The organism is Agrobacterium sp. NPDC090273 (genome assembly GCF_044772305.1).
Lineage (GTDB): Bacteria > Pseudomonadota > Alphaproteobacteria > Rhizobiales > Rhizobiaceae > Agrobacterium.
Genome location: NZ_JBIVYN010000013.1, coordinates 57,672 through 115,342, shown reverse-complemented (window position 1 = coordinate 115,342; position 57,671 = coordinate 57,672). Strand labels below are relative to the sequence as shown.

Below are 57,671 nucleotides of genomic sequence, written 5' to 3'. Positions count from 1 at the left end.
CAGCATTCGCCCAACAAGGCGGGAAGCATCCTGTCGGAGATCGCAATCGGATGCGATCTTCCGACCAGAATGGCCTTTCAGCCTTGAGCGGGTATTTGCAACTCCTCAGAAGATGGCGATCTGGAAAATTGCGATCGAAGTGCCTCCGACGCAGTCAGGCTTTTCCTGTCTGACGCGAACTCATCACCCTGATAATTCACGAGCAGACTGAAGAGCCCATCACGAAGCGTGAGTTCTGGTTGAAGCAATCTCTGAGCTTTTTCGCTGACAAACCCGCGGGTGGCTGCGAGCGCCGATTTCGTTGTGCCTTCAACCATGACGATGACGTTCAAGGTGTCAGGGTCCGTGACATCTGCCTGCTCGAACACCTCGTACGGTTGGTTCGGTTCGGCGATAACAATACGAAAACCGAGGATACGCCCCGATCGCGTCAGTTCCTCCAGAACTTTCGCCAGCGTTTGCGAAGCCGCTGGCGCCTGCAGCCGCCCAACGGAATAAGCCTGTGCGATCAAGCCACCACCGACACCGTTACCCCCATAGGTAAAGCTGATGCCAGGGATGCGAAGTACATTGAGAAAATGCCGCCGCATCGAAAGTGACCAGTCCGTTGGCTGCCGGACGAGCTCGAGATAGGCCGGCTGTTCCAGCACCTGAAGATTTTCGAGCGCATAAAGCGTGAAATAACGATTATCCGGTTTTGAGAAATCGGCATAACGACGCGCCCATAACATGCCTGGCGTTGTCAGGCGTTCGGGCACGTGCTCGAAGGTGTGCCAAACCTCATATTCCTCCGTCAGTGTTGCCGGATAATCGTTCCAGAGGGCTAGGAAAGCAGCGCTCATGAAGGCTCCCTGATCTGAAGCATGACCTTCGAGGCAAGACGCTGATGCGAGACGCTGAAGCCCTCAAGGGCTGAACCAAGTGAGAAGCGGTGCGATATCAGCTTTCGCATGACATCCTGATGGTCATTCAAAAATGCAATCGTGGCATCCCAATCTTGCTGACTGGCGCGATAAGAACCACGGATCTGCTGATGCATCCTTACAAGCTGTGTGAGGTTGATTTCGGCTGGTCGAGGATGGATACCGACAACCGTGAAGATTCCGCGCTTTTTGAGAAAGGGCAGCGTGGCATTGACCAGTGCAGGCACACCGGCCGCCTCGATGATCGCGTCAAAGGGCTGATATTCCGAAAGCGCGCGGTCAAGAGGCGTTTCTTTTCCGTCAATCAGAAAATCGAAACCGAGGCTACGCAGAAGCTCGAGCCTTGGGCGATCGTCCCGCCCTGCAATCACGACCTTTGCACCTCGGCTGCGTGCCAGAATAGCGATACCTTGGCCGATAAAGCCCGGGCCAAGCACAAGAATGGTCTGGCCCTCACGTACCTCTGCAGTATTCACGGCCTCCAGGCAAACCGTCATCGGCTCTGTCAGTGCCGCGATCTCCATGTCGAGACTGTCGGGCAAAAAATGGCAATTCCTGGCCGGTGCACAGACGAAGCTGGTGAACGCTCCGCTACGGCCAATCCCGATCCCTTTGCGGTTGCTGCAATCGTCGTCGTGGCCGGCAAGGCAAGCAGCACAATGGCCGCAGGTGGTAGACGGTCGAACAGTGACACGTTGGCCAATCAGGCCGCGAGCCACATTCGCGCCGACCTCGTTGATAAAGCCGGAAAACTCATGACCGAGCGTCACGGGCATGGCGCTCTGCATGCTTTCATAACCGGGCGTCCATTCGGCAATATGCAGATCCGTACCGCAAATCCCGGCAGCCTCCACCCTGATCAACACCTCACCTTCTGGAGGTACCGATGGGATCTCAACATCGCGAAACTCCAGACCCGCTTCAGGACGAACCTTCTGCAATGCCAGCATTGTCATGTCTCCAGCGTTATTTGGGTAAGAGTGCGCGGCATTAGCCGCGCCATCCAAGAAAGCGCCGTTCGATCAGTCCGATCACATAGCTCACGATAAGCCCCATCACCGATAGAATGGTCACGCCTGCAAAAAGCTTTTCCAGGTCGTAGAGCGAACCGGCTTCGAGAATGTAAGAACCCACACCATATTGGGCACCGAGCATTTCCGCCGCAACGAGGAGGATAATGGCAATCGAGATCGAGACCCGCAAACCTGAGAGGATCGCGGGAAATGCACCGGGCAATACGATCTTTCGGACAATTGACCACCACGACAAACCAAAGCTTTGCCCCATGCGGATCAACGAACGATCGACATTGTCGACCGCGCCGTAGGTTGCAACAACGGTCGGCGTAAAGGTCCCGAAGGCGATCAGCATGTATTTCGACATTTCATCAATGCCGAACCAGATGACGAAAAGCGGCAAAAGGGCAATTTTCGGGATTGGAAAGAGCGCAGCAACCAAGGGCACGAGGCCGGCGCGAACGTGACTGAACAGGCCGATCATGACGCCAACCATGACGCCGAAGGAAATCCCAAGGCAAGCACCAACAAACAGGCGCTGCAGCGAAGGCAGCAGGTGCTTCCACAAAAGCCCTGTATTCCAGAGCTGGATGAATGTGTCCACAACGGCGGACGGCCGCGGCAATGTCAGGCTTGAAATGATCCCCGTCCTTGTGCCGATTTCGGCAAGGGCAATCAGGACGACAAAAACAAGGATCGCGATGCCGCGGACCGGTGTTGGTGCAAAACCGCCGCCGCGGAACTGAACGGCACGCACCTCCTTCTCCGAAGGATTGGCGATCTTATCCTGGATCGGAATTGAATTCGAGATTGAGGCTACATCAGACATTGACCAACTCCTTGTCGGCGGCCATCGCTTCTTCGCGCATTAGCGCCCAAAGTTGCTTCTGCTTTTCTTCAAGCAACGGATCGCCGAGCTGTCGTTCACTCAGCGGAATGTCGATATCGACGATCTCACGAATGCGGCCGGGACGACGTGATAGAACAACGACACGGTGCCCGAGGCGCACGGCCTCATTGAGGTTGTGCGTCACATAGACAGAGGTGAAGGGTTGCCGCGTCCAGAGCGACACGAGATCGTCCATCAGGAGTTCACGCGTCTGGCTGTCAAGCGCTGACAAGGGCTCGTCCATCAACATCACCGCTGGACGCACGGCAAGCGCCCGGCTGATGGCAACGCGCTGGCGCATGCCGCCGGATAGCTGCTTGGGAAGTGCCTTTCGAAACTCGGAAAGGCGTGTCCGCTCCAGAACATCGGTGACGATATCATTCATTTCGCCGCTACTGAGGCCATGGTCTTCCAGCACCAGCTTGATGTTGCCTTCAACGGTCCGCCAGGGCAGCAAGGCGAAATGCTGAAAAACATAGGTCAGCGGGTTTAGCGAGCCTGCCGGAGGCTTGCCGACCTGCAGGACCTGGCCGGAGGTCGGCCGCTCCAGTCCGCCAAGGAAGCGAAGGAGCGTCGATTTCCCACAGCCCGACGGACCGATAAGACAGATGATCTGGCCTTGCGGGATATCGAGAGAAATGTCCTTCAGGACCTCGACGGCACCGTAATAATGGCTGATGTTTTCGATTTTCAGGTCCATGAGAGCCCTCCGGAGGGAGGCCTCTTCAGCCTCCGTACGATGATTGGCGATCGATCAGATCGTCTTGACGTAGGACGTATCGAACAGTTGTTCGTTCGTGACGGCATCCTTGACCATGCCTTCCGCCTTCATCCACGCAACCTGTTCGCTGCAGCTTTCGACTGAGAGCGCAAGATCCTTGTTGATGCGCATCGCACCATCAATCAGGTTGCGCCTTGCCTCTTCGAAGGGGCTATCGCTTTCGACATATTTATGAACGATGCGGGCCAGATCTTCGCGCACAGCATCATCGGTGGTCTTGTCGACAAAGGCTGCATTGTAATCGGCAATGGCACGGGAATAGGCCTTGACGAAGGCTTCCGTCACAGCACGCTCATCCGTGGCATTCTTGGTCGAGGTGAAGGCCGTGGTGACCTGGTAATTCGGTGCATAGTCGGAAACGAGACCGATCTGCTTGGCTGCACCATCGCGGATCAACTTCTTGGCAACGTTGGGCTGGATCGCCCAGGCATCGATCTGGCCTGTCGAGATCGCACCCACAATGGCGCCAAGCTTCTGCAGCGGGCGCAACTGGATGTCGGACATCGGGATGTTGTTGGCCTTGGCAATCTTGTAGGCCATGAAGTGGAACGACGAACCGGCCGTTGTGATCCCAAAAGTCTTGCCCGCAAGCTTGGATGCTTCCGTCAGGCCTGCGTCATAAGCCTTGTTGGATGCAAGAATGATCGCGCCAACTGTGCCCTTCTCTTCCGTCAGCGCACCACCGATGACCTTGATGGCCCCCTTCTGTGCGAGGCTGACAAGACCGCCAGTAATGGATGTCACACCGAAATCCGCGTCGCCGGACGCGATGGCAACCGACATCGGCTGAGCCGCTTCGAAGAACTTGAGCTCGATATCGAGGCCCGCTTCCTTGAAGTATCCTCGCTCAAAGGCAATAAAGCTCGGCGCATGGCTGGCGAGATGAAGGACGGCTAGGTTGCGCGTGCTGGCGCGGGCGGGTAGTCCAAACGCTGCGGTCGCGCATGTTGCGCCCATGCCGATTAGCGCCTGACGGCGCGTCAAAGAAAAATTCATCTGGTTGTCTCCAATCCTCAACGCCTCCTCCGGCGTCACAGGACCTGTTTGCCATCCACGTGGCAGGAAGACAACGAACAATAGTTATGCTTCTCATGCCCTGAAGGCATGACGCAACCCACAAGCGGTATGGCGATCAGGCGAGCTTGGAGAGGCTGGCCAGCTTACTGGTGAGAATCTCGACGAGTTTTCTGAGGTTTGCAGAGTGTGGACGCTGCCGGTTCCAGAAAACAGAAACCTCGAAGCGGGGCGCATGCTCGATCGGCAGGATCACAAGGTTGTGGCCGATCGGCCCAAGCGTTGTGAGATAATCAACCAGAACAATCCCCATTTCCTCGTTTGCAAGCGCCAGAGCCGTATCGGAAAACCGTGCGACAGCTCTGATCTGCACATTGACCCGTGCGCGCGACAGGAAGCGGTCCACCACCGTTTGGTGCGCACCGCCCGGTTCGAAGGAGATGAAGTCGGCGCCCTCGAGGTCACTGGCCCGGATAATATCGCGTGAGGCAAGCGGATGGCTCCTCGGGACGGCCGCAACGAGATCGACTTGCCCCACCTGCTCCATCATCACCAGCGGATGATTGGGTGCAGTGATGGTAACGACGCCTTCACCGCGACCGCTCAGAAGATAGTCTTCAATTTGATTGACCGAGAGAACGTCGAAAAAGAGCTCGATTCCCTTTACCTCGATCGACAGTTGCCTGAGGGCTTGCGGCACGAGTGCCCTGGCAACACTCGCGGTCGAGCCGACCCGAAAAACAGCGGTTTCACCGCGGGCAATACGCCCGATCTGCGCGCCAATCCCGGAAATCTGACGGATCAGCGGATCGATTTCGGCGTAGATTTCGAGAGCCTCCGACGTCGGGACAAGGCGGTTGCGATCCCTGGCAAAAAGCGCAATGCCCAACAGGTCCTCGATCCGGCGGATGGTGCGGCTGAGAGACGGTTGCGACACCGCCAGCACCTTCGACGCGGCGGTTATCGAACGGGTTTGCATGACCGTATGAAAAATCTCGATCTGCCTGAGGCTAAGGAGTGAATCGGCCCCCTTCTTGGTGGCGTCCGTGTCGAGAGGATCCAGATCACCTGCCATTGGATACTCGATCGAGGAATGGAACAAGCATGTCGAGGATGGCGCCGGAAGCCGTCTCGGGCAGCATGTGGCCACCTTCGAGACCCCGACCTGAGACGTCTTTCGCCCAGTCCGCCCAGATATCCAGCGGCTCGCGCCCACCGCCGTAACGGCGACCGGCCTCCCAAAAGACCAGAACAGGCACATCTATCCTTCGCCCGTTGGAGCGGTCAGCCAGATCGTCTGCCTCATCCACCGTGGCGCCGGCCCGGTAGTCGTTGCAGATCGCATGCCGCACGGCTGCATCATCAAAAGCGATACGATAGTCCTCGATCGCCAACGGGTGCAGACGATCGAGCCCATGCGCCATCTTATCCAGACTGTTGTCGATGAACATGCGCGGATTGGCAGACAGCAGCGTTTCGGGCAGCGGCTCGGGCTGAGCCAGCGCAAACCAGTGCCATGCGCCCATGCCAAATGCCTTGCTTGCACCTTCCCACATCTCCGGCGTCGGCACGACGGTGACCGAGACGTATGCCGGTACGGCTTGCGGATAATCAAGCGCCATTCGGTAACCGACGCGCGCACCGCGGTCATGGCCGATCAACACATACTGGCTGTGGCCTAATGCCCCCATCATGGCGTGCAGTTGCTCGCCCATCCAGCGCTTTGTACCGCTTCTTTCCGATTTGCCAAGAACACGGCTTCGACCATAACCCGGCAGATCAGGGATCACGACGGTGTATGACGCGGCCAGAAGCGGCGCAATCCGGTGCCACGCCGTACGTGTTTCAGGGTAGCCATGCAGCAGAAGGACTGCCGGTCCCGAACCACTGGTCAGGATATCAAAGTCCGTCCCGGCAGTGACGACATGCTTTTCTTCAAATCCAGGAAATAGCGAGTTCGCCAAGCGCTCCATAAAGAATCTCCTCCCGATCCGTTTCGTACCGCGCCTTGGGCCGATTGCAAGCCGTCAATTTTCAATGAGCCGCACCAGCCGTCCAATCGCGACAGGCATGTCCTCGTTTGATTTCAACCTGAAATATCAAGTCTGAAGGGACGATCGGCGCCAGCAACTTCAGGTTCAGACAAGCCCTATCGCGTACCCAGAGTTAGCAAAATTGTGGTTTCAAGCGGCAGATTCGTTTCCTGTCTTCGACAGGCGTCATTTGCCGACTTCAGGATTTTTTGAGACATGACATCGATTATTCCGTCCCTGAACGCCAATCAGATTAAATATCTTTCGACAGAGGCGATCGCAGCTTGGACGACAGAGGATGTCGCGTCACTTTCCAAAGCACAAATCAAAGTTCTTTCGTCGGCACAGGTCTCAGCGCTGGCGACTGAAAATGTCAAAGTTCTCAACTCGCAACAGTTGAGCGCGATTTCACAGAGCGCGGTTGTCGGTTTGACGCTCGATCAACTCAGCATCCTCGACAAATACGCCATTGAAAGCCTGACGTCCGTCCAGGTTTCCGCATTCACCACCACGCAGCTTCATGCTTTCACGACCGAACAGGCGAAAGCCTTGACGTCCGCTCAGGTGGGTGCGCTCAAGGCAACGCAGCTTGCCGCACTCAGCGCAGACGACATTGCGACGTTTTCGACAGCCGACATCGCGGCGATCGCCGGTAAAGCAATTTTAGGGCTTAGTACCGAGGCAATCGCGGCGCTCACCACCGATCAAATCGCCGCCTTGAGCACCAGTGCCATTGCAAGCCTGACCAGTGGCCAGATCGCGGTTTTGAGCACGGACCAGATCGAGGCGCTGAAACCGGCGCAGGTCAAGGCGTTCAACTCGATGCAACTCTCCCTCCTGAGCGCTGAAGGGATCGCAACTTTTTCGACTGACGACATCGCTGCGATTTCGAGCAAAGCCATGCTTGGGTTGAGTACCGAAGTGGTTGCCTCCCTCACGACAGACCAGGTCAGCGCATTGACGGGCGCACAGATTGCCGCTCTGAAAACGTCACAGGTCGCCGCATTGACCACAGAGCAGGTCGAAGCCTTAACGTCGACACAGGTGAAGTCGCTGACCTCGGCACAACTTTCGACCTTGAGTGCAGAGGCGATTGCAACATTTTCGACGGCCGATATCGCCGCGATCTCGCCCAAGGCGATGGCAGGCTTGGGCACCGGTGCGATTGCCAACCTCACGACAGAGCAGGTCACCGTCCTGACCGCCGCCCAACTCTCCAGCTTCAAGGCATCGCAACTCCAGGCCTTGAATGCCGATCTCGTCGGGTCCCTCTCGACCGCACAGATCGTCGCTCTGAGTGCTTCGGCAATCACGGGCCTGACGACGCTCCAGATTGAAGCCTTGACCACGAGCCAGGTGGAAGCCCTTTCGCCGGCTCAGGTAAAGTCGCTCAGCGCGACGCAGCTTGCTGCGATGAGCGCCGATGACATCGCCACCTTCTCACTAGCAGATATCGCAGCCATCTCGGGGAGCGCCGTGTCCGGTTTGAACACGGAAGCGATCACCGAACTTTCGCCGGACAAGATCGCCGTGCTCAGCGCCAGCGCCATTGCCGCGTTGACGACCAGCCAGATTGCTTCCTTGAGCTCTGAGCAGGTTGAGGCTTTGAAGCCAACCCAGGTCAAGGTGTTGAGCTCGACCCAACTCTCCGCGTTGAGCGCCGAGGCGATCGCGACCTTCTCGACTGCCGACATGGCGGCGATTTCGAGCAGAGCGATGCCAGGACTGACCACAGACGTGATTGCAGCGCTGACCACGGGGCAGGTCGCGGCACTCAATTCGAGCGTGATTGCAAGTTTTACATCCGATCAGATCGGAGCTCTCAGTCCGGAGCAGATTACCGCGTTGACGACCGCGCAGATTGCGGCGCTCAAGGCTACTCAGCTCACGAACCTGACAACAGGTCAGGCGGAAGCCCTATCTCCGGCACAGGTAAAATCACTAAACTCGACGCAACTTGCTGCCTTGAGTGCCGACAACATTTCAACCTTCTCCACCGCAGATATCGCAGCGATTGCGGCCAAGGCCATGCCCGGATTGGGCGCAGAAGCGATTGCCTCCCTGACGAAAGATCAGGTCACTGCATTGACGACCGTGCAGCTCGCCGCGCTAAAGGCAGCACAATTTCAGGCCTTGCAGGCTGATCAGATCGAGGCGCTGTCGACAGCTCAGGTCGCCGCACTCAGCACCGGTGCCGTCTCAAGCCTGACCGCCGAGCAGATAGAGGCGTTCAGCACCCAGCAGATCGAGGCCCTTTCGCCGACGCAGGTCAAGGCACTCGGCTCAACGCAACTTGCGGCGCTCAGCCCGGCGGATCTCGCGACGTTTTCGACTGCCGATATTGCAGCTATTACCGCCAGAGCCGTGGCAGGATTGAGCGCAGAAGCGATTGCAGCACTCACAACAGCCCAGATTGCCGCCATCAACACCAGTGCGGTTACAGGATTGACCGCAGATCAGCTCGAGGCTCTGAGCACCTCCCAGATAGAAGCTCTTTCGCTGGCACAGGTTAAATCCTTGAGTTCAGCTCAGCTTGCAGCCCTTGGACCAGAGGATCTCGCAACATTTTCGACTGCCGAGATCGCAGCCATTGGCAGCAAGGCGATTGCCGGATTGAGCACCGATGTCATTGCAGCACTTACGCACGATCAGATCGCAGCTCTGAGCACCAGTGCTGTCTCTGGACTGACGGCAACCCAGATTGAAGCTCTGAGCGGAAACCAGGTCATCCTGCTCTCCAACCCGCAACTCAAGGCATTGAACGCCGCCCAGGTCGCGGCATTGGACGATGATATCGCAACGTTGTCGTCGAGCCAGATCACCATGTTGAGCGCGTCTGGCGTCAAAGGCTTGACGGCTGATCAGATATCGGCGCTGAGCGCAGAGCTGATCTCCGCTTTCACGACCGCACAAATTGCGGCACTCGGTTCTGCTCAGATCTCGGCGTTGACTACCGACGATATTGCTACGCTTTCTGCAAGCCAGATTGCTGCGTTGAGCACGGACGCGACGACAGGGCTGTCGACCAGTCAGATCGCGGTTCTCAGCACCGATCAGATTGCACGGCTTTCGACCAAGCAGATTGCGACGTTGAATTCGGCGCAGGTTTCCGCCTTGAGCCCCGACGATATAATCGCTGTTTCAACGGCTCAGATCGCCGCCTTGAGTTCGTCGGGCATAACAGGGCTCACCACCCAGCAACTGGCATCGTTTACGACCAGTCAGGCAGAAGCACTCACGAGTTTGCAGATCCGCAATCTCGGCTCCGCGCAGATTGCCGAGCTGGGTGCGGAAGGCGTGGCGCAATTCTCGACAAAGGATATTGCTGCTATCAGTGCAGACGCAATCGCGGGATTGTCGACGGACGCCCTCACCTCCCTGACAACAGCTCAGATCGCCGCCTTCAGTTCACAGAGCGTCGGCGCCTTAAGCACCGCACAGATCGCCGCTTTGAGCACGGCGCAGGTCGAGGCATTCACGAGCGTGCAGGTCAGCGCGCTTACCTCCAGGCAGATCACTGTCTTGGGCGTTGAAGGCATTGCAACCTTTACGACCAAGGACATTGCCGCGATCAGTTCAAGCGCGATCTCGGGATTGTCGACAGAAATTCTGGTCCAGATGAGCGAATCGCAGATTGCTGCCCTCAACTCGCTAAGCGTCAGCATGCTGAGTACAGCACAGATTACGGCGCTTGCATTCAATCAGGTCGAGGCGCTGACCAGCGCTCAGGTCGGTGCGTTGAACTCCAAACAGATTGCCGCGCTGAGCGCAGACGCGATCAGCATGTTCTCCACCAGGGATTTTGCCGCGATCGCCTCAAGCGCAATCACCGGCCTGTCGCCGCAGACCATTGCATCGCTGACGACGGCGCAGATCGCTGCACTTTCGACCGCAGGGATAGGAGCGTTGAGCACTACACAGGTTGCCGCGTTCACCACCGACCAGATCAAGGCTTTGACGACTTCCCAGATCGGTGCAGTCACCTCTAAACAGATTGCCGCATTGCGAGTCGCCGATGTCGCGTCGCTTTCGACATCACAGCTTGCCGCATTGAGCACAGCGGGCATAGCAGGCCTGAGCACGGATCAGATTAGCGCCCTCAGCACTGGGCAGGTCGAAGCCCTGACCAGTGCCCAGATCAGCGCCCTCAGCTCAAAACAGATCGGCGCTCTGAGTGCGGAGGGTGTAAACACCTTCACCACCGCAGAGCTTGCAGCAATCGGTTCGAACGCGATTTCGGGTATCACAACGACAACGATTGCATCGTTGACGACAGCCCAGATCGCTGCATTGAGCGCCACATCTGTTTCAGGGCTTACTACGGTGCAGATCGAGGCACTGAATACCGAACAGTTGAGTGCCCTGACAACCGCTCAGATTGGAGCTCTCACCTCAAAACAGATCGCAGCACTTGAAACCGCTGACATAGCTTCGCTTTCCGTCGATCAGATTGCCGCGCTTGCACCTTCCGGCATAGCCGGACTGACTTCAGATCAGATTGCAGTGCTCAAAACCGATCAGGTTGAGGCGTTGACCAGCACCCAGGTTGGCGCGCTGAGTTCGAAGCAGATTGCTTCGCTGAGCGCAGACGGTCTGGCTATGTTTTCGACTGCCGATCTGGCAGCAATCGGCTCGAATGCCATCTCTGGCCTGTCGGCGGCAACTATTATGACGCTGACATCGGCCCAGATTAACGCGCTGAGTACGGCCGCAATCTCGGGCTTGACCACTGGCCAGCTCGCGGCACTGAACATCGATCAGCTCGATGCCTTGACGACGTCTCAAATCGGCGCTCTTGCCTCCAGACAGACCGCCGCCCTTACCGCGTCCGGCGTCGCCTCCCTCTCGGCCGACAAGATCGCAGCCTTCAGCACCGCCGGGATCGTAGGCCTGACGACCGATCAGATCTCCGCTCTAAGCACCGCCCAGATCGAGGGCTTCACCAGTGCCCAGATCAGCGCGTTGAGCGCAAAACAGATTGCCGCACTTGGTGCGGACGATCTCGATACCTTCACCACTGCGGAGTTGGGTGCCATCAGTTCATCCGCAGTTTCGGGCCTGTCGAGCGCAATGATTGCAGCGTTGACGACGACACAGGTAGCCGCTCTCTCAACAGCAGCGATAGCTGGTCTGACCACCGAGCAAATCACCGCAATGAGCACGGATCAGCTCAATGCCATGACGAATAGCCAGATCGGCGCCCTTTCCTCGAAACAGACCGCGGCGTTGAGCCCATCCGGCATCGCTTCGCTTTCGAGCGAAAAAATCGCCGCACTCGATGCCAAAGCTATAGCCGGGCTGAGCAGCGCCCAGGCAGGTGCAATGAGTGTCGAGCAGATCGAGGCCCTGTCCAGCCGGCAAATCGCATCGCTGAGTTCGGATGCGATCAAGGCACTATCGCCCGAAAAGCTGGAGACCTTCTCGCCCGAAGAACTCGCTGCTATCGGTGCAAGCGCAATAAAAGGGCTTCCGACCGACTTCATTGCCGCTCTTTCTTCTGCCGAGGTCGCCGCCTTGAGCACATCCGGCATTTCCGGGCTGACGAGCGATCAGGTTGGAGCTCTCAGCAAGGGCCAGATCGATATCCTTACGACGAGCCAGATCGCAGCATTGAGTTCTGGTGGGCTTCAGGGATTGACGACGGAGGACCTGACAACATTTTCGACAGAGAAGCTCGCGGCAATCAGCTCGACTGCGATCAGGGGACTGTCAACGGCCATTGTCGCGGCCCTGACGACCGGTGAGATTGCCGCCCTGTCGACAAGCCAAGTTGCGGCTCTCAGCTACAGTCAGGTCGCGGCAATGGGTTCTGCTCAAATCGGGGCACTGTCGATATCGCAGGTCGGCGCCCTCACCTCAACGCAGGCGGCGGCACTCGCGGGCGATGATCTGGCAGCGTTCTCGGCAGAACAACTCATCAGCCTGAGTTCAAGCGCGATCACCGGATTGAGGACCGGCACGCTTGCGGCCCTGACTGCCTCGCAGGCGGCAGCCTTCACACCGGGCCAGATCGCCGCCATGACATCTGCACAGGTTGCTGCATTGAAGACTGAAATGGAGGCAAGCAGCGCCTCTCAGGATGCCGCTCCGTCCAGCTCCGCCACGCAGACTGGGACGGAAGCAGAGGCACAGGAACCATCTGACGTTACTGCGGCGATTTCGTCTTATCAGGATGTCTGACACTGGCCTCATGAGCAGAGCACAAGGCTCTGCTCATATCGTCTTCGGAAGGCTGAGTACCTTTGCAGCTTCAGCCCAACGCTAGCCAGCGTGTTTCCTATCTCCGAAACAATCAGCCGACTGCCTAACTTGTTTTGTCCCACGCTACGGCCATCTGGGTTGACTGAAAGAGGTGACAGGGCCATGTTCAGCTCATGCTGATTATGTGTCTCGATACCGTTTTGAAGCGGGTTTTTGTCATCGCGGGAATCTGACCCCCGGCCCGGTCGTGTCGCGCCCGGTCGAGGGGCGCAAGTGTTGGCTTTACCGTCCGCCAACAATCAAGGCGACAGCGATCCTGAAATTTCCTTAAACCACCACGTGGCGCAGTGACTGCAGCCGCGAATATTCAAGAGTATTAACGTGGCACACAAGAGCAAGCCTTCCATCACCATCGCCCGTTCGGAATACGAACGCCTCACAAAGCTCGCCGACAGTCAGGCATTGCAAAACCCGGAGGTCTCGGATGCGCTCCTGACCGAACTGGAACGCGCCCGCATTGTTGACGATCTGGAACTGCCAGAGGGTGTCGTCAGAATGGGATCGTCTCTCCGTTACACCAGCGATCTTGGTGAAGACCGCCGGGTTACGCTCGTCTATCCCGGTGAGGCAGATATTGCCGAAGGAAAAGTCTCGATCATGACGCCGATTGGGGCCGCATTGATTGGCTTGTCGTCCGGACAGTCAATCGACTGGACGGCGCGAGACAACCGCATACACAGGCTGACAGTCGAGACGGTGAAAGCGCCCACTCAGGTAAAGTGATCTGAGCGAACCAGAAGCAAAAAGGGTGATATTCGCCTAGTTCACCCTTCCTCTTTCGGCCAGGAAGTCCAACAGTGCACGGACGCGAGACGGTACCGGGCCGCCCTGGCCGATATAGACAGCATGGAATTCCTCTTCCTGTCCCGGGTCGAGATGGTCAAGCAGTGCCACGAGCCGGCCAGCGGCAATGTCCTTTCTCACCGTGAAGGCTGCAAGTCGGGCGATGCCGACGCCTGCAAGGCAAAGATGGCGCATGCCTTCACCGTCACTGACCTGAACGCGACCGGTGACCGGAATATTGACAGTTTTGACGCCGTCGTGAAGCAGCCATCCTTCAACGGATCTTGTATATCCGAAGCCGAGGCGATTATGCGCCTCGAGGTCTTCAATCGCCCGGGGTTCACCATACCGCTCCAGGTACGAGGGCGCGGCTACGATCATGAGCGGCGTCTGACCAAGCTTGCGTGCCAACAGGCTGGAACTTTTCAAGGGCCCGGCCCGGATCGCCACATCTGTCCTGTCCGTCACGAGATCAACAACGGTATCGGTCTGCATGAAATCGACCATCACGCCAGTGTGACGTGCAAGAAATTCCGGCAAGACCGGTGCAAGGATGTGATTGAAATAGGAGGCACTCGTGTTCACGCGAACACGCCCCACCGCCTGCTCACCGAGGCCTGCCGTGCGCTCCGCGTCCTCGAGGTCGGCAAGCAGGCGGGTTGCGCGCTCATAAAAAACGCAGCCCTCTGCCGTTAGCTTCAATTGCCGTGTTGATCGGGTAAGCAGCCTTGCGCCGATGCGCGACTCCAGTCGGGCGATGAGTTTGCTGACCGCTGACGGTGTGAGATGCGCCGCCCTAGCCGCCTGTGAGAATCCACCGAGTTCGACTACCCGCACAAAGACATCCATCTCACCGAACCGGTTTACCTCAGGTCTTGCCATGATGAATCTATCTCACAAGTGATGTTATTTAACTCAGTCTATTTCAATGACATTCCGTCGCCTATCTTAATTTCACGATCGCGCAAGCCGAAGATCTCGGCCGCAGGGTTTTGATCGCTCGTCATCAGACAAAGGTTGGTGTCATGGAATATCGCTATCTTGGAACGTCGGGCCTCAAGGTCCCGGTTCTCTCCTTCGGAACAGGAACTTTTGGTGGAACAGGCCCATTGTTCAGCAACTGGGGCACCTCTGATGCAATGGAGGCAAGTCGCCTTGTGGACATTTGCCTGGAGGCTGGCGTCAATCTGTTCGACACTGCTGACGTCTATTCCAATGGTGCGTCGGAAGAGCTGCTTGGTCAGGCAATCAGGGGGCGACGCGATGCGGTTGTGATTTCGACCAAAGCGACACTCCCAACCGGTGATGGACCGAACGATGCGGGTTCCTCACGCCTTCATCTGGTAAAGGCCGTCGAAAATGCGCTGCGCCGTCTCTCCACCGATCATATCGATATCTTCCAGCTTCATGCCTTCGATGCGGCTACGCCAATCGAGGAAGTCCTGTCGACGCTCGATATGCTCGTTCGCGCCGGCAAGATCCGTTATGTCGGGGTGTCGAACTTCTCCGGCTGGCAGATCATGAAATCACTTGCTGTTGCCGAGCGACACGGCTGGCCGCGTTATGTAGCGAACCAGGTCTACTATTCCCTTATCGGGCGTGATTATGAGTGGGATCTCATGCCTCTTGGCAAGGATCAGGGCCTTGGTGCAATGGTCTGGTCGCCGCTCGGCTGGGGACGGCTCACTGGGAAAATCCGGCGCGGCGCTCCGCTTCCGAAAAAAAGCCGGCTGCATGAAACTGCGAGCTTTGGGCCACCGGTTGACGATGAACTGCTTTATCGCGTTGTTGACACTCTTGACGCAATAGCCGAGGAGACCGGAAAGACAGTGTCGCAGATCGCGCTCAACTGGCTTCTGCAACGCCCGACCGTGTCCTCAGTCATCATCGGCGCGCGCAATGAGGATCAACTGCGACAGAACCTCGGTGCAATCGGCTGGACCCTGAACCCCGCTCAACTGCGAACACTCGACGAAGCAAGCGCTGTGACGCCTCCCTACCCGCACTCACCCTACTACCGTCAGGAAGGCTTTGCGCGCCTTAACCCACCGATCGGTGGGTAACTAAAACGAAGATTGGGGTGGATCGTAACGCCCACTCGGTATTTCCATCCACCCGGCTTCACTGGGTTCCAAATACAGCTCGGATTGCACGGTTCGAGAAACTGAAGCTTGGGCAGAACCGAGCACCAATCAGCCGTTTCGGTCAACGGTTATGGTATAGGCTCCAGGGCTTTCGTCATCAGAATCCAGCTGAACGAGGAGCGTGTCGCACTCGAGGCAACTGTTGCAGATCCCGCATCCATCCATGTCGAAATCGCGCGCGGATTTGCGTTCCCGACAGCACTCGCAGAGTACTGTGGCCCGACGCGACAATCGTGCCGGCGCAAGAAACTGAACAACCTGATTTTGGACAGCCGGAACGGCAGGACGCGACATCGCAACCTCCCTTGTTGATCTCACAACAGAGATGGGGATGATCAGGTTCAATGTCCATATTCGAGGCGCCCTTCTGCCCTAATTCAGGGTGGACTCGGTCAGGGCAAATCCAGACGCTTCAAAGCTGGCTTGCGAGTTTCAACAGCTCACGCCAACGATTGACATAACCATCCACGAACTGCTTCTGGATACCCGCCGCCGCCATTCGTTCACCCAGGACATCCAGATCGAAATCTTCCAGTTGGGTTCTCTCCGGATAATGTCTGAGCGTATACCTGAAGGTCTCCTCCCAACTGCGCCGAACACCCACTGAGGCATCATCCAGGTGCGGACGGTAGGCGCGTATGAACTCTCCTAGGGTCATTGTTTAAAAAATCCTTCTTCAATCCGACTTTGCTGTTTCGGCGGATCGGCAAAGTCAACGTTCTTTCTCTGAGGCGCGATGGTGTCTCTTCGCCAAAACCGGTTCTGCTTTACCGAAGGTGATTTAAGCGGCAGGATTCCGGAATTCGTTCATTCATCGGCCATCATCAAAGCGAATGATTCTTACCAGTAAACCGGCCTCGCACGGTTTTTTAGTAAAAACAGGATTGCCGTTCACGGCATCGATACCTATTCTCCCGCAGCGGCAAACAAGCCGCCGATCATTTACGGGGATATACATGGCCACTGGCACAGTAAAATTTTTCAATCAGGACAAGGGCTTCGGCTTTATTACGCCGGATAACGGCGGCGCAGACGTCTTCGTCCACATTTCGGCAGTCCAGGGTTCGGCCCCGCTTCGTGACGGCGAAAAAGTGAGCTACGAGCTTGGCCAGGACCGGAAAACCGGAAAGTCCAAGGCGGAAAACGTCACTTCTGTCTGATTGATCTGCTTTCGCACACACCTGCGTGCAATGGTGCGTCGCCGCGTTGTTACGTGGCGGCGCAACCAAAAATTATTGACCTAAATTCAAACAGTCAGCTTAGGACAAATCTCTCATCGCGCCTGAAGATGATGCGACGAGCGAGATTATTCTCGCCATTGAGACCAAAGCGTCAAGGAGCTGGGTGGCTCTTCTGATCGGCGAAGGCCGGGAGCGTAACCGGCGGTTCTTCCTCTGGCTTGAAACGTCAGAGTGCTTCTAAAAAGAAATCAACCAACCTGGATACGGCGTCATTGACGGACGCTTCGCGATCATAAAGATCGACATGGGTTGCGTTGTCGACCACATAAAGCATCTTAGGCTCCTTAGCGCGCTCGAAAGCATCCAACGTCATCCATGCGGTTACAGCATTTTCTGCTGTGATCATCAGAAGAGGACGAGGAGAGATCATTTCTATAAAGCGAAATGCATCGAATGTGGCCATCCGATCGACGCTATCCCAGGTAAGAGATCTGGCAGAACGCGGATGGCTGCACCGTTCAGTGCAGTAGTATTCCCACCCTTCGAAGACATGAAGGCCACCCGCTCGCGCCTCTTCCTGACCGGCGGGGAAGACAGGAAACCGCCCCATCTCTTCGCCAGCCGCAACACGAGTACGTGCTTCAGCGGCCGCTTCGAGTAGATTGATGAGGACAGCTGGATCCTGATTTCCGTCTGCCCCGGCACGTATCTGCAGCCCAACATCGACAGCTGCAATTGTAGCAACTGCCTTTACTCTAGGGTCGCCTACGGAAGCTGGAATTGCGTAGCCACCAGACGCACATATACCAAGGATCCCTATCCGGGCGGGATCAATGTCCGATTGCACACTGAGAAAAGAAACAGCTGCCTTGAAATCTTCAATCCGCTGAGCCGGGTTTTCCAAATCTCGTGGCAAGCCTTCGCTCTCGCCTTGATAGGCAGCGTCGAATGTGAGCAGCGTGAAGCCCTGTTCTGACAATTTCTGTGCATATAGAGCGGGGGACTGCTCTTTAACCGCGGTACCAGGATGGCCAATGACGATCGTACGGCCATTGGGTTTATCCGATGTGAACAGATTCCCTGCGATCTTTAAGCCTGAACTTTTGAACGTTACCGATTTGCGCATCTCGAAGCTTCCTAGACAATTGATCGTCTCCGGCACTCATCTGTCCGGAGCGGACGCTATCGTCGGGGGCTCTTGTGTGTCCGATGTGTTGGGGTTGGTGCTGAAGTGTACCAGAGTGTGTAGATGGGAGCGTTTGCTACACAGGCTTGCAAAGGCGGCAAAAGCCGACACAGCCGAGATACACTTGGGCTGAAATATCATCGCCAGTGCAACAGGATTAAGGGTTAAGGCGATGGTTAAAAGGTGGCTGATTACGGGAAGCTCCAGGGGCCTCGGAAGAGCCTTGGTGGAAGCGGCACTTGAAAGTGGCGACCAAGTTGTCGCGACCGCCCGAAACGTGGACGCGCTCAAGCCATTGATTGAAAAACATGCCGCTCGAGTTGTGCTGTTCCCGCTTGATGTCACCGATCCAATAGCTGCGGACAATGCTGTACAATTTGCAAAGTCATCCTTTGGAGGCCTCGATGTGGTCGTCAACAATGCGGGTTACGGCAACGTCAGTGCAATCGAAGACACTCATATCGAAGAAATGAGACGCGAGATCGAGACAAACCTGTTTGGTACCATCATTGTCACCAAGGCTGTCATCGCGCTGATGCGTGAACAGCGTCACGGACACATCATAAATGTCTCTTCGGTCGGTGGCCGTCTGGGTTCCACGGGACGTGCGAGTTACTCCGCAGCCAAGTGGGGTGTGGAAGGATTTTCAGAAGTTCTGGCACAGGAGATGGCACTTGTCGGTGTGAAGGTAACAATTATCGAGCCCGGTGGCTTCAGAACCGATTTCGCGGGAAGCTCAACTGAACTGCGCGAAGGCCGACCAGAATATGATGCGGTGGTGGGTGCTGCCGCACGTTTTCAACGTGACTACAATGGACGCCAGCCAGGCGATCCGGCCAAGGCCGCTCAGGTCATCTTAAAAATTGCCCAGATGGAAAATCCACCGTCTCGCTTGGCGTTGGGTAGTGACGCCTTAGCCGCGATCCGTAACGCGAATACGTCCCGGCGCGCAGAACTTGAAAAATGGGCGTCCCTCAGCAGTTCCACCGACTTTGAAGGATGACTGCTCGCCTCATCTCACAACAAATAAAAACATGACTATTATCGTCATCTTTCTCTTGATTTTTTGTGTGCAAGGATGATAGCAGCATTCCATGGAAAGCGTGGAACAGTCCGAAATTCTCAAGACATTTTTGGACGTGCGCGCTCGTTTGACACGCGTCATCTACCGTCGCGTTCATTGCCCGGCGACCACTGCCGATCTCATGCAGGATACTTTTATACGCTTCTGGGAACGCCCGGGCCTCCTGCGCGATGTCGTTGATCTGGCCGGATACTTCGTGATCACGGGACGCAACCTCGCGCTTGACCACGAACGCCGTAAAAAGATTGCCCCCTTTATCGACGGGATCGACGGCCTCGAATCCATCTCGGACCCGACACCCTCGGCCGAAGCGGCTACCATCAGCCGCCAGGAACTCCTGCGCGTTCAGGCGGCCCTCGAGCACATGCCTCCTCGGGCGCGGGAGGTGTTCCTGCTATCCCGGATCGAAGGCCTGACATATGTCGAGATTGGCGAACGTCTCGGAATATCGCCAAAGACGGTTTTCGGTCATATGGTAGTCGCGCTTGAGCGATTGCGTGCACAGATGAATGCAGAGCGCTGACCACTCTCACGCTCAAACGGTGACAAGAGAGGCCGCAATGCAGAACCATTCTCTACGGGAACACTGTCCCGACAACCAGCCGGACATCGCGCGCCAGGCGGCCGAGTGGTTTGCCTTGTTGCTTGATGAAGGTGCCAGCCCTACTGATCGTGCCAATTTCCGAGCCTGGCTTGAACAGAGCCCTTCCCATGCGAAGGCATATGCGGAACTTGAGCGCTTGTGGCTCGGCGCTTCGGCGCTCCCTGAGATCTCGCCCACATCGCCCCTGACGCGCAGAACGGTCCTCAAGTCGGGAGGAGCGTTGTTAATTTTGGCCGGAGCTGGGTTGGGGACCCGCGCCTACCTCCAGGCAGAAGCGGACTATCGCACGGGTGTCGGCGAGACTGCCCGTTATGCGCTTCCAGACGGCTCGGTCGTTGAACTGTCGACGGCAAGTGCCATCTCAGTCAATTTCACTGCGGACGGGCGACACATCATTTTGCACCAAGGAGAGGGATTTTTTACCGTTGCCCCAGATCCAGGCAGACCCTTCGTCGTCAGTTCCGGCGTTTTGAACAGCACCGCGCTTGGAACGAAATTCTCCGTCGCCATGCGTGAAAATGGTGTCACCGTTTCTGTAGTTGAGCATTCAGTCCGCGTATCGGCTCCCGACCAGGAACAGGATGTCCATGAGGGCCAGTCGGTCCTGTTCGCAAATGATCGCCTGTCCCTGCCTCAATCTGCAGATGTCGAGACCCAGCTTTCATGGCGTGACGGCAAACTCGTTTTCATCTCGACGCCATTCGAGGATATCGTCGCCACTCTCTCCAATTGGCGGCGTGGCAAGATGATTGTCATGGACAATGCCCTTGCACGCCGGCCTGTCAGCATCATCGTCGACGTGCGTCGGGCAGGCTCGATATTGGATAATCTTGAGAATGGCCTGCCAATTCGCATTGCCAGCTACTCGCCTTTGCTGACCTTGATCTATCCGAAATAAAAAGTTCAAAATAGACCGAGGTTTTTCCCAGCCTCGTACGTCCCCTTGTTGAAACGCCCGAAAATAGTCGGGCCAAGTGTTTGCAGGGGGCAAAACAAGTGACTAGGAAAAGTCAGGTCGGAGCCAATCAAGTTCGGCTATTTCGCAGGATCTTGCTGGCTGCGTGCGTCAGTTTTACGCCGGTTGCGATTTCATCTATCGCGACTGCACAAGACGCAAAAAGCTATGAGTTTGCCATCTCCGGCCAAACTCTTTCGTCCGCGCTGGTGCGCTTTTCATCGGCGACTGGCATCGATGTGGGCTTTGACGGCCCTCTTCCTCCCAACTTGCGGACAAAAGGTCTGCGTGGAAATGCCACGGCAGAAGGCGCATTGTCGAGCCTCCTGGCTGGTACCGGCCTGACCTACCGCTTCACCACGCCAACGACGGTGTTGCTTGTCAATCCGAAGGCCGCCTCTGCGACAGTTGGAGCGGACGGAACGACGACGCTCCAGCCAATTACGCTGCAGGGAGAGCGGGCACGCGGTCCGGTCGAAGGATTTGTCGCGACGCAGAGCGCGACGGGAACGAAGACCGATTCATCGCTGAAAGACACACCTCAGGCGGTGAACGTCGTTACGAAGGACCAGATGGCCGCACAGGGATCTGCGACGCTGACGCAGGCACTACGCTACACGCCTGGTGTCATCAGCCAGTATGGTGACGACGCCCGTTATGACTGGTTCACGATCCGCGGCTTCCGGCCGGGACGATATCTGGATGGCCTGCGCCTTCCATTCGGATCGCGTGGATATGCCCAGCCGCGTGTCGAGCCATTCAGCCTGGAGCGTGCCGAAGTTCTTAAAGGTCCATCGTCGGTGCTTTATGGTCAGGGCGAGCCAGGCGGCCTGATCAACATGGTGTCGAAGCGCCCGAGTGCAACTGCACCAAATGAGGTGGAGATGCAGTTCGGCTCGGATAGCCGCATTCAGACCGCATTCGACGTTGGCGGCTCGGTCAACGGCGATGACAGTTTCCTTTACCGCATCGTAGGTCTCGGTCGCCTGACCGACACACAATATGATTTCGTGCGCGAAAAGAAGGGCTACATCGCACCTTCTTTCACGGTCAAACCGGATGAGGCAACATCGTTGACCGTCTACGGTAGCTACCAGCGCATCGATTCTCCCGGAGGCGGCGGCGCTCCAGCGCTTCCTGCAAACGGAACGCTTTATACCAGCAACTATCCGGAATTGCCGCGCAGCGCGTTTCCCGGCGAGCCAGGATACGATCACTACACCAGCGATCAGGCTGCTTTGGGATATGAGTTTGAGCACGAGTTCAGCGACACCTGGACCGTGCGTCAAAATCTCCGTTATTCCTACATCAGCACCGATAGCCAGCGCGTTCAGCCCTATTGCCCTGCGGCGTGCAATCCAACGGCCTTTTATCGCTACGCTTGGGCATTTCCTGAAAGCGCCAGAGGCGTAACGATCGACAATCAGGCGGTTGGCCATTTCTCGACGGGAGATTTGGCACATACAGCACTCTTCGGTCTCGACTATTCCTATGAGAGCAGCCGCTACGAAGAATCCTCGCTGTCACCCATTTTGACGCCGTTCAACGGCATAAATCCTGTCTACGGCGCAACAACGATCAAAAGACCGCCGACGGCAACGCGGATCGACCAGGACCGCAGTCAGGTCGGTCTCTATGCCCAGGATCAGGTCGAGTGGGATAATTTCGTCTTCTCGCTTGGTGGTCGTTACGACTGGGCCAATACCGACACAAGAACCCGCACGAGCACGTCCGATCGTGAGGTTGACCAACGCGACGGTCGCTTTACCTGGCGTGCCGGCCTAGTCTACAATTTCGACAACGGCATCTCCCCTTATGCGGGCTACTCCACCTCGTTCAATCCCGCGAGCGGTACGGACCGCCTCGGCAATGCTTTCAACCCGACCACTGGCGAACAGTTCGAGGTCGGCGTTAAATATCAGCCGAATGGCAGCAACAGCTTCATCACCCTCTCGGCCTATGATCTCACGCAGGACAATGTTCTTTCTCCTGACCCCATAAACAGGAGCTTCAGTGTCCAGACCGGCCAGGTCAGAATGCGCGGTATCGAGCTGGAAGGGAAAGCAGAGATCACCGACGCATTCTCCGTGCTCGCATCCTATGCCTATACGGACAGCGAAATCACCAAAGCCAACCCGAACGCCGCAGGCATCAGCAATGAGGGAAATCGATTTGCTTTTGTCCCGCGCCAACAGGCATCCCTCTGGCTCGACTACGCAGTGCAATCGTCCGATGCATGGGATGGTCTGAGCTTCGGTGGCGGCGCGCGATATACAGGTCAGACCTTCGGCGATAACGCCAACCAGTTTGATGTCCCGTCCTACACTGTTTTCGATGCGGCTGTGCGCTACGACTTTGGCAAAGCCAATCCCAAGCTTGAAGGGCTGAAGGCATCGCTTAACGTCAGCAACATTTTCGACAAGAAATATGTCTCGACCTGCATTGCGGCAACCGGGTGCTATTGGGGAGAGGGTCGGAGCGTTTATGCGACGCTCAAGTACAGCTGGTAGCTCGATGGTTTCCCTGCCCGACGTAAAGAATCGGCTGACGCGGCGGCAATTTGCTGCCGCGTTGAGCTGCGTGTTTCTCCCGACAACGGCAATCGCGGGATCAGAGCGTCCAAGGGTCGCAGTCCTGGATTGGGGTTGGGCCGAAAGCCTTCTTGCTCTTGGCATCAAACCGCTCGCCGTTGCAGAAGCACCGCTTTATCAAGATCGAGTTGTGACCCCTACTCTGCCAGACGGCACGATCGACCTTGGTTTGAGGTCTTGGCCGAACATGGAACTTCTGCGAGCCCTCAAGCCTGATCTGATCCTTTCCCAAGCAGGATACGGCATTTCTGCAGACCGTCTCAATGAGATCGCTCCGACGCTGGCACTTCCGCTTTACAGTTCGGCAAGACAACCGCTCCAGGCCGCGGAAAATGCGCTCAAAGAAATCGCTTCCCGCATGGGAAAGAGCGATGTCGCAGATCGCTACCTCGACAGGTCCAATAGTCGGTTAGACGCCATAGCGCGAGACTTCACGACCTATGACGGGCATCCCCTCCTCATCATCAAGTTCACCGACGACAGGCTCATTGATGTTTATGGCGCCGGAGGCCTGTTCGACGATGTCCTGAAACGGATGGGAATTGCCAACGCCTGGGATGGTTCGACCAACAATTGGGGTTTTGCAACCGCTGGGCTCGACGCAATCGCCCGCTTCCCGGACGCCAGGCTCGTCATTATCGAACCGGCACCGCCCAGCTCCTTCCTGCAAAGCTCACTCTGGCAGGCTTTGCCAATGGTCCGGGAAGGACGGGTTTGCATGATACCACCAACCTGGGTCTTCGGGGCCTTTCCATCCGCGATGCGCTTCGCAGAGGTACTTCGCCAAGGCCTTGGGTTTTCATGATTTTACGTCTCGTCACACCGTCGCGCCTTTGTGTCGTTATCGCCCTCATTGCCATAGCGCTTTACGCTTCTGCAATTGCGGGCCGTGTTTCGCTCCCGGATGTGCCACACATGCTGATGCAACCCGATCCGGCATCCTTCGATCAGATCTATGTTCGCTTCTCCTTGCTGCCCCGCATTTTGGTCGCGATACTGGCCGGCGGCGCGCTCGCTTTTGCAGGTACGATATTTCAGCAGATCCTGCGTAACCCTCTGGCAGAACCATCCACGCTCGGCGTCCTATCTGGCGCGCAGCTCGCTATTACGCTCCTGTCTCTTTCCGTCGCCACAGTGAGCGCTCACGACCGGGAGATCGCGGGGCTTGCCGGCGGAATTGCGGCAGTTTTCATCGTCGCGGGACTGGCAAGGAGATCTGACTTCTCGCCGATGACACTTCTGCTCTGCGGTATGGTGATCAGCTTCTCTGCAGGTTCGGCATCCGTTATCCTGGCACTTTTCCATCACGAGTACCTGCGAGGTGTCTTCATCTGGGGCAGCGGTTCGCTCATTCAGAATGACTACACCAACGCACAAGCACTAGCGTCACGCCTTGTTATTCTGATCCCTGCACTGTTGTTGTTCTCTCGGCCTTTGGCGATTATAGGCCTTGACGAGACACAGGCACGCGGGCTCGGACTATCCCCCTCCAGTCTTCGCATTGCTGTTTTATTCCTTGCCACCGTGTTGTCAGCTTGCGTTGTCGCACGTGTCGGAGTGATCGCCTTTATCGGCCTTGCAGCGACCAACATCGTCCGACTATCCGGCGCCCGTACGCTACGGCAAAGACTTGTCTGGGGAACACTGCTCGGCGCAGCCCTTCTCATGCTCGCGGACAGCCTTGTGCTGGTCGCCGCTCCGGTTATCGGTGAGGTGCCAACGGGTACGATCACTGCGATCACAGGCGCTGTCCTGATGTTACTGCTTGTCAAATACGTTCCGCACACAATCGACCAGTCGTATCACAACGACTTTGCGCCGGCGTTGCGGGGCAAGTCTGCTCTGCTCGTGGTTTTCGTCTCTGTGGCTATTCTTGCACTGCTCACAGCGTTTTCCCTGACGGAGCGTTTTTTCACAGGAAACGTCGAGCCATCGGTCCTTTTTGCAGGCCGATGGCCGCGTGTCCTGACTTCGGCCAGCGCTGGCGCCATGCTGGGCATAGCCGGCGCAGTTACCCAAGCCATGACCCGCAACCCCATTGCCAGTCCCGAAGGGCTTGGTGTCAGTGGCGGAGCTGGATTGGGGATCATCCTTGCATTCTTCGCTGGCGGCATGGCCTCACCATTGCTTCCTCTTGCCGGAGGAGTGGCAGGCGCTATGGTCGCCTTTACGATCGTGCTGATCGTCGCAAGAGGCAAAAGCTACGCGCCAGGGCCGGTTCTGCTTTCTGGCATTGCGATAAGTGCTCTGGCAACCGCGCTGATCTCGCTGATTGTCGCGAGCGGTGATCCACGCGCGAGCTACATACTGGCCTGGACGATGGGCCCGACATTCCGTGCCACCAGCATCGTCGCGATCATTGCAACCGCCCTCGTGTTGATCGGTCTTTCGCTATCGCCGCTCTTTCGCCGCGCATTAGAGATCTTGCCGCTCGGCGATAGTACGGCGCGCTCACTTGGTGTGAACCCGTCTCGGTCACGTCTCCTGCTGTTAGTGTTTGCTGCCTTTCTGACCGGCATCGCAACAATGATCGTCGGCCCGTTGAGTTTCGTCGGGATGATGGCACCTCATTTGGCGCGCATGACTGGTGCGCGCAGTCAGATGCGCACGCTTCTGACTGCTGGTGTAACCGGTGCAGCGATCATGATTTGTGCCGACTGGTTTGGGCGCGCTGCCGACTTCCCTTACGAAATCCCGGCAGGTGTAATCGCCGCATTCATTGGAGGGCCATATTTCCTTTTTGTGATCAGCTCACGAGGTAAAGCTTCGTCCAGAGCTTGATGAGCGAGGTCTGCCGTTGGATCTCGCGCAAGCGGCCAATCTCGTGTTTTGACGCGGTGGCCAATTGGTTGTTTCGCATACTGCATTTCGCCCTGTAGTTTTCGGTTCGCCGCGTTAAGATTTCATTAACCCAATCGATACGAGTATTAGCATATTCTTATTACTCGCTATTCGAGTGATCGGTTGTTTCGCATCGTCAGCAAAGCAGCGGTGTGACAGCACGGGGGGAAGAGCATGAAGTTCGCGATATCAGGGGCCATCGCAACGCTTGCAGCGTTAATGCTGGTGCCAGCATCAAGCACTGCGCAAGTTTCCACGACGTCAGACTTTACCGTCCAGATTACCATTCAGGCGGCGTGCCAGATCAACTCTGCCGGGTTGCTCAACTTCGGCAACAGCGGCTTCATTGCCGGCAACGTGGATGCGACAAGCCAGATCGTCGTTCAATGCACATCAACGACGCCCTATACACTTGGCCTGAGCGCGGGGGCCGGGAGCGGCGCCACTGTAGCCAACCGACTGATGACGGGAACAAGCGGAGCAACCGTTTCCTATTCCCTTTTCCAGGATACCGGCCACTCCCAGGTGTGGGGAGATACAGTCGGGTTGGACAGACAGACGGGAACGGGAACGGGTGCTGCCCAAACCTTTACCGTTTACGGGCGCGTAACTGCCCAGACGACACCCGTCCCGGGCGTCTACACCGACACCGTGAGGGCCACACTCACCTATTGATCGCCAGAGGGAGGATCGCGCATGCGTATTTGTACCTTAGCGGCTGCGTTCATTGCCGGACTGTCTGTTTCACCTTCACACGCAACGTCTCTACGGGTTTCACCCGTCATTCTCGATCTGAGGGCACCAGCGGCCTCGAGTAGTCTTCGCATCTGGAATGATGCAAAAATTCCGATCAACGTGCAGGTCAGAATATTCCGCTGGACCCAGCAGAACGGCAGCGACGTCCTGACGGCGGCAGAAGATGTTGTCGCCAGTCCACCAATGACACAATTGAAGCCAGGCGCTGAAAACCTCGTGCGGATCGTTCGGCTCTCCAAAGCCCCCATAAAGGCTGAAGAGAGTTACCGCATCATGGTGGATGAATTGCCGGTTCAGACCAAGGCTCCATCCGGCACGGTCAACCTCGTCGTCCGCCACTCCATACCTGTCTTCTTCTCGAATGCATCCGCCTCTGACGCAGAGCCTGTCTGGACCGTTACACCGAAAGCAAACGGTTATCAGGTAACAGTCTCCAACAAGGGTCTGAAGCGACTGCGTATCGCCAATCTCAAGCTTCTCGGCGGCAATGGCCAGGCAGTGGCGCAGCAGCAGGGACTGGTCGGTTATGTCCTTGGAAAATCGGGGGCAAGCTGGCTCATTCCAGCAGTCGGGAAAAGAGCCGCAGGCACGCTAAAGGTCTCGGCTGACAGTGAAGGCGGCCCCGTCAATGCGACGGCGCGCCTCAACGGCGGTTAGCCTTGCCGTTTTGACGATTGCAGGTTTGACGATCATTTCATCGAGCGGTTTTGCCGTGGCGCAGGATTCACCTCCTGCGGCACCACCAGCCTCTTTATCCGCAGAAGGGGCAATACCACTGCAGCTCGAGGTTTATATTAACGACGTCTCGACAGAACTGATCGCCACATTTCGTCAAAACGGCACCGGCTCACTTTTCATCGAACCGGTTCAGTTGAAGAACGTCGGCATCACACCGGTTGATAGCGCGAAGGCTGAGGACGGCTGGATCGATATCTCGAAGCTTCCGGATGTCACCGCGCGTTACGAGGAAAGCACCCAGTCGATCTATTTCACGCTGCCTGTGACGGCTCGAGCCGGCAAGGTCATCGATGTGTCAGCGAAACCCGCACCTGAAGACAATGAAGAGCCAGAGAGCGAGGCCGTGCGCAATTGGGGGGGACTGATGAACTACACGATCTATGGATCATCCGGAGGCACCAACTGGTCCGACCTTGCCGAGTTCAATGGTGTGTCAGCCCTTCTGGAAGGTCGGATGTTTGGTCCGCTCGGCGTTCTGTCTTCCTCTCAGGTGCTAAGCACATCGAGGCTAGATCAGTTTGACACAAGACGCCTCGACACAAGCTGGACCTATTCCGACCAGGAGAACCTGACAACCTATCGGGCAGGTGACCTGATCACCGGCGGATTAGTGTGGACACGACCGGCGCGACTTGGCGGGATACAGATACGCCGGAACTTCGACCTGCGGCCAGACATGGTCACTATGCCAATGCCGGAATTTTCTGGCTCTGCGGCCGTACCCTCCACCGTAGACGTCTATGTCGATAATATCCGGCGCATATCGCAGGACGTTCCGGAAGGCCCGTTCTCCATCACCAATCTCCCCGTCGTGAGTGGTGCCGGCAATGCACGCCTGGTTGTCCGCGATGCGCTGGGGCGCGAGACCGTATCGGAAACGCCGTTTTTTGCCTCGGCCGACCTGCTCGCAAAGGGACTGATCGATTTTTCCGCAGAGCTGGGTTTTGCACGTAATGACTACGGTACGTCATCATTCGACTATGATGAACGACTGATGGGCTCTGCAACTGTTCGCTACGGTCTCTCGGATAAGCTCACCCTCGAAGCCCATGCCGAGGGTGGCGAAGACTTCTACAATGTCGGTCTGGGTGGCATTTTCACGCTCGGCACGTCAGGACTGGGGACCGTATCCGGTGCGACCAGCCAGTTTGGAACACAGAGCGGCCACCTACTCGCAGCAGGTGTCGAAGCCGAATTGCTTGGCGTCCAGTTTGCCGCTAGGACACAGAGGACGTTTGGCGACTACCACGATATCGCATCCGTTTCTGCCGACATGTCTAAAAGCAAATGGGGTTCGATCAGTGCAAGGGCGCCTCGTGCCCTCGATCAGGTCTCCGTTTCAACCCAACTCGGTTTCGACAAGACCAGCCTGAATTTCTCCTACACGCAACTTGAGACCTTCGATGAACGAAAGTCCCGGTTGCTCGGACTTTCAGCAACCCGTTCGTTCGGCGAGAGCGGCAACATTTTCGTCACCGCCTATAAAGACCTTGAGGACAAAGGTTCCTACGGCATCTTTGCCGGGCTTTCGTGGACATTCGGCAACGGGGTTTCAAGCTCAGTCGGCTTGTCATCCGATGACGACGGTTACTCGGTGACAGCTGATCTGGCGAAATCGGAACAGCAGACCGAAGGAAGCTACGGCTGGCGTTTGCGTGGTTCAAGAGGAAGCAGTGAAATCATCTCCGCATCCGGCAGCTATCGTGGAAGCATTGCGCGTGTTGCAGCCGGCGTTGACCAGTTCAACGGCAGCACACAAGCCTACGCTCAAGTGGATGGATCGATCGCAATTGCGGGTGGCGACGTGTTCGTTGGAAACCGGATCGACGATGCCTTCGCTGTCGTTGATGCGGGGGCGCCGGGCGTCGAGATTTCCCTCGAAAATCGCCCGATCGGACAGACAAACCGGCGGGGTAAGATACTGCTTCCCAACCTCAGGTCCTATGACGCCAACACGATCACGCTCGATCCCGGCAACCTTCCTCTTGATGCCAGGATCGACCGGACCAAGCAGACCGTTGTTCCCGCCCAAGGCGGCGGGACAGTTGTTGACTTCAAGGTCGAGACTGGCGGGCGGGTCGCTCTGGTCACCCTGAAAACCGAAAACGGCGACTTTATCGAAACCGGTTCCACCGGCACAGTTAATGGCAAGCATGACTTCGTGGTTGGCTACGATGGACAGGCCTATCTTGAGAATATTGCAGAAAAGAACCGTCTTCTTATTACGCAGCCCACGAAGGGGAATTGCGAAGCAGAGGTCATAGCCGGTGCTTCAGCAGACCAACGCACAACCCTCAATGCCATCTGCAGGAGCGCTCAATGACAATGCGCGGACGAAATACTCCGGTTAGATCGTCTTTGATCCTCGGCAAAAGCTTCCTCTCTCGGGCAGGGCTTGCCCTCGCTGCTTGTCTCTTCTCCTCCCCGGTACTGGCACAAAGCTGCAGTTTCAGTATGTCTGATATGAACTTCGGGTTCGTCAATCTGGCGCCGGGTACTGCAGTTGACAGCACCGCGACGCTAAGCGTGACCTGTTCAAACCCTCTCTCGCTTGCGCTATCTGTCCGCATCTGCCCGAATATCAACGCTGGAAGCGGCGGCCAATCGGGTGGCATCCGGCGCATGCTGCAGGGGACAAACATCCTGAATTATCAGCTTTATCAAAACGCCGGGCGCACGACATCATGGGGATCGGTATCGCAAACGGCGCTCGGCGCGCCGCCCCCCATCGATCTCGCGTTACCGCTTCTGTTCAACAGCACCAGCCGTACAGTCTATGGCAGAATAAACGCATCTCAGGCCGCTGCGACGCGAGGCATCTATCTTTCCAGTTTTGCCGGAGCCCAGACAAATTTCACCTACACGACGTTCACCTTGCTCGCTCCAAGCTGTGCAGATGTCACGCAAAACCCGACACAGGTACCGTTCAGCGTTACAGCGGCAGTCCAGCCCGCATGCCTCGTCTCGGCACAGAACATCAATTTCGGCAGTCACGGTGTCCTCAACAGCGCAGTCGATGCGACAGGCGCGATAACTCTGACCTGCACAGCCAACCTTGCCTACACCGTCGCCCTCAATGGTGGGCTAAGCAACAGCCCTCCGGCTTCGCGTCAGATGGTCCTTGGTGGAGCATCAATCACCTACGGTCTCTATCGCGATGCTGGACGCAGCAATGTCTGGGGAAGCGCGGCCGGACAGATAGCGTCGGGGACTGGAACAGGTAGCGCGCAAAGCCTGACTGTTTACGGCCGCGTCCCGGCACAGAATACCCCGGCCCCGGGAAACTATGCCGATACGGTGGTCGTGACGGTCAGCTACTGACTAAGCAATGCGCACTCACTGAACAATGACAAGGTGCGCAAAGATACGTCCGCAACAGTTGAAGCAGGAACATCCGCCACACAAGTTGGGCTGACCCTGCGGTCATTAGCGCGCTGTGCTCTATTGAAGGGCCACAAGGACGTCTGGACATGAGCTGGAAAGTTCAGGACCGGTTTGGAGGCGGTATCGAGGCGCGCAATGTGTCCCTCCCACCTCCAATACCGCAAAGTTTGCCACCGCCGCTGATCCCATGCAAAGCAAACCTTCAAATCGATTGTGACATTTGAGCGACAAAAGCGAGGAATGCGGCGACAGCAAATACGATATCTTGACTCATTTAGTAATGTTTTTATTGATGCAGACCGAGGGCGACACGCCTTCCGGCAGTTAGAGACGCTGCCCTCAAAATTTTATCGTGCGTCAGCTATCCGCCGACGCGCCAGCTCGCCGGGAAGGGTTGCTCAATGTCATTTTCTTTCAAACAAACTTGCACTCGCCGCGCGCTTTTGAATTCCACGATGCTCGTTGGGATCGTCGCTGCGACTGCGCTGAATGCGAGTGCGGCTTTGGCTCAAGAGGGCAGCACCACGCAACTTGAGACGATCACCGTCTCCGGTGGAGGTTCAAACCCTCGATCCATCAGCGAGGACAACACAACGGTCGTGCCAACGCGCACGATATCGGCGACCAAGACCGATACGCCCCTCGTCGAGACGCCACGCGCCATTTCGGTTGTTACCCGCGAAGAAATGGAAGAGCGCGCTGTCACCGACATGATCCAGGCGGCTCGCTATGCCTCTGGTGTCACGACCGGGGCCTTCGGCTACGATCCACGCTTCGACCAGATCTATATCCGGGGCATCGAGACCACGACCACCGGTGACTTCCGCGATGGCCTGCGCCAGCCGATCATGAACTACGGCTCGTTCATGACCGAAGTCTATACGCTGGATCGAATCGAAGTCCTGAAGGGACCCGTATCGGTGATGTATGGCGCGGCGAGCGCGGCCGGCATCGTCAACAGAATCTCGAAGTTGCCGCTTGACGAAGCGCATCACGAGATCGAGCTGCAATACGGAACGATCGGCCGCAAGCAAGCTGCATTCGACATCGGTGGCCCCATCAACGACGAGATCAATTACCGTCTGGTCGGGCTGGCTCGCGAAGGCGAAGGAAGTTACGACATCGCGGATGACCGCTATCTCCTGCAGCCGTCACTGACCTGGAAACCAAGCGAGGATACAACCCTCACTGTTTACGGTCTGGCGCAGAAGACAGAGACGGGTGCGAGTGCGTGGAGCTACCTGCAGGATGACGACGTCTTCCTCTACACCGATCCAGATTTCAACCGTCAGACGGTCGAGCAGTATCAGCTTGGCTATCAGCTGGAGCACAAGTTCGAAAACGGCCTGACCTTTCGCCAGAATGCCCGCGCGGGCGACGTGGATCTGAAGGCGCACTACCTCAACCGGGTCCTGGTCAATACAGACGGCAGCTGGCCAACCACCGCAGTTACGGAGGATATGCGCAGCTATCAGATCGACAACCAGCTCGAAGCAAAGCTTGAGACCGGAAATGTCTCTCACACACTGCTCGTCGGGCTGGATTACACACGGGTATCATCCGACTTCGCCATGGGCAGTGACAGCGTCGCCGCGAATACGCCCGGTGGCAGCATTCCCATTCCTGAGCTCACCTCGTTCACAGCCAGCGACCTGAACCAGACCGGCATCTACGCCCAGGATCAGATGGAATTTGGTAACTGGCGTGCGGTCGCGGGTCTTCGTTACGACTGGGCGCACCAGGAAACTGCCTCTGGCGGTTCGAGCGACGAGAAGGATGATGGCGTCCTGTCCGGACAGGCGGGGCTGCTCTACCTCTTCGATAACGGCATCGCGCCTTATGTCAGCTACGGCACCTCGTTCGTCCCGTCGACGGCGCTTTCGGCAGATGGCTCGGTACTGGACCCGACCAAGGGGCGCCAGATCGAAGCCGGTGTGAAATACCAACCCGAGGGTGAAAATTACTCCCTGAGCGGCGCCGTCTATCGCCTGGTCGAAACCGGCAAGCCGCAATATGCCTCAAGCTTCCTGTTCTCCCAGAATTCCGGGGAAAACACCTATACGGGGTTTGAGCTTGAAGGGCGTACCGAGTTCGACAACGGCATCAGCCTGATTGCCGCCTATACCTATGCCCACGCAGAAATCACTGGCAGTAACGACGAGACATTGATCGGAAACGTGCCGTCGACGGTACCGCGTCACGTCGCCTCTTTGTGGGTGAATTACGAGATGCCCGAGGCATCGGCGATCCCTGGCCTGAGCATCGGCGGCGGTATTCGCGCAACGAGCAATTCCTTCACCAGTGACGCGAATTCTGCAAAGAACAACGGCGCCGCCTATTTCGATGCGGCAATGTCCTATGACTTTGGCGTCAGTTCTCCGGATCTGAAGGGGCTATCGCTTTCGATCAGCGCCACCAATCTTGCCGATCGGCGCGAACAGGTCTGCACAGATGGCTATTGCTATACCGGCCGTGGTCGCACGGTCATGGGTTCACTGAAGTTCAAGTGGTGACCCGCCGTACAGATGCCGATCAATCAGGGTGACGAGTGAATGAACATGGCTGAGCAACCTTACGCCTTGCCAGGAGCGCTTCAACTTGATCTGGAGCCGATGGATGGCGGCGATCCCTACCGGATCTTTCTCTTCGTACCGAAAGGAGAGCCACCTGCCGGAGGGTGGCCACTTCTGGTGACAACCGATGGCAACGCGACGTTTCCCTTTGCCTTCGCCAGCATCGTGACCCAGGCCCCCTATCCGACCGGAACTAACGTCGACTGGGGGGTCGTGGCGGCAATCGGCTATCCGTCCGACGAACCCTATGATGCGTTTAGAAGAGCCTGGGACCTCGGCCCACCGCCAATCAAGTCCTATCCGCCCTATTTTGAGGGAGGACCTCCTGTTTGTATCGGAGGCAGCGCCCAGCTTCTCGACTTTATCGAACATCGGCTTTTGCCCCGGATTGACGCGATGACAAAGATCGATGCAACACGTCGATCGCTCTTCGGCCACTCTTTCGGTGGGCTCTTCACACTTTACGGCCTTTTCGAACGCCCATGGCTTTTTAACAACTGGATTGCCGCCAGTCCCACGATCTATTGGGAGGCAAGCGAAATCCTGAATAACGAGGCCGGCCGGCAGCCGATTTCAGGACCTCCGGTCTTCCTTCACCTGTCAGCAGGTGAATATGAGGGGGATAAACTTGCCCCTTTCCAGTACCACAACGAGGATGCCACATCGCGCATCGAGAAGCGCAAAGCCGAACGCACGGTGGCATTGGCACAGGAAATGGCAGATCGGCTCAACAATCCTGCGAACGGTATTCGAACGCAATTCGAGCTCTTTGCGGGACAGACCCACATGTCGGTGCTCGGACCGGCCGTCAACCGCGCCGTGGGAATCGCGTTTGAACGCTGGTCTGTCGATGGCGAGCCCACGCGAACTCGATAGCCACTATCATAGCCTGAAGGAAATATCGTGACGCCGCCAAATCCTGAGCAAGAGATTTCCCAAGCGACGAAAGCCTTTGAACTCACCGGAGTAGGTCTTTCGATCGACGGCAGAACAATCCTGTCCAATGTCAGTCTTGATTTTCCAGCAGGCGAAGTCGTGGCTTTGCTGGGCCATAATGGATCAGGCAAATCCAGTCTCCTGAAGATTCTGGCGCGCCAGTTGTCGCCCACAGCAGGGGCTGTGACTTTTGGAGGTCATGAACTTGCGCACTATAGTGACCGTGATTTTGCGCGAGCGGTCGCATACCTGCCACAGGATTTGAGCACAGGATCGGAGATGACAATCCGCGAACTCGTGGGTTGCGGGCGCTATCCATGGCACGGTGCACTCGGCCGATTTTCCGAAGTTGACAAGCAAAAGGTCGAAGCGGCGCTAACTGCAACGCATATCGAGATGTTTGCTGATCGCGTGGTGGGGACGCTCTCAGGCGGAGAACGACAACGCGCCTGGATCGCAATGTTGATTGCTCAGGATGCCCGCTGTCTTTTACTGGACGAACCGACCGCAGCCCTTGATGTTGCTCACCAGATCGAGGTGCTTTCACTCATCAGAACGTTGGCACATGAAGGTGGTAGAAGTGTTGTGATCGTTCTTCATGATGTCAACATGGCGGCACGTTTCTGCGACCGTATCCATGCGCTGAACGAAGGTCGCATCGTCGCAAGTGGCACGCCCCACACAATACTCGTCCCTGATACGTTGCGCGATATCTATGGGATCGACATGGACGTTACGTCGGCGCCCAATCTCAACCACCCGCTTGCCTATGTCTGCTGAGTTTGAGGGTTCGATGATCGTCTCGCGAAGGACCGTTCTCCAATTTGCAGCAGCGATGGCCGCTAGTTCCACACCAGCATTGGCGCAAACATCGGGTCAAAGAATTGTCAGCCTGGATTACGGTCTGTCGTCCACGCTTCTGTCGCTTGGGATATCACCGGTCGGCATTTCAGATCTCGCAGATTGGGGCCGGTGGGTTGTCGAGCCGGTTATGCCAGATTCAGTTGTCGATATCGGCAGTTCATTCGAGGTGAACGTCGAAATCCTGCTACAGCTGAAACCCGATATCATTTTGACAACACCTTACCTCGACGAGTTGCTGCCAAGGCTGAAGCCCTACGGGAAGATTGTCCGCCTCGAGATCTTTACACCTGACAGTGGGCCCGTTCTCCAGTCCGCAATAGCCGCGACACGCAAGCTATCGGTTGAACTGGGCAGGGAAAAAGAGGCGGAGGCGTTTCTACAGCGATCCGAGGCATTCTTTGACCAGTGCCGCCAGCGATTGGCGGGCAAGAACGTGCCCTCGATTGCGTTGGTGAATTTCATGGATGCGCGCCACCTGCGCATTTATTCAAGCCCCGGACTTTTTCACAACGTGCTTGAGCGGATCGGCGTCAGGAACGCTTGGACCAGGCAGTCCAACTTCTGGGGTTTCGAAACCATCGGAATTGAAGACCTTTCCAAGATCGAAGACCAGGATGCGCGCCTCGTGGCTTTTGACCCAGTTCCGCCGGACGTTCTGCCAAAACTTGCGCAAAGCCCTCTCTGGAAGAAACTTCCATTTGCACGTCCCGGCCATCTATCGATCCTCCCTGCCGCGCTGATGTTTGGCATGGTGAACGAGGCGGTTCGGTTTGCGGGTCTCCTGACAGAACTTCTGGAGCGCGAACCATGACCCCTGCTCGCCGAGAAACCTATGGTCCCGCGCTCGTCGTCGCGGTCTTTCTTATCGCCGGTTTGTGTGCATCGGCATTCCTTGTCGCGCCGTCGTTGTCGGTTCCTTCTGATGTAGACTACGATCCAACGCGGCTCGTTCTTTATTACTCGACCCTTCCCCGCCTTGCGACAGCTATCCTTGTCGGCGCGGCGTTGGCATTGGCGGGCGCCTTGTTCCAGCAAGTCTTGCGCAATCCCCTTGCAGATCCGACAACACTCGGTGTGTCAGCAGGCGCAAACCTCGCGCTTGTGTTGGCCTCACTTTTTCTTCCGGGATTGCTCGGCGCCAATCGCGATCTCGTGGCCTTGGCAGGAAGCGGGATTGCCGCAGCAATTGTCGTCAGTCTCGGGGCGCGACGCGGCTTTTCACCCTATTCACTCGTCCTTTCGGGACTGGTGCTCGGCCTGTGGTGCGGTGGTCTATCCGCAATCCTGACCTATCTCAACCAGCGTTATCTTGCGAGCCTGTTCATCTGGGGAAGCGGCTCTCTGTCGCAGCAAAGCTGGGCCATCCCAGTCTCTTTGCTATGGAAAATTGCCGCGGTTGCGATCGTCTGCGGATTGATCACAAGGCCTCTTTCGATCCTCGACCTTGGAGACAACAGTTCTTCAGCCCTAGGTGTCAGAGCGGGCCGGTTGCGTTTTATCGCCATCGCCTGTGCCGTGGCCCTTGCCGCGTTCGTGACAAGCGCGGTCGGAGTTATCAGTTTCATCGGCTTGGTCGCGCCGACGCTTTCGCGACTGGCAGGCGCCCGGCGTCCCGGGCAACTGATCTTCTGGTCTCCCCTCATTGGAGCAAGCCTTCTGTTCTGCACGGACGCTGTGCTTCAGTTGGTGGCGGGTGGCCTTGGCGATTTCCTGCCCACAGGTGCTGTCACGGCAATCTTCGGATCACCGCTTCTGCTGGCGCTGCTGCCACGGTTGAAGATACGCCACAGGATCCAGCAATCATCAGCGTGGAACAGGCCTCGACCTTTTGGACTGACGACATCGATAACGGTCGCTGCAGTTTCTCTTTGCCTGATTCTCGCCATCAGCATTCTGGTTGGACGCAGCATTGATGGCAGTCTTTCGATCCTTCAAGGCGATCTCGCATCAGAGCTCCTTGCCATTCGTGTGCCGAAGGTTTTGGCCGCTCTGGCTGCCGGTGCAATGCTTGCTGTCGCAGGCTCAATCTTGCAGCGTCTCACGGGAAATGAGATGTCGAGCCCAGAAGTTCTGGGTATTAGTGCGGGGGCAACGTTCGGCGTTGCGATCGGCCTCTTTGCAGTTGCACCGGGATTGTTTGGTCAGTTCACCTTCGCAATTGCCGGTGCAATTGCTGTGCTGGCTGTCATTTTCCTGAGTTCGCGACGATCTGGGTTTTCACCTGAACGCGTGTTGCTGGCCGGCATCGCGTTGAGCGCAATGGTCGATGCGGTCGTCGGAGTGTTGAGTTCGACAGGAGATCCTAGGGCAGCTTTGCTTATGCGGTGGATGAGCGGTTCAACCTACCTTGTCGACAGCTCAAGCGCGTTGGCCGAGGTCGGAATTGGCGCGGTACTGATATCTATTGCTTTTGCAACGCGCCGGTGGCTCGATATCCTTCCACTAGGCCCGTCACCATCGTCGGCTGTCGGCATATCATTAGCAAGATCGAGATTTGTTCTCTTCGCATTGGCGGGTCTGATGACCGGGGCGGCGACTCTCACTGTTGGACCCCTGTCATTCGTGGGACTGATGGGGCCGCATCTGGCGCGCGAAGCAGGCCTGGCGCGTGCCTTGCCTCAAATGATTGGAGCGGCATTTATTGGCGGTGCGCTGATGGTCGCTGCCGATTTCCTCGGGCGTACCCTTGTGTCTCCGTATCAAATTCCGGCTGGCCTCGTCTCGGCGATGATCGGCGCGCCGTTTCTGATGTTTATGATGCGGAAAAAAGCGTAGGCCCGTGACCGCCGCCCAACCGATGGTGATCTCCAAACTGGGAGCGCTCAAAGCCCGACATCCAGTTTGGAGACCTGCTGAGCGTTGCGAGACGTTACCGCTGAGAACTATGGATCTTCTGCAAACAATACGATCATGGGCCCATAACCGCCGTGCCATGACCAATCATTTCGCTTCAACGTCGGACTGAAGAAACCAACTCCATCGCCACCATCGAGGAAAAGTGCATTCTGGCATTTAAGCGTGTCTCGAAACACTGTCGCGAAATCGTAGAAATTGATGTTCTTCTCACTCGCAACAAAAATAAGCATGTCGTCGGCGCAAAGCCCTACCCCACTTCTGCGCGTCCTGTCCGATGAGCCCTTTATGAAAATAGGATTTATCTCATTGTTTGTGACCAGCATGGGACCAGACTGGGTAGCAAAATCAACGTTCGGCGCCGCGGCCCGGAACTGCTTCGTCGGAAGGATACCTGCTCCTCCGGATGAGAGATAAAACACACCATTTGGCTGTTTGAAGAAGTTCGGAGCAGGCTGCTTATCCGATGTCCCAGTGTTAATCGCGTTCAGCTCAGACCCGTCTTCAACATAGAGCCCGACCGGCCTGTACTGTTCATCAAACATGCCTGCATTCATTGCGAAGCGTATCTGCTTTCCTTCAACGGTCATTGCGCGACGAAGGTTCGAAAAGCTCCGATAGGGTTTCCCCTCCTTATCAGCCCACGCCAGTTTCAAATTTGTCGATCCGGGCCTGGCTGCACAAACAACGAAGTCCATTCCGTTGTACCGATGAATCTCGCACGGATCGTGCTCGGGGGTCGTTGCACGGGCTGGACCGTATCCGAGAAAGCAGGTTGTCAAAGAAGCTGCCAACAGCGCGTATTTCAATCTCACTTATCGAGCCTCCAATAATCATCGATACCGCAATGCCACGTGGGCTGGACTGAAGTCACATCAAAAAATGATCATCACCGCGCTCACCAAGAACTCTGTCAGATGACAGAGTTTTACCAGTCTTAGCCTCGGCAGCATTTCTTTGAGCGCACCGCTCGATCAGCAGATCCAAATCGCATGGCTTTACGCATCGACGAAGCCGTGTACAAATCCCATGAGTCCAAAGAACAATCACGCCTGACATCGAAGCAATGCTTCCGCAGCCCTTTTGCATCATATGACCGACCGGGCGTTTTGACGCCGCAGGATAGACAGGAGATTTGCATGAGCATTGTCGCGCCAGTCGTGAAAGCCTTCTGGGACAAGCCGACCGGAAGCTGGCAATATGTGTTTCACGATCCGGCCACCATGAAGGGTGCGATCGTCGATCCTGTCCTTGGTTATGATGCGGCAGCGGCAGCCACGAACACAGTACGTGCCGACGAGATCCTCGATTACATCTCAGAAAGCGGGATCGAGGTCGTCTGGATACTCGACACTCATCCGCATGCAGACCACTTCTCGGCGGCGCAGTATCTGAAAGGAAAGCTCGCAGCACCCACGGCAATCGGCGAACACGTCAAAAAAATTCAGGCGCTCTGGCGCAACATCTATAATCTGGGCGAGGCAATCTCCGCTGACGGCTCCGACTGGGATCGGTTATTCGCGGACGGTGAGACCTTCATGGTCGGCAACATCGCTGTGACCGTTTTCTTCTCACCCGGTCACACGATGGCGTCGATAACCTACGTGGCCGGCGATGCGGCTTTCGTTCACGACACGCTGATGATGCCCGACAGCGGTTCGAGCAGGGCAGATTTTCCAGGGGGGAATGCCCGTGACCTTTATCGCAGCATCAGGCGTATCCTCGACCTTCCGCCCAAAACCCGACTTTTCGTCGGCCACGATTATGCACCTGATGGGCGCGAAGCGCTTTGCGAAACCACCGTTGAGGACCAGATTGTCGGCAACAAGCATTTCGCCGGCCTGCCAACCGAGGGCGAATTTGTGAAGGTCCGGGAAGCACGCGACGCAACACTGCCGTTGCCACAACTAATGCTCGCGGCCCTGCAGGTAAACCTTCGCGGCGGACGGTTGCCAGAACCGGAAGAAAACGGGCGTTCTTATCTAAAGATCCCGCTTGGCTGTTTCGAACCTCGGACATGAGGCAGCCAACGGCGCCGTTTTCGGCCAAAAGTCTTTTCTAGACAGCTTACGGCAAAGCAAGGAAGGTAAGGTCTGAACCGATGCCACGACTGCATCGGCGGAGCTGGAATTGCTCCGCCATTGTTGTCGATCTCTACGCGATCGCCTTCGCCCTGATGATCTGCCAAGCATCGTATGCAGAGATCACGGTCTCCATCTGCGCCGTATGGCCGATGATGAAATCATCGCCGTAGATGGTTTCATCCGGATATTCAGTGATCAGCGTCAGCGGCACAGTGTGCCTGTCATCAATCGTTGATAGGCACGGAAAGCCATTGATGATGCGGAAACCCGTTTCGCCGGCATGCGCTTCGTAAAGTGCGATTTGCCGGTTGTTGTAATCGAGAATTCCCGGAATGGCCCCAAGGTGACTTGTCACATAATCGAGCATCGCTTCTGCCTGCTCTGTCCAGCCCGCGTGATGACGCATGACCAGGAAAAAGCCTTTTGGCAATGTCCACATCGCGAAATTGCGCGGCACGTAACCCGATAGCGGGCGTGTCCACTCATGCGATGGATAACCATGCAGGTTCACATGCACGTCAGCTCCGCTCAGGTCCTGTGCCTTGAACCGGATTGCCTTCTCGTTCAGATGCTGACCTGAATTTTCCTCGGTGCGGTACTCAAGGTCATCACCGAGCGCTGTGTAGCGAGCGGCATGGTGCATGTGGCGCGGGTTGTCGACGCGAAGCCGCTGATGGAGTGCATAGCCATCCGGGTTTTCAAGCGGCGAGATGGTGAAATGCGCGCCGTTCTGTTGCCGAAGTTTCAGGGCTGCACGGATCGCGCCAACAATGCCGGTCGTTTCATTCGGATGCTGGCCACCGCTGATCATGACGGCTGCATCGGTGCCTTTGATGTAGCGGGCGTTCACCGCCCGGCCGGAACGTGAAACGGCGACAAACGCCTCGCCACCAACGTCATCGAGCAACTTCGCAATCTGGGCGGCCGCAACCGGCTCAGCGGCTTTGTCGATCCCCTGCTCCTTACCATCAAGGAAGCCAGTGCTGAGCGCACGGGTCTCGATCGCAACAGAAATCTCGCCCTCACTCCTGACAATCTCTGGCACAATCTGCCCCGGCTTCAGTCCCCGGTCGCCAAGCGGCCTGCCAGACTTCTTCTGGAAAAACTCGAGAAGCGAGAAATAGAAATCCTCGTGCAGTGCCTCGCGCAGGCTGACAACCTCGTCGCCGACAGGAAGGGGCAGATCACCAGCCGGATGCGAAACGCGGATGTTCAACTCTTCGAAATAGGGTTCGTGCGTGCCCCAGTCATGGTTGGCGACAGCGCCGATAGCAGCTTCAAAAAGCCGCTCGTAGTCCGTCTCCAGCCGCTCACCTGCCTTGTCGCCTTCAGCCCGGTACCAGCCCGTCGGCGACAGATTGGTTTCACCGACGACATCAGTGTGCACGCGGTTTGGCGCGAGCACGGTCATTTTCTCTTCAGCATCGCCACGCTTGAGGACGACGTCATAGTGGAAGGCACCATCGGCGCGGGCGATGAACTCAATCCTTGCGGTGCCCACCATGGCTGCCAGTGGATAGGCTTCAAGCCGGAACCGGTTGGCAGGCGCATTCTGATGCACCGGGTAGAACACTTCGATTGCGGTTACACCTTCGAGATCGATGTCTTCGACAAAGGTCAAGAGAAGCGGCTTGTAAGCACTGCGGATGCGCGCATTCACGCCCTTTGCCTTCAACTCGCTCTCCGCTGCGCGACGGCTCGCCGTATCATCGAAGGTCCATGCCTCGAATGATTGTCCAGGGACAGCGCGAGCGACAAGTTCATCGAGGCTGCGATCGAAGGACTGTTTAAAAATCTTGCTCATCACTTTTACCTCGAGGTTCTGCCGGTTGGATCAAGGCTGTCGCGGAGCCAGTCTCCAACAAGGTTAAGGCCAAGCACGGTCAGAAGGATCGCAAGCCCCGGGAAAACGCTGACCCACCATGCCGTCTGCAGATAGGTACGGCCATCGGCCAGCATTCCGCCCCAGCTTGGGATTGTCGGATCGACACCAAGACCAAGGAAGGTAAGGCTGCTTTCAAGGAGGATATTGTTGGCGACGTTCAGCGTCATGAGAACAATGACGGGACCGATGAGGTTGGGCAACAGATGCTGAAGGATGATGCGCCAGTCCCTGACGCCGATAGCGCGGGCAGACAGAATGAACTCCCGTTCACGCAGTGTCAGCACAGATCCCCGCACCAGACGGGCGTACTGCACCCATTGCGACACGATCAGCAAGATGATGGTGTTGGTCAGGCTGCCGCCCACAATCGCAATGAAGGTGATCGCGAGCAGAATGAACGGCATGGCAAGCTGGATATCTGCAAAGCGCATGACCAGCATGTCCCAGAAGCCGCGGTAATAGCCGGCGACCAGTCCGACAGCGACACCGAAAATAACGGCACCGATAACGGAGGTAAATCCGACAAGCAGCGAGATCTTTCCACCTGCCACAACACGGGCAAGAACATCGCGCCCGAGCGGATCGGTGCCGAAGGGGTGCGCGGCATTTGCAAAAGGTTTAGCAAGGCGCGCCATCAGATCGATCTTGTCAGCACCGCCCGGAAAAAGGACGTCGGAGAATACGACGGCAAGGCAGATGACGGTGGTCAAGGAAGCACCGAGGATAAATTCAAGATTGGCAAAGCGCGAAAAGCGGGAGGTTCTGGCAGCCATTGTCAATTACTCCGTGCGGATACGCGGATCGACCAGCCCGTAGGCAATATCGACCAGAAGGTTGATGCCGACAATCATCAGTGACAGGACGGTGATGACCGCCTGCAGCACTGGGTAATCGCGTGCGCCAACCGCATCAAAGGCGAGCGTGCCGAGGCCCGGCCAGTTGAAAACACGTTCAATGACAACGATGCCGCCGAGAAGGCCACCGAACTGCAGACCGAAATAGGTAATCAGCGGAATGGCACAGTTGCGTAATGCGTGTTTGTAGAGAACCTTGGTTTCGCTGAGCCCTTTGGCGCGCGCCACCATGACGTATTGAGAACGAAGCGTGTCGAGCATGGCTGTGCGCACCAGACGGACATTGGTCGCTGTCAGAATGACACCCATGGTCACCGCCGGCATGACATAGCTTGCAAAACCACCCATACCGCTTGGCGGCAACCAGCCAAGAGTAATGGAAAAGAGCAGAACCAGCATCGTGGCCAGCCAGAAGTTGGGGAAGGAGAGCCCAACCAGCGAGAAGATGCGGATCACCTGATCGGCAGCCTTGCCACGTGATGTCGCGGCCTTGATACCGAGCGGGATCGACAACGCAATCGAAACGGCCATAGAAATGAGGGCCAGGAGCAGGGTCGCAGGCAAGGCGTCGGCAATCAGCCGTGACACCGGTGTACTGCCGGTGAAACTACGCCCGAAATCCAGTGTCACCAGACCTTTGAGGAAGCTGAAATATTGCTCGAAGAATGGCCGATCGGTCCCAAGCACTGCACGAATGCGCGCCAGATCGTCTTCCGTCATGGCTCCGCCGCCCTGGAACATGGTGACTGCGGGATCGCCCGTCAGGCGGATGGCGAAGGAAACGAGTAGGGTGATGGCAATGACGACGAAAATCGCCTGCAGCAATCGCTTGATGAGGAAACCGGCCACGTTCTTTACCTTGGAGAGAAATCCGGCCTTGCCCGCTTGATCACGGGCAAGGCGACTTGTCAAAAGATCAACTGATTATTCGACGGTAACGTCGGTCAGCTTCAGGCGGTTGTCGGGCGGTGCGACAAAACCCTTGACCCGCTTGTTGATGCCGTAGATCGCATTGGTGTTGTAAAGCGGCAGTTCCAATGCACGTTCGGCTGTATAGGAGCCAACCTGCTTTAGGATTTTTTCGCGCTCGGCACGGTCTGTCAGCGGGCGCTGCGATTCCAGCAGCTTGTCCAGCGTTTCGTCCTTGTCGTAAGGGTTCCACTTCTCACCCGAATGGTACATCGAGTAGGCCGTGTTGTCGTAGTCGAAGGTCCAGCCGCCCCACTTCTGCTGGAACATTGCGCCGGTCTTGCCCTGCGGAATGATGTCGTTGAGGAGAACGTTGGTCTCATAGGGCTTGATCGTTGCCGTAATGCCGACCATCGACAGGTAGCTGGAAATTACCTGCGCCACCTCATTCATCGTTGCATCATTGCCGCGAATATCGATCTGCAGCGCGGCTCCCGCCTTCACGCCAGCTTCGGCCAGAAGCTTCTTTGCACCTTCCGGGTCATAAGGAAGCGGTTTGAGATCGGCGTCGTATCCGAAGGAAAGCGCGCTCTGGAAGCTGGCGATCTCCGAAGCCTGGCCGGCAAGGATGGACTTGACGATCGTGCCACGATCGACAGCCATGATGATCGCCTTGCGGACCTTCGGATCGGCGGTGATGCCATCACGCGTGTTGAAGCGGAGCGCATCAACCGTCGGGCCGGGAACGCTGACGATCTCAAGCTTGCTGTCGCCTTCGATAACCGGGATCATGCCGATCGGAATGGTCGGCGGGATCACGAGATCAACGCGGCCTGCCTGCAGTTCGGCAACGGCGGTCGCGGGCTCGGTGATAAAGCGATATTCCAGTTCGGAAAGCTTTGGCGCACCGCCCCAATATTCCGGGTTGGCTTCGAGCTTGATATTGTTCTTCGGCGCATAGGAAACGAACTTGAAGGCGCCCGTGCCGACAGGGTTGAGGTTGAAGTTGTCTTCACCCTTTTCCTGAATGTACTTCGGCGGGACGATCATCGCACCGTAACCGGCGAGTTTGGTGAGCAGGACCGGGTCCGGCGCCTTCAGCTTCATATCGACGGTATAGTCGTCGATGACATCGATGCTCTCGATCGCAACGTAGTTGGAGCGCTGCGGACCCTTTGCACCTTCGTCGCCAAGCAGGCGTTCAAAGGTAAACTTGACAGCGGCTGCGTTAAAGGGCTCGCCATTGTGGAACTTGACGTTCTGGCGCAGTTTGAAACGGATACGCTTGCCGTCGTCGAGCTCTTCCCAGGATTGAGCAAGGCCAGGCTGAAGCTTGAGATCGGGACCGCGATAGGTCAGGCCGTCGAAGATGTTGGTCGCAACGGCAGCCCACTGCACGAGGAAGGTATCGATCGGATCCCAGCTTCCCGGGTCCTGCGGGCTTGAAATGGTCATCTTGCCGGCAGCAAGGGCTGGTGCAGCCGTCAAAGCTGTTCCTGCCAGGGCAAACGCGACGAGCGTTGCCGTCATCCCCTTCTTGATTGTTGTCATCTACCTGTTCCTCTTCAGATGGTTGCGATTTTTCGCGGTTGTTCAGGCACTCTTCGCGATGAAGTGGCCCGGATTGATTTCCTCATGGGCGAGAATGGCCGGTTCGTCGCCGACACGGCGAACGGGGTTGGGTATTTCACCCTCCATGATCGCGCCCTGGCGCTCGATGGTTGGATCGGCGACCGGCACGGCCGACAGGAGCCGGCGGGTATAATCATGGGTCGGCGTCTCAAATACCTGCTGGCGGCTGCCCATTTCCATGATCTGGCCGAGATAGAGAACCGCAACGCGATGGCTCATCTTTTCCACCACCGCCATGTCATGGCTGATGAAGAGGTAGGCCAGGCCGCGTTCGGCCTGCAGATCCATGAACAGATTGATAATCTGCGCCTGAATGGAGACATCGAGCGCTGACAGCGCCTCGTCGGCAATGATCAGTTTTGGATCGGAGGCGAGCGCGCGGGCGATACAGACACGCTGGCGCTGACCACCGGAAAACTCGTGCGGATAACGCGAGGCGTGTTCCGAACCAAGGCCCACCCGCTCCAGCAGCTCATCAACACGACGGCGCACGGCCTTCGGATCATTGATAAGGCCGTGAGTATTGATCGGCTCGGCAATCGAGAAGCCGACGGTCTTGCGCGGATCAAGCGAAGCGAAAGGGTCCTGGAAGATATATTGGACTTCCTGGCGCATGCGGAACCGCTCTGCTGCGGACATAGCCGAGAAGCTCCGGCCATTAAAGGATATCTCGCCGGAAACCGCTGCTTGCAGTTGCTGAATTGTCCGACCAATCGTCGATTTTCCGGAACCTGATTCACCAACCAGAGCCAGTGTTTCGCCGGCATGAATATCGAAACTCACCTTCTGTACGGCGCTGCAACGGTGTGTCGCCTTGCCGAACAGGTTCTTGCGGACGTCAAAACGGACAAACAGGTCGCGGACGGACAGCAGTGGCTTGTCGTCATATTTTGCGGTGTTCTGCACGCGCTCTTCGCCGACAACGACCGGCTCGCCATCCTGGAGCACGGTCAACGGCATGCGCTTGGGAAATTCTTCACCAGTCATGCTGCCGAGACGCGGAACAGCAGAAAGAAGCGCACGGGTGTAGGGATGCTGCGGGTTCGCGAAGATTTCTCTAACCGGACCTTCTTCGACTTTTTTGCCTTTCCACATGACGACGACATTGTCGGCCATTTCTGCGACCACACCCATATCATGGGTGATAAACACCATGCCCATGCCAAGCTTCTTCTGCAGATCGCGCATGATGTTGAGGATTTGCGCCTGAATGGTGACATCCAGCGCCGTCGTCGGTTCGTCGGCGATCAGGAGCTTTGGCCGGCAGGCAAGTGCCATGGCGATCATCACACGTTGGCGCATCCCTCCGGAAAGCTGATGTGGAAAACGGTGTAGAAGAGCAGAACTGTCTGGCAGGCGGACCATGTCGAGCAGTCGCTGAGCTTCCGCCATGGCAGCAGACTTGCTCAGCTTTTCGTGCAGCATCAGCACTTCGCAGAGTTGGTCGCCAATCGTGAAGACAGGGTTGAGCGACGTCATCGGCTCCTGGAAGATCATGGCGATCTCCTTGCCGCGGATCGAGCGCATCTCCTTCTGCGAGGCTTTCAGCAGATCCTTGCCGTCAAACATGATACGGCCAGAAGCAAACTTCGCGCCCATCATATCGGCCAAGCGCATGGTGGAAAGCGATGTCACCGATTTGCCAGAGCCGGACTCACCGACGACCGCGGTCGTCTTGCCGGCCTCGACTATAAACGACAGGCCATCAACAACGCGGCTTTCACCGAACTCCACACTCAGATCCTCGACCGAAAGAAGCGGGGTGCTGTGGACGGTCTCGGTCATGCTCGTGTCTCCGGCTTGAAATATTCGGTCATTGGAGGGGCGCCACATTTTCTCACCGTCAAACGCCTGCGGGCGGCGTTACCGGTCAGAGTTCCCATGCTGGAATTGGATGGGCACACAATGCGGGAAACAGCAAAACAGACATCCATAGCCAGAACGCCATATTGATTGCGTCTGTTGCTACACCCGCCGCTATTCATCTCGCTCACACCTCCACCCCGTTTTTTTCATAGCAAGTAACAAACGAGAACAATCATGTCCATAGTGTTGAACAATATTTCAATATCGCCGTACAATAAGGCAATTGCTTAATAGTTCAGCAAAACCCATGACTTAGCGCCAGCAGGGCTTTAATCGTTTGAACCTTGGTGACTGTAGGGAAAGAGTCTGAGCGAACTCTAGAAGACGAAAATGCATACATGCACGGCACAAGGGCATATCCGTCAAAGCCAAGAGCGAGCCGTGGGAGCTGTTATCCTCTACGCCTGTGGCACGAGCAAAGAATGTGATCAAGACTTGGTGACTTGGTGACTTGGTGACTTGGTGACTTGGTGACTTGGTCACTGAGCGTCAGGCAGCGCTGACGCTAGCCGCACGACGTTCGTTTTCCGATCACTAATTCGCCGTTACCGACGCCAGACGCAGGCACTCGTCACGCCTCGATCGCGATCAGGCAAGAGCAGACGTAAAAATGGGGTGCCCGGCGCGCGCGTCGCCTGCTTTCGTCTGAAAGCCGAGCCTCTTCAGCCCAAGGCGAACTTCCGGCGCGTTCATGAACAGCTTCCACAACAGACCACTGCGATGGTTTTCCATCATGGCAACGACCGGCCCCTGATCGATGGCAAGATGTGTTTTCGAAACCCATCCGCTCGAAGGTTCGAAAGAGTCCATCAGGCCAAAACGTCCAACAAGCCCGCCACCATTCCATGCCATGAAATGCCGGGCGGCCTCGGATGCCTGGACTGGCAGGAACGGCATGCTCGACAAAGCGGCAGTAGGGGCGATTACACCGCTGTCGCTGGTTGGGGAATTGACTGAATACCCTTTTGGACCATCACATGCCGAAAGCCCCCATCCGTCTTTCTCGGCGTAATGTTTGCGGCAATGCATGTAGTTGATCAACGTATGCGCCTGCACCTGCTCCCTGTAGTCGTCGCAATAGGAATCGCTGAGACCTCGTGGGTCAAGCGTGCAAAAGGAATATTGCGACAGGAATAGTGGTCCGCCAAAGGGTTCACCGAGCGGCAGTCTGACCCCCATGTAATCATTGCCATTGGCGATTGCGCCGCTATGCGCCCAGCCAGAATGGTAGCTTTCCACATCAATGGCATGCTTTGCAGAACCGGCGGCAAGCACATAGCAGATCAGGGCCTCGTTCCACCCGACGATCGGCAGGTTCACAGTCCACGCATGCCGTGGACTCCAGTGCCACCACAAGGGCCCTTTTTGTCCCTTCGTGTACCAGTCCCATTCGACGCCCTGGACAATCTTATCGATGGCGGCACGCAATAAGCACTCGGCGTCTGTCGCCTCAGAGAAATACTCGCGAGCGCAGATCAGTCCCTGGATCAGCAACGCGGTCTCAACCAGGTCTCCGCCGTCATCATACTTCGCAAATGGGATGACCTTGCCAGTCTGTGCATGCACAAAGTGCGGAAATGCCCCATGAAAACGGCGCACTCTCCCGAGTGAGACCAACATCAGATTTGCCCGTTCGAGCGCTTCACGACGGTTGATCCAGGAATTGTGCGCGCCGACCACGAGCGCGAGGAATGCGAACCCTACACCGCCAACAGAGGCAATCTCGAAGACCGGCTCGCCATTGGACTGCAGCCGATCCCTCGGCAAACCGCTCTCTGGATGGCTCCCGGACCAGAAATACTCGAACGTGCTTCGTTGAAGGGCAATCAGTTCATCAGGGAAATGGCGGGAAGACGCTGGGACTGGCGTCCGGACATGAAGGTCATCGCCGCTGACTTTGGGCCGATACTGAATATTCACGGGGGAAGTTGATCCGAAAGACTCGATTGGCAGGAGCGCTCCAGCATCTCCGCAATCATGTCGGAATCATGATTGTAACGCATTCAAAACTGGTGAAACTCGGACGGGGGAGAAATAGAGGAGGAGAAAGACTATGGCACGCAGGGACTTTGATCCTGATACAATCGAGCCGGACGGGCGTCCTCCGGTCAGGGGCAATCTTTTCTCCATCGAAAATGAAGGGCCCTGGCGCGGCTCTCTTTCAGGAGAAACAATAGGGGCATCAACCACTATCCTTGCATATGGTAACGATACGCCAGGGGATGGGCCGCGTCTTCACGTCCATCCCTATGATGAGACCTTCGTTATTGTTGCCGGACGAGCACGGTTCTTTGTCGGCGACCAAGTGCTTGAAGCCGGTGCAGGCGAGGTTGTTCTTGGGCCTGCGGGAATTCCGCACCGGTTTGTGAACCTCGGTCCAAGGCGGTTGCAAACGATCGACATTCATCATTCGCCCCGCTGGATACAGACCGATCTTGAGTAAATGACGCTCATTTTTTTGAGCGCCATAGACATGACCGGCACATCCGAGCCCTACGCTATGATGCGACCTCCGCGGTAAAGGCGGATTTGATGAGCGTTTTCGTATACTCAGCCGCGGGCCTGTTAAAGATCGCGTCCGTTTCACCCTCTTCCACGATTTTGCCGTTCCTCATGACGATCACATAGTCCGAAATGGCCTTGATGACTGAGAGGTCATGGCTGATGAAGATATAGGAGAGGCTGTGTGTCTTCTGCAAATCACGCAGAAGGTCGATCACCTGCCCCTGCACGGACCGGTCCAGGGCAGATGTCGGCTCATCGAGAATGACGACATCCGGTTTGAGGATGATCGCGCGGGCAATGGCGATACGTTGGCGTTGCCCGCCTGAAAACTCGTGGGGATAGCGGTTGCGGGCGGCCGGATCGAGGCCAACTTCCTGCAATGCTTCAATTGCCCGCTTGTCCCGCTCAGCACGGCTGAGCTGCTGCTCGTGCACAAACAGACCCTCGGTGATGATCTCCCCGACCGTCTGTCTTGGTGAAAGAGAACCATAGGGGTCCTGGAACACGAGCTGTAGCCGCCGCCGCAACGGCCGCATCGCCTTTCTCTCAAGACCAGTGATTTCCGTTTTGCCGAAGAAAATACGGCCCTTTGCCGGCGCAAGACGCAAAAGCGCGCGACCGAGCGTTGACTTGCCCGATCCCGATTCACCGACGATGCCGATGGTTTGTCCCTGGCGAAGGTTGACATTGACGCCGTCCACGGCCCGGAAAACGCTTGCCTTCGACAGGAAGCCGCCCGGGATTGCATAATCAACCGTCACATTCTGTCCGGAAAGAACGACGGGCGAGCCTTCACCGACCGCCGCTTTGTGCCCGCTCGGCTCTGCATCGAGAAGCATCCTGGTATAGTCAGCCTCCGGCCGTTCAAAGATATCTTCCGTCGTACCGGTTTCAACGATCTCGCCACGGCGCATGACGGCGACGCGGTTGGCGAAATGGCGAACAACTCCAAGATCATGTGTGATCAAGACCACGGCCATGCCAAAACGTTGCTGCAACGACTTCAGAAGATCGAGGATTTGTGCCTGGATCGTCACGTCGAGTGCCGTGGTCGGCTCATCCGCGATCAGAATATCCGGTTCGTTGGCGAGCGCCATGGCAATCATGACACGCTGGCGCTGCCCACCGGAAAGCTCGTGCGGATAGCTGTCGATACGCCGTTCCGGTTCGGGAATCCCCACAAGCTTCAGGAGCTCGAGCACGCGTGCACGCGCCTGCTTTTTGCTGCCGCCCCGATGGTGAATGATAGGCTCGGCGATTTGCGCGCCGATCCTGTAAAGAGGATCAAGCGACGTCATGGGCTCCTGGAAAATCATGGTGATTTTCGCCCCGCGGATGTCATTCAGTTCATTGACCGGCAGGCCGATGAGCTCACGTCCACGGTATTTTGCCGACCCCTTGATGACGCCGTTCGAAGCAAGCAGACCCATGATACCCATCATCGTCTGGCTTTTGCCTGAGCCCGATTCTCCGACGACGGCGAGTGTTTCACCCGCTCTGACGTCAAGATCGATGCCTTTCACGGCATTCACCGTGCCATCAGGCGTGGTAAAATCGACCTTGAGGTCACGAACGGTGAGAATGGTTTCAGATGGTGTATTCATGTCAACGATCCTTGGGATCGAGTGCATCACGCAACCCGTCGCCCACGAAGTTGAGCGAAAACAGGGTCAGTACGAAGAAGATCGCCGGAAATATCAGTAGCCATGGCGCCGACTGGATGTTGTTGGCGCCTTCGGAAATCAACGCACCCCAACTTGTCAGTGGCGCCTGTACACCAAGGCCGAGGAAGGAGAGGAAGCTTTCCAGAAGGATGACTTTGGGTACGACAACCGTGACGAACACGACCACCGGGCCGATCGTGTTTGGAATGATGTGACGGCGGATGATTTGCCAATCAGTCAGACCCAAAGCCTGAGCCGCCCCCACAAATTCCCGTCGCTTCAGGGCAAGTGTCTGGCCGCGCACGATACGCGCCATATCCAGCCACTCCACCGCGCCGATCACAAGGAAGATCAGGATGAAACTGCGCCCGAAGAAGACCACCAGAACGACGACCAGGAAGACGAAGGGAAGCGAATAGAGAATCTCCACGAAACGCATCATCACATTGTCGACACGTCCTCCGATGTAGCCCGCTGTCGCACCGTAGACAACGCCGATCCCCAGCGAAACGAGGCTAGCCAGAACACCGACGGCGATCGATATTTGCCCGCCCAGCATGACTCGCGCCAGCATGTCGCGACCGTTCGAATCCGTCCCGAAGAAAAAGTATTCCCGGTTGACATCGCCCTCCAGTTTCAAGGTTTTCCCGTCATCTTCCGTAGCAACGATTTTCGTGTTCTCGAATTCGTTGGCGCGGTCGAAATAGCGTGTCGTTCGCGGGTCGATCTGGCCGCTTGACGTGACAGTTGCTGTGAAGGTCTGACCCTCAACCGCAAATTCCTTCAGTTCCACGCGTGCCCTGCTGGCCACCCCTTCCATCACACCCTGAAGGTTGTTCACATCGGGGCGAGGCTCAAGGCTCGGCGCCACCGAGACGTAGGAAGAAAACACCTGGTCATAGGTGTGGGACAGAAAATGCGGGCCGATAAATGAAAAGAGCGTAATCAGCACGAGCATGATGGAGCCGGCCATTGCGGCCTTGTTTCGTCTGAAACGCAAGACGGCGAGCTGGAAAAGGCTTCGGCTTTTCACCGGCGAGTGAGCGGCAAGATTGCCGGAGATATCAGTCATGTCTGACCCTCGGATCGAGCAGGCCGTAGAGAATATCGACCACGAGATTGAACACGATGACGAAAATGGCGACGAGAACGACAGTTCCCATGACGAGTGTATAGTCACGGTTGATGGCGCCGAGGACAAAATAGCGGCCCACACCTGGGATCGTAAAGATCGTCTCGATGACCGCCGAGCCCGTCAGGAGAGCAGCGGCACAGGGAGCGAGATAGGAAACCACCGGCAGCATCGCCGCGCGCATCGCGTGAAACACGACGACATTTCGCGCCGGAAGGCCATAAGCCTTGGCCGTGCGGATATGATCCATGCGCAGAGCCTCGATCATGGCGCCGCGTGTGAGACGCGCGATAACCGCAAGCTGCGGCAGTGCAAGTGCGATCATCGGCAGGATCAGATAGCGTAGTGACCCATCGCCCCAGCTGCCTGCTGGCAGAAGCCCAAGCAAAACGGCAAACACAAGCGTGAGGACAGGTGCGACAACGAAGTTCGGCACGGTGACGCCAACTGTCGAAATGGACATGATCGAAAAGTCGAACGCGCTGTTTTGCCTGAGTGCCGCGAGCGTGCCGGCCAGAACGCCACCCACCAGCGCAAGCAAAAGCGCATAGCAACCGAGCTCAAGCGAATAGGGCAGCCCCTTGCCGATCAACTGCGCGACAGTATTGTCCTTGTAGATATAACTCGGACCAAAGTCACCGGTGACCGCATTGCCGAGATAGATGAGATACTGGCGCCACAATGGCTCATCCAGGTGATAGGTTCTCATCAGGTTTTCCATCGTCTGCGGCGGCAATGGGCGTTCAAGATTGAACGGACCACCCGGTGCAAACCGCATCAGGAAAAACGAAATCGTGACGACGATAAAGAGCGTCGGCACAGCGCTCGCCAAACGGCGCAGAACAAATGAAATCATGATTTTTCAGGCTCCGGCATGGCACGGTGGTGTTAAGCCACCGTGCCAGTGCTGCTTATTCTGAAACGCTCAGGAAGCGGCTGAGGTGTTCGTTTGCAGCGTTGTCTACCCAACCCTTGACGCGGTTCGACACCAGCCAGAGATCGGCCTGCGTCAGAAGCGGAGCAACGGGCTGTTCCTTCATCAGGATGGTCTCTGCCTCATGAAGCAGCTTGGAGCGTGCGGCAGGATCTTTCTCGTCGTAAGACTTTTGCATCAGCGCATCAAATTCCGCGTTGTTGAACTTGGAATAATTGAAGGTCTTGTTGGACGAGACCGAAAGGGCAAGAAAGTTTTCGGCATCCGCATAGTCGGCAACCCACCCGGCGCGCGCGACGTTGTACTTGCCGCCTTCCTGGAGGTAGCCATAATGCGAGGCGACGTCGAGGTTCACCAGTGACACATTTGCCCCGAAGGTGTTCTTCCACATATCGGCAATCGCTGTTGCAACGCGTTCGTGGTTCGGGTTGGTGTTATAGCGGATTTCGATGGAAAGCGGCTTACCGCCGTCGCCATAACCAGCTTCCTTCATAAGCTTGAGAGCTTCATCTTCCCGATCCAGCTGTGACAGCGTGGCGAAATCAGCCTTGGCCGGTTCTCCGTAGGAATCCATGCCCGGAGGGACCATGGAATAGGCCGGGACCTGCGAACCGCTATAGATTTCCTTGGCGAGAAAATCGCGGTCGACTGCCATCGAGAGAGCCTGACGGACACGGACATCGCTATAGGGCGCTTCGCGCGTGTCGAAAGTGTAATAATAGGTCGCAAGCGTCGGCGAAACGTGAACCTGCTCGCCATAGGCCTTTTTCAGTCGATCGATCTGGTCTGCCGAGAAATTATAGGCGAGATCCATTTCCTTTGCTTCAAAACGCCGTACGGATGCCGCCTGGTCGTCGATCGGGTAGAAGATAACCTTATCGATCTTGGTATTGGCTGCGTCCCAGAAACTGGCGTTCTTGACCACCGTCAAGCTGTCATTGGGAACGTGCGCCTGAAGCTGAAAGGCACCGTTCGAGACCATGACACCGGGTTTTACGAAATCGGCGCCGTTCTTTTCGTAGCTGGCCTTCGAGATTGGCAGAGCCGTCTGGTGGGCAAGCAGCTCAAGGAAGAACGGTGTCGCGCGCTCGAGCGTGATCTCAAGCGTCTTGTCATCCACAGCCTTCACGCCGAGCTGATCAACCGGCACGTCACCCTTGTTGATCTTTTCGGCATTCTTGATCGGATAAAGAATATTGGCGTATTTCGCTGCGGTCTTCGGATCTTCGACGCGCTGGTAGGAGAAAACAAAATCCTCAGCCGTAACAGGTGTGCCATCCGACCACTTCGCATCCGCACGCAGCTTGAACGTGTAGACGGTGCCATCCTCAGACAACGTCCAGCTTTCCGCCGTACCGGGAATGATTTTTCCGGCAGCATCGTAAATGGTGAGGCCTTCATAAAGGTCCTTCAGGATGAAGGCTTCGATGTTGATCGAGGTCTGTGCCTGGTCGAGTGTCTGCGGCTCTCCCGAATTACCGCGATGCAGGACTGTTTCTGCAAGTGCAGAACTGGCGCCAATTAGAAGCGAGCTTACCAGCAGAGCGGCGCACGTTGTTGTTTTTATCGACATCATTTTGTGTTCCCATAATATTGCGAGCACGCACACAAGGACATATTGCTGCAAAGTGCAACCACAATAAATTGTGAGTTCATGCGGAAACCTCGACGTTGCCGGCTACGGCAATGTCGTGGGAAAAGTTGGAAATCTGCTGCCTGGTAGACTGGAAATGCCCGCTAGCGCAATCTTCGGCGTGACGACCAGCCCTTGTCTGGCCCGGTTATCCCGGTTGAAACATCAGATCGCGGTGGATGGCAAACACACCCTTTCAGCTTTACCTTTGATACTGTTCAGATCCGTAACCTGTCGCGCCGACAAGCGTTCTCATGCTGCTCCACATAATCATTCCTGGATTCGTTCCGTACCCCGGTGGAAATGTGGACTTCGCATATGTCCCATGCATCCGGCGTTAAAAAGGAACCAACGTCTGGCGATCGCGTTTTTCCTCTTGAGATAAACAGCTTCTGCCGGATTTCGGCTGAGGGAGGAACAATGATTAACTCTAAGACATTCACCGGCAGAACTGCGGGTTTGGCGCTGCTCCTTGCTATGGCTTCCATCGCCATGCCAGCGTCTGCGCAGGACATGGAGTTGAGGATCGGCCCAGACGGCGTACGCCCGATCATCCGCGACCGCGATAGGGACGTTGATCGCCGTGGCCCGCCCATGCGTGGCTGCAGTGAGCGCGAAGCCCGCGCTGCGGCGCGCGACGCAGGCCTGCGCGATCCAGAAGTCGTTCGCGTCACACCTGGACGCGTCGTCGTCGAAGGCTTTACCCGCCGTGGGCCTGATCGCATTACTTTCGCCAATGAACGTGGCTGCCCAGAAATCTGACGTAGATATTTGGCAGATAGTCATATCGTTTACGCGGCTTGCGGAGGGAGCATGATCTCCAGAGGTGGGGATTGTGCTCCTCCCTTCCGCACGTAAGGCACTGTGTCTGGAACTCGCAAAATGCAATGATGTTTAGGTCATCTGCCAAAGCCAGCTCACGTCTTTCCAACTCTGCATAGACAACTACCGCGCTCGGATACTCGAGTTGCATAAGCCTCCGGCGAACAAACGCCATGCAGGGCTCTTGCGCGTCAAAAATTCAAAGGCTATCACTGCCTTTGTTACGATATAACATAAAATGATTTTTCGCGTTTAGGAAATGCTATGAAAACACACTTTCAGATATCGACACTGCTGATGCTGTGCTCTCTTGCCGTACCGTTTTGTGCTTATGCGCCGGGGAAAGCTTCAGCCGCGCCGAAGCACAGTCATGCCCATTCAGATGAAGCCAAATCGAAAATCTACCAGGGCTACTTCGAAACTGAGCAAGTCAAGAAACGGGAACTGTCCGACTGGGCTGGCAAATGGCATTCGGTTTATCCCTACCTCCTCGACGGCACTCTCGATCCCGTATTCAAGCACAAGGCTGAGCAGGGAGAGAAATCGTTTGAAGATTATCGGAAATATTATGAACTCGGCTACAAGACTGATGTGACCAAGATTGTAATTACCGACAACAGCATGGCGTTCACCCAGGAAGACAAGACCTATCGCGGCACCTATCTAAACGACGGGTTTGAAATCCTGACCTACGCGAAAGGTAACCGAGGCGTCCGGTATATATTCAAAAAAGCGGACGGCGATGCGTCGGCACCGGAATATGTTCAATTCAGCGATCACGGAATTACCCCGGAAAAATCCGGCCATTTCCACCTCTACTGGGGCAAGGATCGCAAAGCGCTGCTTCAGGAAGTCACGAACTGGCCCACCTATTACCCATGGGCGTTGAACGGCAAGCAGGTCGTAAGAGAGATGCTGGCTCACTAAAGCAACGTCTAGCCTTTGCTCGTCTCACCGTCTTATACAAAGGCGGTGAGACGGATCATAGTTGCTGCGTAGTGCTCGCGCGGCCGCTTTTTTTCAACGGTAATTGCACCGGAAGCGCTCGAGAATCCGTTTCGCTCTGTAAAGATTAAACGGAGCCGGGAACGCGGTCCCTCTTTGAGCGTCGATCATATCATCAAGTTGCAGGATCGCTCGGTCCAGTGGACTGGAAATATTTCGTGTGGGTCGTTTGAATTGCCTGGCATGACCCGAGTTGATTGACATCATGTCACCTCGTCGTTTCTTGTTATCGGCGCACACCTAATCGTAAAGATGACAATTGGGCGGCAGGAAATCAGCCATTCCAGTTTACGGTAAACGAATATCGACCAATCAGATAATATATGTTTCAACTTGGGCCAAAGTGCCTGCCGGTG

At 56.6% G+C, this 57,671-nt stretch carries 44 protein-coding genes; 23 read left to right on the top strand and 21 right to left on the bottom strand.

Features of this window, described 5'->3' with window-relative positions:
* Nucleotides 1-77: 77 nt before the first annotated feature.
* From ACIQT8_RS24640 to ACIQT8_RS24610, 7 genes are all read right to left on the bottom strand, one after another.
* Nucleotides 78-842 carry a hypothetical protein gene (locus ACIQT8_RS24640; RefSeq protein ID WP_400970999.1) on the bottom strand — a complete coding sequence of 255 codons (765 nt, stop codon included), beginning with the start codon at nt 840-842 and terminating at the stop codon, nt 78-80.
* On the bottom strand, nt 839-1,873 hold the full coding sequence (locus ACIQT8_RS24635) for a zinc-binding dehydrogenase (RefSeq protein ID WP_400970996.1): 1,035 nt from the start codon (nt 1,871-1,873) through the stop codon (nt 839-841). The genes ACIQT8_RS24640 and ACIQT8_RS24635 overlap by 4 nt, the downstream gene beginning before the upstream one ends.
* Nucleotides 1,874-1,913: 40 nt before the next feature.
* Entirely contained in the window at nt 1,914-2,768 is an 855-nt protein-coding gene (locus tag ACIQT8_RS24630; RefSeq protein WP_138791657.1) for an ABC transporter permease, read from the bottom strand.
* Nucleotides 2,761-3,528, bottom strand: a complete 768-nt coding sequence (locus tag ACIQT8_RS24625; protein WP_400970993.1) for an ABC transporter ATP-binding protein — start codon at nt 3,526-3,528, stop codon at nt 2,761-2,763. The genes ACIQT8_RS24630 and ACIQT8_RS24625 overlap by 8 nt, the downstream gene beginning before the upstream one ends.
* Nucleotides 3,529-3,582: 54 nt before the next feature.
* Nucleotides 3,583-4,605 (bottom strand): ABC transporter substrate-binding protein, encoded by a 1,023-nt coding sequence (locus ACIQT8_RS24620; protein ID WP_138791655.1) that lies wholly within the window; start codon nt 4,603-4,605, stop codon nt 3,583-3,585.
* A gap of 136 nt (nt 4,606-4,741) precedes the next feature.
* Complete coding sequence (locus ACIQT8_RS24615) at nt 4,742-5,698, bottom strand: LysR family transcriptional regulator (protein ID WP_138791654.1); 957 nt, start codon at nt 5,696-5,698, stop codon at nt 4,742-4,744.
* Nucleotides 5,688-6,596, bottom strand: coding sequence for an alpha/beta fold hydrolase (locus ACIQT8_RS24610; protein ID WP_400970989.1), 909 nt, complete (start codon nt 6,594-6,596; stop codon nt 5,688-5,690). Before ACIQT8_RS24610 ends, ACIQT8_RS24615 begins: the two co-directional genes overlap by 11 nt.
* 276 nt (nt 6,597-6,872) lie before the next feature.
* Here ACIQT8_RS24610 and ACIQT8_RS24605 point away from each other — a divergent pair, with 276 nt between their 5' ends.
* Together ACIQT8_RS24605 and rnk are read left to right on the top strand one after the other, a co-directional pair.
* Nucleotides 6,873-12,836, top strand: a complete 5,964-nt coding sequence (locus ACIQT8_RS24605; RefSeq protein ID WP_400970986.1) for a beta strand repeat-containing protein — start codon at nt 6,873-6,875, stop codon at nt 12,834-12,836.
* A 396-nt stretch (nt 12,837-13,232) separates the two neighbouring features.
* The gene (gene rnk / locus ACIQT8_RS24600) at nt 13,233-13,640 is read left to right on the top strand and encodes a nucleoside diphosphate kinase regulator (RefSeq protein WP_400971064.1); all 408 of its coding nucleotides are present in this window, start codon (nt 13,233-13,235) and stop codon (nt 13,638-13,640) included.
* A 36-nt stretch (nt 13,641-13,676) separates the two neighbouring features.
* Here rnk and ACIQT8_RS24595 read toward each other — a convergent pair whose 3' ends face one another.
* Complete coding sequence (locus ACIQT8_RS24595) at nt 13,677-14,582, bottom strand: LysR family transcriptional regulator (protein ID WP_400970983.1); 906 nt, start codon at nt 14,580-14,582, stop codon at nt 13,677-13,679.
* A 143-nt stretch (nt 14,583-14,725) separates the two neighbouring features.
* Between ACIQT8_RS24595 and ACIQT8_RS24590 the strand changes: the two genes are divergently transcribed.
* Entirely contained in the window at nt 14,726-15,763 is a 1,038-nt protein-coding gene (locus tag ACIQT8_RS24590) for an aldo/keto reductase (protein ID WP_400970980.1), read from the top strand.
* Between the two features lie 493 nt (nt 15,764-16,256).
* On the opposite strand, the gene ACIQT8_RS24585 is transcribed toward ACIQT8_RS24590, so the two are convergent.
* Complete coding sequence (locus tag ACIQT8_RS24585) at nt 16,257-16,502, bottom strand: hypothetical protein (RefSeq protein WP_400970977.1); 246 nt, start codon at nt 16,500-16,502, stop codon at nt 16,257-16,259.
* A gap of 298 nt (nt 16,503-16,800) precedes the next feature.
* Between ACIQT8_RS24585 and ACIQT8_RS24580 the strand changes: the two genes are divergently transcribed.
* Entirely contained in the window at nt 16,801-17,004 is a 204-nt protein-coding gene (locus tag ACIQT8_RS24580; RefSeq protein WP_138791648.1) for a cold-shock protein, read from the top strand.
* Nucleotides 17,005-17,251: 247 nt separating this feature from the next.
* Here ACIQT8_RS24580 and ACIQT8_RS24575 read toward each other — a convergent pair whose 3' ends face one another.
* Nucleotides 17,252-18,187, bottom strand: a complete 936-nt coding sequence (locus ACIQT8_RS24575; RefSeq protein WP_400970974.1) for an alpha/beta hydrolase — start codon at nt 18,185-18,187, stop codon at nt 17,252-17,254.
* A gap of 196 nt (nt 18,188-18,383) precedes the next feature.
* Here ACIQT8_RS24575 and ACIQT8_RS24570 point away from each other — a divergent pair, with 196 nt between their 5' ends.
* The 15 genes from ACIQT8_RS24570 (at nt 18,384) to fhuB (ACIQT8_RS24500) (ending at nt 38,312) form a co-directional block, all read left to right on the top strand.
* A complete protein-coding gene (locus ACIQT8_RS24570; RefSeq protein WP_400970971.1) occupies nt 18,384-19,214 on the top strand; it encodes an oxidoreductase in 831 nt (276 codons plus the stop codon).
* Between the two features lie 91 nt (nt 19,215-19,305).
* Nucleotides 19,306-19,818, top strand: a complete 513-nt coding sequence (locus ACIQT8_RS24565) for an RNA polymerase sigma factor (RefSeq protein ID WP_138791645.1) — start codon at nt 19,306-19,308, stop codon at nt 19,816-19,818.
* 37 nt (nt 19,819-19,855) lie between these two features.
* Nucleotides 19,856-20,797 (top strand): FecR family protein, encoded by a 942-nt coding sequence (locus ACIQT8_RS24560; protein WP_400970968.1) that lies wholly within the window; start codon nt 19,856-19,858, stop codon nt 20,795-20,797.
* A gap of 98 nt (nt 20,798-20,895) precedes the next feature.
* Entirely contained in the window at nt 20,896-23,364 is a 2,469-nt protein-coding gene (locus tag ACIQT8_RS24555; protein ID WP_400970965.1) for a TonB-dependent siderophore receptor, read from the top strand.
* Nucleotides 23,339-24,250 carry an ABC transporter substrate-binding protein gene (locus ACIQT8_RS24550; RefSeq protein WP_400970962.1) on the top strand — a complete coding sequence of 304 codons (912 nt, stop codon included), beginning with the start codon at nt 23,339-23,341 and terminating at the stop codon, nt 24,248-24,250. Before ACIQT8_RS24555 ends, ACIQT8_RS24550 begins: the two co-directional genes overlap by 26 nt.
* Nucleotides 24,247-26,226, top strand: coding sequence for a Fe(3+)-hydroxamate ABC transporter permease FhuB (gene fhuB, locus ACIQT8_RS24545; RefSeq protein WP_400970959.1), 1,980 nt, complete (start codon nt 24,247-24,249; stop codon nt 26,224-26,226). The genes ACIQT8_RS24550 and fhuB (ACIQT8_RS24545) overlap by 4 nt, the downstream gene beginning before the upstream one ends.
* Before the next feature lie 234 nt (nt 26,227-26,460).
* Entirely contained in the window at nt 26,461-26,961 is a 501-nt protein-coding gene (locus ACIQT8_RS24540) for a spore coat U domain-containing protein (protein WP_400970956.1), read from the top strand.
* 21 nt (nt 26,962-26,982) lie between these two features.
* Entirely contained in the window at nt 26,983-27,699 is a 717-nt protein-coding gene (locus ACIQT8_RS24535; protein WP_400970953.1) for a molecular chaperone, read from the top strand.
* Nucleotides 27,671-30,103 (top strand): fimbria/pilus outer membrane usher protein, encoded by a 2,433-nt coding sequence (locus tag ACIQT8_RS24530; RefSeq protein ID WP_400970950.1) that lies wholly within the window; start codon nt 27,671-27,673, stop codon nt 30,101-30,103. Before ACIQT8_RS24535 ends, ACIQT8_RS24530 begins: the two co-directional genes overlap by 29 nt.
* Before the next feature lie 2 nt (nt 30,104-30,105).
* Complete coding sequence (locus ACIQT8_RS24525) at nt 30,106-31,101, top strand: spore coat U domain-containing protein (RefSeq protein ID WP_400971061.1); 996 nt, start codon at nt 30,106-30,108, stop codon at nt 31,099-31,101.
* A 518-nt stretch (nt 31,102-31,619) separates the two neighbouring features.
* Nucleotides 31,620-33,677 (top strand): TonB-dependent siderophore receptor, encoded by a 2,058-nt coding sequence (locus ACIQT8_RS24520; protein WP_178340939.1) that lies wholly within the window; start codon nt 31,620-31,622, stop codon nt 33,675-33,677.
* Between the two features lie 45 nt (nt 33,678-33,722).
* Nucleotides 33,723-34,613: an alpha/beta hydrolase gene (locus ACIQT8_RS24515; protein ID WP_400970947.1), complete on the top strand. Its 891-nt coding sequence runs from the start codon at nt 33,723-33,725 to the stop codon at nt 34,611-34,613.
* 102 nt (nt 34,614-34,715) lie between these two features.
* Entirely contained in the window at nt 34,716-35,453 is a 738-nt protein-coding gene (locus ACIQT8_RS24510) for an ABC transporter ATP-binding protein (protein ID WP_400971058.1), read from the top strand.
* A gap of 13 nt (nt 35,454-35,466) precedes the next feature.
* On the top strand, nt 35,467-36,348 hold the full coding sequence (locus ACIQT8_RS24505) for an iron-siderophore ABC transporter substrate-binding protein (protein ID WP_400970944.1): 882 nt from the start codon (nt 35,467-35,469) through the stop codon (nt 36,346-36,348).
* Nucleotides 36,345-38,312, top strand: coding sequence for a Fe(3+)-hydroxamate ABC transporter permease FhuB (fhuB, locus tag ACIQT8_RS24500; protein WP_400970942.1), 1,968 nt, complete (start codon nt 36,345-36,347; stop codon nt 38,310-38,312). The genes ACIQT8_RS24505 and fhuB (ACIQT8_RS24500) overlap by 4 nt, the downstream gene beginning before the upstream one ends.
* A 107-nt stretch (nt 38,313-38,419) precedes the next feature.
* Here fhuB (ACIQT8_RS24500) and ACIQT8_RS24495 read toward each other — a convergent pair whose 3' ends face one another.
* A complete protein-coding gene (locus ACIQT8_RS24495) occupies nt 38,420-39,205 on the bottom strand; it encodes a phosphodiester glycosidase family protein (RefSeq protein WP_400970939.1) in 786 nt (261 codons plus the stop codon).
* 324 nt (nt 39,206-39,529) lie between these two features.
* Between ACIQT8_RS24495 and ACIQT8_RS24490 the strand changes: the two genes are divergently transcribed.
* Entirely contained in the window at nt 39,530-40,411 is an 882-nt protein-coding gene (locus tag ACIQT8_RS24490; protein WP_400970936.1) for an MBL fold metallo-hydrolase, read from the top strand.
* A gap of 133 nt (nt 40,412-40,544) precedes the next feature.
* Here the strand turns inward: ACIQT8_RS24490 and ACIQT8_RS24485 are convergent, their stop codons facing one another.
* The 6 genes from ACIQT8_RS24485 to ACIQT8_RS24460 form a co-directional block, all read right to left on the bottom strand.
* Nucleotides 40,545-42,278 carry a M14 family metallopeptidase gene (locus tag ACIQT8_RS24485; protein ID WP_400970933.1) on the bottom strand — a complete coding sequence of 578 codons (1,734 nt, stop codon included), beginning with the start codon at nt 42,276-42,278 and terminating at the stop codon, nt 40,545-40,547.
* A gap of 5 nt (nt 42,279-42,283) precedes the next feature.
* Entirely contained in the window at nt 42,284-43,132 is an 849-nt protein-coding gene (locus ACIQT8_RS24480; protein ID WP_400970930.1) for an ABC transporter permease, read from the bottom strand.
* Between the two features lie 6 nt (nt 43,133-43,138).
* Complete coding sequence (locus ACIQT8_RS24475; RefSeq protein WP_400971055.1) at nt 43,139-44,062, bottom strand: ABC transporter permease; 924 nt, start codon at nt 44,060-44,062, stop codon at nt 43,139-43,141.
* A 75-nt stretch (nt 44,063-44,137) separates the two neighbouring features.
* Entirely contained in the window at nt 44,138-45,673 is a 1,536-nt protein-coding gene (locus tag ACIQT8_RS24470) for an ABC transporter substrate-binding protein (RefSeq protein WP_400970927.1), read from the bottom strand.
* Between the two features lie 42 nt (nt 45,674-45,715).
* Complete coding sequence (locus ACIQT8_RS24465) at nt 45,716-47,539, bottom strand: ABC transporter ATP-binding protein (protein ID WP_400970924.1); 1,824 nt, start codon at nt 47,537-47,539, stop codon at nt 45,716-45,718.
* A 669-nt stretch (nt 47,540-48,208) separates the two neighbouring features.
* Nucleotides 48,209-49,387: a glucoamylase family protein gene (locus ACIQT8_RS24460; protein ID WP_400970921.1), complete on the bottom strand. Its 1,179-nt coding sequence runs from the start codon at nt 49,385-49,387 to the stop codon at nt 48,209-48,211.
* A 286-nt stretch (nt 49,388-49,673) separates the two neighbouring features.
* Between ACIQT8_RS24460 and ACIQT8_RS24455 the strand changes: the two genes are divergently transcribed.
* Nucleotides 49,674-50,063 carry a cupin domain-containing protein gene (locus ACIQT8_RS24455; RefSeq protein ID WP_400970918.1) on the top strand — a complete coding sequence of 130 codons (390 nt, stop codon included), beginning with the start codon at nt 49,674-49,676 and terminating at the stop codon, nt 50,061-50,063.
* 55 nt (nt 50,064-50,118) lie between these two features.
* On the opposite strand, the gene ACIQT8_RS24450 is transcribed toward ACIQT8_RS24455, so the two are convergent.
* The 4 genes from ACIQT8_RS24450 to ACIQT8_RS24435 are packed head-to-tail and all read right to left on the bottom strand — an operon-like array spanning nt 50,119 to nt 55,428.
* Nucleotides 50,119-51,729, bottom strand: coding sequence for an ABC transporter ATP-binding protein (locus tag ACIQT8_RS24450; protein ID WP_400970915.1), 1,611 nt, complete (start codon nt 51,727-51,729; stop codon nt 50,119-50,121).
* 1 nt (nt 51,730) lies between these two features.
* The gene (locus tag ACIQT8_RS24445) at nt 51,731-52,861 is read right to left on the bottom strand and encodes an ABC transporter permease (protein WP_400970912.1); all 1,131 of its coding nucleotides are present in this window, start codon (nt 52,859-52,861) and stop codon (nt 51,731-51,733) included.
* Nucleotides 52,854-53,777 (bottom strand): oligopeptide ABC transporter permease OppB, encoded by a 924-nt coding sequence (gene oppB / locus ACIQT8_RS24440; protein WP_262527132.1) that lies wholly within the window; start codon nt 53,775-53,777, stop codon nt 52,854-52,856. The genes ACIQT8_RS24445 and oppB overlap by 8 nt, the downstream gene beginning before the upstream one ends.
* Before the next feature lie 55 nt (nt 53,778-53,832).
* Entirely contained in the window at nt 53,833-55,428 is a 1,596-nt protein-coding gene (locus ACIQT8_RS24435) for a peptide ABC transporter substrate-binding protein (protein WP_400971052.1), read from the bottom strand.
* A 480-nt stretch (nt 55,429-55,908) separates the two neighbouring features.
* Between ACIQT8_RS24435 and ACIQT8_RS24430 the strand changes: the two genes are divergently transcribed.
* Nucleotides 55,909-56,250 carry a hypothetical protein gene (locus tag ACIQT8_RS24430; RefSeq protein WP_400970908.1) on the top strand — a complete coding sequence of 114 codons (342 nt, stop codon included), beginning with the start codon at nt 55,909-55,911 and terminating at the stop codon, nt 56,248-56,250.
* A 324-nt stretch (nt 56,251-56,574) separates the two neighbouring features.
* Nucleotides 56,575-57,237 carry a ZinT family metal-binding protein gene (locus ACIQT8_RS24425; protein ID WP_400970905.1) on the top strand — a complete coding sequence of 221 codons (663 nt, stop codon included), beginning with the start codon at nt 56,575-56,577 and terminating at the stop codon, nt 57,235-57,237.
* Nucleotides 57,238-57,671 lie beyond the last annotated feature (434 nt).

What these genes read in the sequence shown, in the direction of transcription:
- ACIQT8_RS24640 (WP_400970999.1), bottom strand. Translation starts at nt 842, where the DNA reads ATGAGCGCTGCTTTCCTAGCCCTCTGGAACGATTATCCGGCAACACTG.
- ACIQT8_RS24635 (WP_400970996.1), bottom strand. Translation starts at nt 1,873, where the DNA reads ATGCTGGCATTGCAGAAGGTTCGTCCTGAAGCGGGTCTGGAGTTTCGC.
- ACIQT8_RS24630 (WP_138791657.1), bottom strand. Translation starts at nt 2,768, where the DNA reads ATGTCTGATGTAGCCTCAATCTCGAATTCAATTCCGATCCAGGATAAG.
- ACIQT8_RS24625 (WP_400970993.1), bottom strand. Translation starts at nt 3,528, where the DNA reads ATGGACCTGAAAATCGAAAACATCAGCCATTATTACGGTGCCGTCGAG.
- ACIQT8_RS24620 (WP_138791655.1), bottom strand. Translation starts at nt 4,605, where the DNA reads ATGAATTTTTCTTTGACGCGCCGTCAGGCGCTAATCGGCATGGGCGCA.
- ACIQT8_RS24615 (WP_138791654.1), bottom strand. Translation starts at nt 5,698, where the DNA reads ATGGCAGGTGATCTGGATCCTCTCGACACGGACGCCACCAAGAAGGGG.
- ACIQT8_RS24610 (WP_400970989.1), bottom strand. Translation starts at nt 6,596, where the DNA reads ATGGAGCGCTTGGCGAACTCGCTATTTCCTGGATTTGAAGAAAAGCAT.
- ACIQT8_RS24605 (WP_400970986.1), top strand. Translation starts at nt 6,873, where the DNA reads ATGACATCGATTATTCCGTCCCTGAACGCCAATCAGATTAAATATCTT.
- ACIQT8_RS24595 (WP_400970983.1), bottom strand. Translation starts at nt 14,582, where the DNA reads ATGGCAAGACCTGAGGTAAACCGGTTCGGTGAGATGGATGTCTTTGTG.
- ACIQT8_RS24590 (WP_400970980.1), top strand. Translation starts at nt 14,726, where the DNA reads ATGGAATATCGCTATCTTGGAACGTCGGGCCTCAAGGTCCCGGTTCTC.
- ACIQT8_RS24585 (WP_400970977.1), bottom strand. Translation starts at nt 16,502, where the DNA reads ATGACCCTAGGAGAGTTCATACGCGCCTACCGTCCGCACCTGGATGAT.
- ACIQT8_RS24580 (WP_138791648.1), top strand. Translation starts at nt 16,801, where the DNA reads ATGGCCACTGGCACAGTAAAATTTTTCAATCAGGACAAGGGCTTCGGC.
- ACIQT8_RS24570 (WP_400970971.1), top strand. Translation starts at nt 18,384, where the DNA reads ATGGTTAAAAGGTGGCTGATTACGGGAAGCTCCAGGGGCCTCGGAAGA.
- ACIQT8_RS24565 (WP_138791645.1), top strand. Translation starts at nt 19,306, where the DNA reads ATGGAAAGCGTGGAACAGTCCGAAATTCTCAAGACATTTTTGGACGTG.
- ACIQT8_RS24560 (WP_400970968.1), top strand. Translation starts at nt 19,856, where the DNA reads ATGCAGAACCATTCTCTACGGGAACACTGTCCCGACAACCAGCCGGAC.
- ACIQT8_RS24550 (WP_400970962.1), top strand. Translation starts at nt 23,339, where the DNA reads ATGCGACGCTCAAGTACAGCTGGTAGCTCGATGGTTTCCCTGCCCGAC.
- fhuB (WP_400970959.1), top strand. Translation starts at nt 24,247, where the DNA reads ATGATTTTACGTCTCGTCACACCGTCGCGCCTTTGTGTCGTTATCGCC.
- ACIQT8_RS24540 (WP_400970956.1), top strand. Translation starts at nt 26,461, where the DNA reads ATGAAGTTCGCGATATCAGGGGCCATCGCAACGCTTGCAGCGTTAATG.
- ACIQT8_RS24535 (WP_400970953.1), top strand. Translation starts at nt 26,983, where the DNA reads ATGCGTATTTGTACCTTAGCGGCTGCGTTCATTGCCGGACTGTCTGTT.
- ACIQT8_RS24530 (WP_400970950.1), top strand. Translation starts at nt 27,671, where the DNA reads ATGCGACGGCGCGCCTCAACGGCGGTTAGCCTTGCCGTTTTGACGATT.
- ACIQT8_RS24525 (WP_400971061.1), top strand. Translation starts at nt 30,106, where the DNA reads ATGCGCGGACGAAATACTCCGGTTAGATCGTCTTTGATCCTCGGCAAA.
- ACIQT8_RS24520 (WP_178340939.1), top strand. Translation starts at nt 31,620, where the DNA reads ATGCTCGTTGGGATCGTCGCTGCGACTGCGCTGAATGCGAGTGCGGCT.
- ACIQT8_RS24515 (WP_400970947.1), top strand. Translation starts at nt 33,723, where the DNA reads ATGGCTGAGCAACCTTACGCCTTGCCAGGAGCGCTTCAACTTGATCTG.
- ACIQT8_RS24505 (WP_400970944.1), top strand. Translation starts at nt 35,467, where the DNA reads ATGATCGTCTCGCGAAGGACCGTTCTCCAATTTGCAGCAGCGATGGCC.
- fhuB (WP_400970942.1), top strand. Translation starts at nt 36,345, where the DNA reads ATGACCCCTGCTCGCCGAGAAACCTATGGTCCCGCGCTCGTCGTCGCG.
- ACIQT8_RS24490 (WP_400970936.1), top strand. Translation starts at nt 39,530, where the DNA reads ATGAGCATTGTCGCGCCAGTCGTGAAAGCCTTCTGGGACAAGCCGACC.
- ACIQT8_RS24485 (WP_400970933.1), bottom strand. Translation starts at nt 42,278, where the DNA reads ATGAGCAAGATTTTTAAACAGTCCTTCGATCGCAGCCTCGATGAACTT.
- ACIQT8_RS24480 (WP_400970930.1), bottom strand. Translation starts at nt 43,132, where the DNA reads ATGGCTGCCAGAACCTCCCGCTTTTCGCGCTTTGCCAATCTTGAATTT.
- ACIQT8_RS24470 (WP_400970927.1), bottom strand. Translation starts at nt 45,673, where the DNA reads ATGACAACAATCAAGAAGGGGATGACGGCAACGCTCGTCGCGTTTGCC.
- ACIQT8_RS24465 (WP_400970924.1), bottom strand. Translation starts at nt 47,539, where the DNA reads ATGACCGAGACCGTCCACAGCACCCCGCTTCTTTCGGTCGAGGATCTG.
- ACIQT8_RS24455 (WP_400970918.1), top strand. Translation starts at nt 49,674, where the DNA reads ATGGCACGCAGGGACTTTGATCCTGATACAATCGAGCCGGACGGGCGT.
- ACIQT8_RS24450 (WP_400970915.1), bottom strand. Translation starts at nt 51,729, where the DNA reads ATGAATACACCATCTGAAACCATTCTCACCGTTCGTGACCTCAAGGTC.
- ACIQT8_RS24445 (WP_400970912.1), bottom strand. Translation starts at nt 52,861, where the DNA reads ATGACTGATATCTCCGGCAATCTTGCCGCTCACTCGCCGGTGAAAAGC.
- oppB (WP_262527132.1), bottom strand. Translation starts at nt 53,777, where the DNA reads ATGATTTCATTTGTTCTGCGCCGTTTGGCGAGCGCTGTGCCGACGCTC.
- ACIQT8_RS24435 (WP_400971052.1), bottom strand. Translation starts at nt 55,428, where the DNA reads ATGTCGATAAAAACAACAACGTGCGCCGCTCTGCTGGTAAGCTCGCTT.
- ACIQT8_RS24430 (WP_400970908.1), top strand. Translation starts at nt 55,909, where the DNA reads ATGATTAACTCTAAGACATTCACCGGCAGAACTGCGGGTTTGGCGCTG.
- ACIQT8_RS24425 (WP_400970905.1), top strand. Translation starts at nt 56,575, where the DNA reads ATGAAAACACACTTTCAGATATCGACACTGCTGATGCTGTGCTCTCTT.